This is a genomic window from Arthrobacter sp. 01N444 (assembly GCF_056399305.1).
The window spans coordinates 1-56,460 of record NZ_JBFTRB010000020.1 but is presented as its reverse complement, the minus strand read 5'-3'; the positions used below and the strand labels follow the sequence as shown (position 1 = coordinate 56,460).

At 67.7% G+C, this 56,460-nt stretch carries 55 protein-coding genes (1 of these 55 only partly in view); 32 read left to right on the top strand and 23 right to left on the bottom strand.

What is annotated here, in order from left to right:
• From AC1DKN_RS18510 to tkt, 5 genes are all read right to left on the bottom strand, one after another.
• Positions 1–677: the 5' portion of a glucose-6-phosphate dehydrogenase assembly protein OpcA gene (locus AC1DKN_RS18510; RefSeq protein ID WP_028275501.1), read on the bottom strand. It extends 265 nt beyond the left edge of the window; the window shows 677 of its 942 coding nt (coding positions 1–677); it begins with the start codon at positions 675–677; its stop codon lies beyond the left edge, outside the window.
• The gene (zwf, locus tag AC1DKN_RS18505; RefSeq protein WP_476849618.1) at positions 674–2,236 is read right to left on the bottom strand and encodes a glucose-6-phosphate dehydrogenase; all 1,563 of its coding nucleotides are present in this window, start codon (positions 2,234–2,236) and stop codon (positions 674–676) included. The genes AC1DKN_RS18510 and zwf overlap by 4 nt, the downstream gene beginning before the upstream one ends.
• A gap of 15 nt (positions 2,237–2,251) precedes the next feature.
• Positions 2,252–3,886 carry a glucose-6-phosphate isomerase gene (locus tag AC1DKN_RS18500; RefSeq protein WP_476849619.1) on the bottom strand — a complete coding sequence of 545 codons (1,635 nt, stop codon included), beginning with the start codon at positions 3,884–3,886 and terminating at the stop codon, positions 2,252–2,254.
• 6 nt (positions 3,887–3,892) lie between these two features.
• Positions 3,893–5,008, bottom strand: coding sequence for a transaldolase (gene tal, locus AC1DKN_RS18495; protein ID WP_476872135.1), 1,116 nt, complete (start codon positions 5,006–5,008; stop codon positions 3,893–3,895).
• 63 nt (positions 5,009–5,071) lie between these two features.
• On the bottom strand, positions 5,072–7,189 hold the full coding sequence (gene tkt, locus AC1DKN_RS18490; RefSeq protein ID WP_223917422.1) for a transketolase: 2,118 nt from the start codon (positions 7,187–7,189) through the stop codon (positions 5,072–5,074).
• A 497-nt stretch (positions 7,190–7,686) separates the two neighbouring features.
• On the opposite strand from tkt, the gene AC1DKN_RS18485 reads away from it, so the two are divergent.
• Positions 7,687–8,649, top strand: a complete 963-nt coding sequence (locus tag AC1DKN_RS18485; RefSeq protein ID WP_026266346.1) for a heme o synthase — start codon at positions 7,687–7,689, stop codon at positions 8,647–8,649.
• Positions 8,650–8,779: 130 nt separating this feature from the next.
• Positions 8,780–9,727: a threonine/serine dehydratase gene (locus AC1DKN_RS18480; RefSeq protein ID WP_476872134.1), complete on the top strand. Its 948-nt coding sequence runs from the start codon at positions 8,780–8,782 to the stop codon at positions 9,725–9,727.
• A gap of 38 nt (positions 9,728–9,765) precedes the next feature.
• On the opposite strand, the gene AC1DKN_RS18475 is transcribed toward AC1DKN_RS18480, so the two are convergent.
• From AC1DKN_RS18475 to AC1DKN_RS18455, 5 genes are all read right to left on the bottom strand, one after another.
• Positions 9,766–10,926: an acyltransferase family protein gene (locus AC1DKN_RS18475; RefSeq protein ID WP_476872133.1), complete on the bottom strand. Its 1,161-nt coding sequence runs from the start codon at positions 10,924–10,926 to the stop codon at positions 9,766–9,768.
• Between the two features lie 290 nt (positions 10,927–11,216).
• A complete protein-coding gene (locus tag AC1DKN_RS18470; RefSeq protein ID WP_476849623.1) occupies positions 11,217–11,741 on the bottom strand; it encodes a hypothetical protein in 525 nt (174 codons plus the stop codon).
• A gap of 298 nt (positions 11,742–12,039) precedes the next feature.
• Positions 12,040–12,984, bottom strand: coding sequence for a COX15/CtaA family protein (locus AC1DKN_RS18465; protein WP_476872132.1), 945 nt, complete (start codon positions 12,982–12,984; stop codon positions 12,040–12,042).
• A gap of 7 nt (positions 12,985–12,991) precedes the next feature.
• The gene (locus AC1DKN_RS18460; protein ID WP_230008147.1) at positions 12,992–13,804 is read right to left on the bottom strand and encodes an ABC transporter permease; all 813 of its coding nucleotides are present in this window, start codon (positions 13,802–13,804) and stop codon (positions 12,992–12,994) included.
• Complete coding sequence (locus AC1DKN_RS18455) at positions 13,801–14,769, bottom strand: ABC transporter ATP-binding protein (RefSeq protein ID WP_028275511.1); 969 nt, start codon at positions 14,767–14,769, stop codon at positions 13,801–13,803. Before AC1DKN_RS18455 ends, AC1DKN_RS18460 begins: the two co-directional genes overlap by 4 nt.
• 105 nt (positions 14,770–14,874) lie before the next feature.
• On the opposite strand from AC1DKN_RS18455, the gene AC1DKN_RS18450 reads away from it, so the two are divergent.
• The 7 genes from AC1DKN_RS18450 to AC1DKN_RS18420 all read left to right on the top strand — a co-directional run bounded on the left by AC1DKN_RS18450 (position 14,875) and on the right by AC1DKN_RS18420 (position 20,954).
• Positions 14,875–15,804 carry a helix-turn-helix transcriptional regulator gene (locus AC1DKN_RS18450; RefSeq protein ID WP_476872131.1) on the top strand — a complete coding sequence of 310 codons (930 nt, stop codon included), beginning with the start codon at positions 14,875–14,877 and terminating at the stop codon, positions 15,802–15,804.
• Positions 15,804–17,267: a Fe-S cluster assembly protein SufB gene (sufB, locus tag AC1DKN_RS18445; RefSeq protein ID WP_223917411.1), complete on the top strand. Its 1,464-nt coding sequence runs from the start codon at positions 15,804–15,806 to the stop codon at positions 17,265–17,267. The genes AC1DKN_RS18450 and sufB overlap by 1 nt, the downstream gene beginning before the upstream one ends.
• Positions 17,267–18,553: a Fe-S cluster assembly protein SufD gene (gene sufD / locus AC1DKN_RS18440; protein ID WP_476855926.1), complete on the top strand. Its 1,287-nt coding sequence runs from the start codon at positions 17,267–17,269 to the stop codon at positions 18,551–18,553. Before sufB ends, sufD begins: the two co-directional genes overlap by 1 nt.
• Positions 18,554–18,584: 31 nt before the next feature.
• Positions 18,585–18,944: a non-heme iron oxygenase ferredoxin subunit gene (locus AC1DKN_RS18435; RefSeq protein WP_223917407.1), complete on the top strand. Its 360-nt coding sequence runs from the start codon at positions 18,585–18,587 to the stop codon at positions 18,942–18,944.
• An 88-nt stretch (positions 18,945–19,032) separates the two neighbouring features.
• Positions 19,033–19,830, top strand: coding sequence for a Fe-S cluster assembly ATPase SufC (gene sufC, locus AC1DKN_RS18430; protein WP_026537381.1), 798 nt, complete (start codon positions 19,033–19,035; stop codon positions 19,828–19,830).
• A gap of 13 nt (positions 19,831–19,843) precedes the next feature.
• A complete protein-coding gene (locus AC1DKN_RS18425; RefSeq protein ID WP_018772973.1) occupies positions 19,844–20,176 on the top strand; it encodes a metal-sulfur cluster assembly factor in 333 nt (110 codons plus the stop codon).
• Between the two features lie 181 nt (positions 20,177–20,357).
• Entirely contained in the window at positions 20,358–20,954 is a 597-nt protein-coding gene (locus AC1DKN_RS18420; protein WP_476872130.1) for a hypothetical protein, read from the top strand.
• A gap of 69 nt (positions 20,955–21,023) precedes the next feature.
• On the opposite strand, the gene ypfJ is transcribed toward AC1DKN_RS18420, so the two are convergent.
• Positions 21,024–21,911, bottom strand: a complete 888-nt coding sequence (gene ypfJ / locus AC1DKN_RS18415) for a KPN_02809 family neutral zinc metallopeptidase (protein ID WP_476872129.1) — start codon at positions 21,909–21,911, stop codon at positions 21,024–21,026.
• Between the two features lie 58 nt (positions 21,912–21,969).
• Between ypfJ and AC1DKN_RS18410 the strand changes: the two genes are divergently transcribed.
• Together AC1DKN_RS18410 and AC1DKN_RS18405 are read left to right on the top strand one after the other, a co-directional pair.
• Entirely contained in the window at positions 21,970–23,382 is a 1,413-nt protein-coding gene (locus tag AC1DKN_RS18410) for a class I adenylate-forming enzyme family protein (RefSeq protein ID WP_476872128.1), read from the top strand.
• Positions 23,383–23,500: 118 nt separating this feature from the next.
• The gene (locus tag AC1DKN_RS18405; protein ID WP_476872145.1) at positions 23,501–24,655 is read left to right on the top strand and encodes a thiolase family protein; all 1,155 of its coding nucleotides are present in this window, start codon (positions 23,501–23,503) and stop codon (positions 24,653–24,655) included.
• Between the two features lie 196 nt (positions 24,656–24,851).
• Here AC1DKN_RS18405 and AC1DKN_RS18400 read toward each other — a convergent pair whose 3' ends face one another.
• Positions 24,852–25,655: an IclR family transcriptional regulator gene (locus AC1DKN_RS18400; protein WP_476855923.1), complete on the bottom strand. Its 804-nt coding sequence runs from the start codon at positions 25,653–25,655 to the stop codon at positions 24,852–24,854.
• Positions 25,656–25,777: 122 nt separating this feature from the next.
• On the opposite strand from AC1DKN_RS18400, the gene AC1DKN_RS18395 reads away from it, so the two are divergent.
• The 8 genes from AC1DKN_RS18395 (at position 25,778) to AC1DKN_RS18360 (ending at position 33,009) form a co-directional block, all read left to right on the top strand.
• On the top strand, positions 25,778–26,281 hold the full coding sequence (locus tag AC1DKN_RS18395) for a tripartite tricarboxylate transporter TctB family protein (protein ID WP_476855922.1): 504 nt from the start codon (positions 25,778–25,780) through the stop codon (positions 26,279–26,281).
• Positions 26,282–26,283: 2 nt separating this feature from the next.
• Entirely contained in the window at positions 26,284–27,786 is a 1,503-nt protein-coding gene (locus AC1DKN_RS18390; protein WP_476872127.1) for a tripartite tricarboxylate transporter permease, read from the top strand.
• A gap of 71 nt (positions 27,787–27,857) precedes the next feature.
• Complete coding sequence (locus AC1DKN_RS18385) at positions 27,858–28,859, top strand: tripartite tricarboxylate transporter substrate binding protein (RefSeq protein WP_476872126.1); 1,002 nt, start codon at positions 27,858–27,860, stop codon at positions 28,857–28,859.
• 36 nt (positions 28,860–28,895) lie between these two features.
• On the top strand, positions 28,896–29,525 hold the full coding sequence (locus tag AC1DKN_RS18380) for an RraA family protein (protein WP_476872125.1): 630 nt from the start codon (positions 28,896–28,898) through the stop codon (positions 29,523–29,525).
• A 20-nt stretch (positions 29,526–29,545) separates the two neighbouring features.
• A complete protein-coding gene (locus AC1DKN_RS18375) occupies positions 29,546–30,334 on the top strand; it encodes an NAD(P)-dependent oxidoreductase (protein WP_476872124.1) in 789 nt (262 codons plus the stop codon).
• Between the two features lie 81 nt (positions 30,335–30,415).
• Positions 30,416–31,753: a TRAP transporter large permease subunit gene (locus AC1DKN_RS18370; RefSeq protein ID WP_476872123.1), complete on the top strand. Its 1,338-nt coding sequence runs from the start codon at positions 30,416–30,418 to the stop codon at positions 31,751–31,753.
• A gap of 12 nt (positions 31,754–31,765) precedes the next feature.
• A complete protein-coding gene (locus tag AC1DKN_RS18365) occupies positions 31,766–32,023 on the top strand; it encodes a hypothetical protein (RefSeq protein WP_476872122.1) in 258 nt (85 codons plus the stop codon).
• Positions 32,020–33,009, top strand: a complete 990-nt coding sequence (locus AC1DKN_RS18360) for a cyclase family protein (protein WP_476855917.1) — start codon at positions 32,020–32,022, stop codon at positions 33,007–33,009. The genes AC1DKN_RS18365 and AC1DKN_RS18360 overlap by 4 nt, the downstream gene beginning before the upstream one ends.
• A 78-nt stretch (positions 33,010–33,087) precedes the next feature.
• Here the strand turns inward: AC1DKN_RS18360 and AC1DKN_RS18355 are convergent, their stop codons facing one another.
• From AC1DKN_RS18355 to AC1DKN_RS18345, 3 genes are read right to left on the bottom strand one after another with little or no spacing between them, the layout of a single operon-like run.
• Positions 33,088–33,720: an energy-coupling factor transporter transmembrane component T family protein gene (locus AC1DKN_RS18355; protein WP_476849632.1), complete on the bottom strand. Its 633-nt coding sequence runs from the start codon at positions 33,718–33,720 to the stop codon at positions 33,088–33,090.
• On the bottom strand, positions 33,717–34,523 hold the full coding sequence (locus tag AC1DKN_RS18350) for an energy-coupling factor ABC transporter ATP-binding protein (RefSeq protein WP_476872121.1): 807 nt from the start codon (positions 34,521–34,523) through the stop codon (positions 33,717–33,719). The genes AC1DKN_RS18355 and AC1DKN_RS18350 overlap by 4 nt, the downstream gene beginning before the upstream one ends.
• Positions 34,520–35,167, bottom strand: a complete 648-nt coding sequence (locus tag AC1DKN_RS18345) for a biotin transporter BioY (RefSeq protein WP_476849634.1) — start codon at positions 35,165–35,167, stop codon at positions 34,520–34,522. Before AC1DKN_RS18345 ends, AC1DKN_RS18350 begins: the two co-directional genes overlap by 4 nt.
• A 327-nt stretch (positions 35,168–35,494) precedes the next feature.
• Between AC1DKN_RS18345 and AC1DKN_RS18340 the strand changes: the two genes are divergently transcribed.
• Positions 35,495–37,093: an ABC-F family ATP-binding cassette domain-containing protein gene (locus AC1DKN_RS18340; RefSeq protein ID WP_476855914.1), complete on the top strand. Its 1,599-nt coding sequence runs from the start codon at positions 35,495–35,497 to the stop codon at positions 37,091–37,093.
• A 95-nt stretch (positions 37,094–37,188) separates the two neighbouring features.
• Here the strand turns inward: AC1DKN_RS18340 and AC1DKN_RS18335 are convergent, their stop codons facing one another.
• From AC1DKN_RS18335 to AC1DKN_RS18320, 4 genes are read right to left on the bottom strand one after another with little or no spacing between them, the layout of a single operon-like run.
• A complete protein-coding gene (locus tag AC1DKN_RS18335; protein ID WP_476855913.1) occupies positions 37,189–37,668 on the bottom strand; it encodes a YbaK/EbsC family protein in 480 nt (159 codons plus the stop codon).
• 3 nt (positions 37,669–37,671) lie between these two features.
• Positions 37,672–38,550: an SURF1 family cytochrome oxidase biogenesis protein gene (locus tag AC1DKN_RS18330; RefSeq protein ID WP_476849637.1), complete on the bottom strand. Its 879-nt coding sequence runs from the start codon at positions 38,548–38,550 to the stop codon at positions 37,672–37,674.
• Positions 38,551–38,844: a hypothetical protein gene (locus tag AC1DKN_RS18325; protein WP_476872120.1), complete on the bottom strand. Its 294-nt coding sequence runs from the start codon at positions 38,842–38,844 to the stop codon at positions 38,551–38,553.
• Positions 38,841–39,305: a DUF3099 domain-containing protein gene (locus tag AC1DKN_RS18320; protein WP_028275536.1), complete on the bottom strand. Its 465-nt coding sequence runs from the start codon at positions 39,303–39,305 to the stop codon at positions 38,841–38,843. The genes AC1DKN_RS18325 and AC1DKN_RS18320 overlap by 4 nt, the downstream gene beginning before the upstream one ends.
• 150 nt (positions 39,306–39,455) lie before the next feature.
• On the opposite strand from AC1DKN_RS18320, the gene AC1DKN_RS18315 reads away from it, so the two are divergent.
• The 3 genes from AC1DKN_RS18315 to AC1DKN_RS18305 all read left to right on the top strand — a co-directional run bounded on the left by AC1DKN_RS18315 (position 39,456) and on the right by AC1DKN_RS18305 (position 41,803).
• On the top strand, positions 39,456–40,181 hold the full coding sequence (locus tag AC1DKN_RS18315) for a beta-ketoacyl-ACP reductase (RefSeq protein WP_476872119.1): 726 nt from the start codon (positions 39,456–39,458) through the stop codon (positions 40,179–40,181).
• Positions 40,182–40,458: 277 nt separating this feature from the next.
• The gene (locus tag AC1DKN_RS18310; protein ID WP_028275538.1) at positions 40,459–40,878 is read left to right on the top strand and encodes an Hsp20/alpha crystallin family protein; all 420 of its coding nucleotides are present in this window, start codon (positions 40,459–40,461) and stop codon (positions 40,876–40,878) included.
• Positions 40,879–41,026: 148 nt separating this feature from the next.
• Positions 41,027–41,803 (top strand): SDR family oxidoreductase, encoded by a 777-nt coding sequence (locus tag AC1DKN_RS18305; protein WP_476849639.1) that lies wholly within the window; start codon positions 41,027–41,029, stop codon positions 41,801–41,803.
• Positions 41,804–41,899: 96 nt separating this feature from the next.
• On the opposite strand, the gene serB is transcribed toward AC1DKN_RS18305, so the two are convergent.
• Positions 41,900–42,832: a phosphoserine phosphatase SerB gene (gene serB / locus AC1DKN_RS18300; RefSeq protein ID WP_476855908.1), complete on the bottom strand. Its 933-nt coding sequence runs from the start codon at positions 42,830–42,832 to the stop codon at positions 41,900–41,902.
• Positions 42,833–42,964: 132 nt separating this feature from the next.
• Here serB and AC1DKN_RS18295 point away from each other — a divergent pair, with 132 nt between their 5' ends.
• The 5 genes from AC1DKN_RS18295 (at position 42,965) to AC1DKN_RS18275 (ending at position 47,063) form a co-directional block, all read left to right on the top strand.
• A complete protein-coding gene (locus tag AC1DKN_RS18295; protein ID WP_476872118.1) occupies positions 42,965–43,750 on the top strand; it encodes an ABC transporter ATP-binding protein in 786 nt (261 codons plus the stop codon).
• An 18-nt stretch (positions 43,751–43,768) separates the two neighbouring features.
• Positions 43,769–44,554: a sulfite exporter TauE/SafE family protein gene (locus AC1DKN_RS18290; protein WP_476872117.1), complete on the top strand. Its 786-nt coding sequence runs from the start codon at positions 43,769–43,771 to the stop codon at positions 44,552–44,554.
• A gap of 33 nt (positions 44,555–44,587) precedes the next feature.
• Positions 44,588–45,397, top strand: a complete 810-nt coding sequence (locus tag AC1DKN_RS18285; RefSeq protein ID WP_476855906.1) for a TrmH family RNA methyltransferase — start codon at positions 44,588–44,590, stop codon at positions 45,395–45,397.
• A gap of 169 nt (positions 45,398–45,566) precedes the next feature.
• The gene (locus AC1DKN_RS18280) at positions 45,567–45,824 is read left to right on the top strand and encodes a type B 50S ribosomal protein L31 (protein ID WP_018772953.1); all 258 of its coding nucleotides are present in this window, start codon (positions 45,567–45,569) and stop codon (positions 45,822–45,824) included.
• 132 nt (positions 45,825–45,956) lie between these two features.
• Entirely contained in the window at positions 45,957–47,063 is a 1,107-nt protein-coding gene (locus AC1DKN_RS18275) for a lipoate--protein ligase family protein (RefSeq protein ID WP_476872116.1), read from the top strand.
• Positions 47,064–47,205: 142 nt separating this feature from the next.
• Here the strand turns inward: AC1DKN_RS18275 and pepN are convergent, their stop codons facing one another.
• Both pepN and AC1DKN_RS18265 read right to left on the bottom strand, forming a co-directional pair.
• On the bottom strand, positions 47,206–49,857 hold the full coding sequence (gene pepN / locus AC1DKN_RS18270) for an aminopeptidase N (RefSeq protein ID WP_476872115.1): 2,652 nt from the start codon (positions 49,855–49,857) through the stop codon (positions 47,206–47,208).
• Between the two features lie 34 nt (positions 49,858–49,891).
• Entirely contained in the window at positions 49,892–50,917 is a 1,026-nt protein-coding gene (locus tag AC1DKN_RS18265; RefSeq protein WP_476872114.1) for a YeiH family protein, read from the bottom strand.
• Positions 50,918–51,059: 142 nt separating this feature from the next.
• On the opposite strand from AC1DKN_RS18265, the gene AC1DKN_RS18260 reads away from it, so the two are divergent.
• Genes AC1DKN_RS18260 through AC1DKN_RS18250 form a run of 3 tightly spaced genes read left to right on the top strand, consistent with a single transcriptional unit; the run spans position 51,060 to position 54,428 of the window.
• Positions 51,060–52,661, top strand: coding sequence for a circularly permuted type 2 ATP-grasp protein (locus AC1DKN_RS18260; protein WP_476849648.1), 1,602 nt, complete (start codon positions 51,060–51,062; stop codon positions 52,659–52,661).
• Complete coding sequence (locus tag AC1DKN_RS18255; protein WP_026266338.1) at positions 52,654–53,580, top strand: alpha-E domain-containing protein; 927 nt, start codon at positions 52,654–52,656, stop codon at positions 53,578–53,580. Before AC1DKN_RS18260 ends, AC1DKN_RS18255 begins: the two co-directional genes overlap by 8 nt.
• Positions 53,577–54,428: a transglutaminase family protein gene (locus AC1DKN_RS18250; RefSeq protein ID WP_476855902.1), complete on the top strand. Its 852-nt coding sequence runs from the start codon at positions 53,577–53,579 to the stop codon at positions 54,426–54,428. The genes AC1DKN_RS18255 and AC1DKN_RS18250 overlap by 4 nt, the downstream gene beginning before the upstream one ends.
• A 103-nt stretch (positions 54,429–54,531) precedes the next feature.
• On the opposite strand, the gene AC1DKN_RS18245 is transcribed toward AC1DKN_RS18250, so the two are convergent.
• Positions 54,532–55,029 (bottom strand): pyridoxamine 5'-phosphate oxidase family protein, encoded by a 498-nt coding sequence (locus AC1DKN_RS18245; RefSeq protein ID WP_476850950.1) that lies wholly within the window; start codon positions 55,027–55,029, stop codon positions 54,532–54,534.
• Positions 55,030–55,186: 157 nt separating this feature from the next.
• Here AC1DKN_RS18245 and AC1DKN_RS18240 point away from each other — a divergent pair.
• A partial coding sequence (locus AC1DKN_RS18240; RefSeq protein WP_476872113.1) for a GAF domain-containing protein occupies positions 55,187–56,460 on the top strand: 1,274 nt, incomplete at its 3' end.

Here is a 56,460-nt window from a genome sequence, read left to right as displayed (position 1 = left end):
ACGATCGTCACGGGAACGTCCAGGGCCAGGGTGAGCCAGGCTGCGAGAAGCACGGTGCTGGGTGAGTCCGAGGCGCCCTCGACGGCCACGGCCGTCACCGGCGAGTCGTCCACCTGGTCCAGGACCGCGGCCAGCTGGATGCGCCAGTTGGTCAGCCGGGTCCAGGCCAGGTCCGTGTCGCCGGCCTTGTACGTGCGGCGGATGTTCTCCAGCGCCGCGACCGGGTCCGCTTCATTGGCCGAGTCGGTGATCCGGCGGTGCGCGATGCCCCCGACCGAGGTCTGGCAGGCGTTCCTGGGCGCGCCGTGCGGCCACCAGGCCACGATCGGGGCGTCCGGGAGCAGCAGGGCCGCGACGAGGGATTCGCTTTCCTCGGCGAGTTCGCCGTAGCCGCGCAACAGGATCACCTCAGAGGCGCCGGCGTCGCCGCCGACGCGGATCTGGGCGTCCAGCCGGGTCGGGGCCGAGGCCCCGGCGTCGGCGAGGACGATGATCCGGCACGGGTGTTCGCGGCTGGCCTCGTTGGCGGCCTCGATGGCCTCCTCTTCCAGCCCGGAGCGGGTGACGACCACGAGGGTCAGGACCCGGCCCAGGGCGATCACGCCGCCCTGCTCGCGCAGGGCCATGATCTTCTTGGAAATTTTGGAGGTGGTGGTGTCGGGAAGATCTACGATCATGGCCTTCTCCAGGTTCGTCCGTCGCGGGCTAGGAGCTCATCGGCCGAGGCGGGGCCCCAGCTGCCGGGAGCGTAGGGCTGGGGCTGTTCGTCCAGGCCGGCCCAGTATTCCTCGAAGGGATCCAGGATCTTCCAGGACAGCTCAACTTCCTGGTGCCGGGGGAACAGCGGCGGCTCGCCGAGCAGCACATCCAGGATGAGGCGTTCGTAGGCTTCGGGACTGGACTCGGTGAAAGAGTGGCCGTAGCCGAAGTCCATGGTGACGTCGCGGACCTCCATCTGGGTGCCCGGGACCTTGGAGCCGAACCGGATCGTGGCGCCCTCGTCAGGCTGGACCCGGATCACCACGGCGTTCTGGCCGAAGTCGTCCTCTCCGTGGTCCGTGAAGAGCAGGTTTGGTGCGCGCTTGAACACGACGGCGATCTCCGTCACCCGGCGCCCCAGCCGCTTGCCGGCGCGCAGGTAGAACGGCGCGCCGGACCAGCGGCGGGTGTTGATGTCCACCCGGATCGCGGCGAACGTCTCGGTCTTGGAATCGGCCGGGATGCCCTCCTCCTCCAGGTACCCGAGGACTTCCTCGCCGCCCTGCCAGCCGCCGGTGAACTGCCCGCGGGCAGAGTGGGAGGAGAGGTCCTCGGGGAGCCGGACGGCGGCGAGGACCTTTTCCTTCTCGGCACGCAGGTCGTCCGCGTTGAAGGAAATCGGTTCTTCCATCGCCGTCAGGGCCAGCAGCTGCAGCAGGTGGTTCTGGATGACGTCGCGGGCCGCGCCCACGCCGTCGTAGTAGCCTGCCCGGCCGCCGGTCCCGATGTCCTCGGCCATAGTGATCTGGACGTGGTCCACATAGTTGGCGTTCCAGAGCGGCTCGAAGAGCTGGTTGGCGAAGCGCAGTGCCAGGATGTTCTGCACCGTCTCCTTGCCCAGGTAATGGTCGATCCGGAACACCGCGTCCGGCGGGAATACCGACTCGACGATGTCGTTGAGCTGCCGGGCCGACTCGAGGTCGTGTCCGAACGGCTTTTCGATCACCACGCGGCGCCAGTTGTCGCCCGCGGCCTGGGCCAGACCGTGCTTGGAGAGCTGACGGCAGACCTGTTCGAAGGCCTTCGGCGGGATCGAGAGGTAGAACGCGTGGTTTCCCCGCGTCCCGCGCTGTTCGTCGAGCTCATCGATCGTGTCGGAGAGCCGCTTGAACGCCTCGTCGTCGTCGAACTCGCCCTGCACGAAGCGGATGCCCTCGGAGAGCTGCTTCCAGACCGTTTCATCGAACGGGGTGCGGGCGTACGCCTTGACGGACTCCTTGACCTCCGCGGCGAAGTCCTCGTTCTCCCACTCGCGGCGGGCAAAGCCCACCAGCGCGAAGCTCGGCGGCAGCAGCCCGCGGTTGGCGAGGTCATACACGGCGGGCATGAGCTTCTTGCGGGCGAGGTCCCCGGTCACCCCGAACAGGACCAGCGACGCCGGTCCGGCAATACGGTTCAGACGGCGGTCACGGGGGTCCCGGAGCGGATTGCGCCCCCGGCCGGCCGTGTTCCTGCCGCCGTTGTAGGTTTCTGGCATGGTTGCGTGGGTGCCTTAGCTTTCAGTGGAGGATGCTGCCTGGCCGGCAAGGGAGGTGACGAGCTCCTGGAGCTGCTTCACACCCGCGGCGCGGTCGGCCAGGTGCAGCCGGAGGACCGGACGGCCGTGCTCGGACAGGACCTGGGCATCGCCCGCGGCCTGCGCCGAGATCAGCTCGCCGAACGTGAACGGCCGGTCCGGGATGGCCAGGTCAGCCGCGGATGCGGCCGTGACCTGCAGGAAGACGCCGATCGCGGGTCCGCCCTTGTGGAACTGGCCGGTGGAGTGCAGGAACCGCGGGCCCCAGCCAAAGGTGACCGGGCGTCCGCTGGCCGCGGCCAGTTCGTCCCGGACGCCCTCAAGGCTGGCATAGGCCAGCCGGTCGAAATAGGCCTGGACGCTGAGGTAGTTGTCCGGGCCGAGTTCGCCCAGCAGGGCGCTGACGGCCTCGGCCGCTGTGCCGGCGTTGCCGAGCCATTCCCCGCCGCGGACCTCGATGGCGCCGTCGGTGAAATTCGCCGGCGTCGGTGCGGGCTGTGCGTCCAGCAGGCCGCGGGCGGCGATCTTCGCTGCCTCGACGTCCGGCTGGTCGAACGGGTTGATGCCGAGCAGGCGGCCGGCCACGGCGGTGGCGAATTCCCACACCATCATCTGCGTGGCCAAGCCGCCGGCGATGGCGACCTCGTTCTCGCCGAGCTGCACGTCGGCATCCGCCGCGACGAGCCGGATGACCAGGACGTCGGGGGCGCCCAGGGTGGCTTCCGGGGAGGCAGGACCGGCTACGACCGGCAGCACGCCGGTGCCGAGCTTGCCCGTGGATTCGGCGATGAGCTGCTCGGCCCAGTCGGCGAAGCCCACGATCCCGGATCCGTCCTCCGCGATGACGATCTTGTTGCGCAGCGGGGTGGTGCCGCCCAGGGCGGTGCCGAGGGCGAGGCCGATGTTGTCCTCCGAGTCCTCATTGAGGATCTCGGCGGCTTCTTCGGCCTCATCCAGGAAAGCCTGGATATCGACGCCGGCCAGCCCGCACGGGACCAGCCCGAAGGCGGTCAGAGCCGAGAAACGGCCGCCGACGTTCGGATCTGCATTGAAGACGGCGCGGTAGCCGGCCTCCCGGGAGGCCTTGTCCAGCGGCGACCCCGGGTCGGTGACGATGATGATGCGGCTCTTCGCATCGATCCCGGCATCGGTGAACGCCTGCTCGAAGATCCGGCGCTGGGAATCGGTTTCCACAGTGGAGCCGGACTTCGACGAAACCACGATCGCGGTTTCGTCCAGCCGGTCCGCCACCGCGGCACTGACCTGTTCGGGGTCGGTGCTGTCCAGAACAGTCAGCTCGACGCCAGCGGTGCCCGCGATGACTTCAGGCGCCAGCGAAGAGCCGCCCATGCCGCAAAGGACGATCCGCGTTACGCCCTCGGCCTTCAGCGCGTCGCGGAGTTCGAGAATGTCGCCGACCAGCGGCTGGGAGACGGAAGCCGCCTCGACCCAGCCCAGCCGGACAGCGGATTCCTGCTCTGCGTCCGGACCCCACAGGGTGTGGTCCTTCGCGAAGATCCGGGTGGCGATGCGGTCTTCCAGCAGTGCCGGGAGGTGCTGCTCATGTGCCTGGCGGGCTGCGCCGGTGGCGTCGTAGCTGAGTGTGCTCATGGTGGGTTAGGAAGCCTTCCGTGCAGAGGCCAGGGCGCCTTCGACGTCACCCAGCAGTTCCTTCCAGCTGGCCACGAACTTGTCCAGGCCTTCGGATTCGAGCAGGGCGACGACGTCGTTGTAGGAAATCCCCAGCGCGTCGAGGGAGTTCAGCGTGGCGTTGGCGTCGTCGTAGCCGCGGGAGACGGTGTCGCCCGTCACGGTGCCGTGGTCGAACGTCGCGTCGAGCGTCTTCTCCGGCATCGTGTTGACGACGCCGGGGGCGACGAGTTCGGTGACGTAGAGGGTGTCCGGGTAGGCCGGGTCCTTCACGCCGGTGGAGGCCCACAGCGGGCGCTGCGGCAGGGCGCCGGCCTCGGCCAGCAGGGCCCAGCGTTCGGTGGAGAAGAGCTCCTCATAGACCTGGTAGGCCAGGCGCGCGTTGGCCAGGCCGGCCTTGCCCTTGAGTGCCTTGGCTTCCTCGGTGCCGATGGCGTTGAGGCGCTTGTCGATTTCGGCATCGACGCGGGAGACGAAGAAGGACGCGACCGAGTGGATCGTGGACAGGTCGTGGCCGTTGTCCTTGGCCTGCTCGAGCCCGGACTGGAAGGCGTTGATCACGGCGCGGTAGCGTTCCAGCGAGAAGATCAGGGTCACGTTGACGCTGATGCCCTCGGCCAGGGTGGCGGTGATGGCCTCGAGGCCTTCGAGAGTGGCCGGGATCTTGATCAGGACGTTGTCCTTGTTGACCTTCTTGTACAGGTGCTTCGCTTCGGCGATGGTGCCTGCGGTGTCCCAGGCCAGGCGGGGGTCGACCTCGATGGAGACACGGCCGTCGACGCCCTTGGTGGCCGCTGCGACGGGGGCGAACAGGTCGCAGGCGTCGGCGACGTCGGTGGTGGTGATTTCGAAGACGGTCTCTTCGACGGTGGCGCCGGCGGCGGCCTGGGCGGCGATCACGGCGTCGTAGTCGTGGCCGGCGGTGATGGCGGCGTGGAAGATCGACGGGTTGGTGGTGACGCCAACGACGTTCTTCTCTTCGATCAGCTTGCGCAGGGTGCCGGTCTGGAGGCGGCCGCGGGAGAGGTCGTCGAGCCAGATCGAGACACCGGCGTCGGAGAGCTGCTGGGTGGGGGTAGTCATTTCATAACTCCTGGAAATCATGGGTTCCGGGGGCACAGCGTCCCCCGGAACCGTGGTGGTGGATCAGTTGGTGAGGCCTGCGAGGGATTCCTTCGCGGCGGCGGCGACTGCTTCTGCCGTGATGCCGAATTCCTGGAAGAGGCGCTTGTAGTCCGCGGACGCTCCGAAGTGCTCCAGGGAGATGGAACGGCCGGCATCGCCGACGAATTCCTTCCAGCCCAGGGCCAGTCCGGCTTCGACCGAGACGCGTGCCTTCACGGCCGGGGGCAGCACGGCGTCGCGGTAGGCGGCGTCCTGCTTGTTGAACCATTCCACGCAGGGCATGGACACCACACGGGTGGGGATGCCCTCGGCCTGCAGCGCTTCGCGGGCGTTGACGGCGAGCTGGACCTCGGAGCCGGTGCCAATCAGGATGACCTGGGCTTCGACGGTGGAGCCGTCCTTCGACGCCTCGGCAAGGACGTAGCCGCCCTTCTCGACGCCGGCGGTGGAGCCGAAGGTGTCGCCGTCGGCCACGCCGGTGCCGCGGGCGTAGGTGGGGATGTTCTGCCGGGTCAGGACGATGCCGGCGGGGTTTTCGTGGTTTTCCAGCATGGCCTTCCAGGCCGCGGCCACCTCGTTCGCATCTCCCGGGCGGACGACGTCCAGGCCCGGGATGGCGCGGAGGGAGGCGAGCTGCTCAACGGGCTGGTGCGTGGGGCCGTCCTCGCCCAGGCCGATCGAGTCGTGCGTCCAGACATACAGCGACGGGACGCCCATGAGGGCGCCGAGCCGGATCGCGGGGCGCTGGTAGTCGGAGAAGATCAGGAACGTTCCGGAGAACGCCCGGGTGCGCCCGTGCAGGGAGATGCCGTTCACGATCGACGCCGCGGCGTGCTCGCGGATGCCGAAGTGCAGGACCCGGCCGTAGGGGTTGCCCTTCCACGCCGCGGTGGACCGGGACGTGGGGATGAATGAGGGCGAGCCCTCGATCGTGGTGTTGTTCGACTCCGCGAGGTCGGCGGAGCCGCCCCAGAGTTCGGGCATGACCGGGCCGATCGCGTTCAGGACCTTCCCGGAGGCGGCCCGGGTGGAGACGTCCTTGCCGGCTTCGAAGACCGGCAGGGCGGCCTCGAAGTCGCCCGGGAGCTTCTTCGCCTCGACGCGTTCCAGCAGTGCAGCGGACTCGGGGTTGCCGGCCTGCCACGCCTCGAACGAGGCCTGCCAGTCGGCGCGGGCGGCCGCGCCGCGGTCCTGGACGGCACGGGCGTGGGCCAGCACGTCCTCGTCGACCTGGAAGGCACGTTCCGGGTCAAAGCCCAGGACCTTCTTCAGGGCTGCGACTTCCTCAGCGCCGAGGGCGGAGCCGTGGATCTTGCCGGTGTTCTGCTTCTTCGGCGCCGGGTACCCGATGATGGTCCGCAGGGAGATGATGGAGGGCTTGCCGGTTTCGGCCTTCGCGGCGAGCAGTGCGGCGTGCAGTTCCTGGACGTCTTCGACGTATTCGCCGGTCCGGGTCCAGTCGACCCGCTGGGTGTGCCAGCCGTAGGCCTCGTAGCGGGCCAGGACGTCCTCGGTGAACGCCACATCGGTGTCGTCCTCGATCGAGATGTGGTTCTCGTCGTAGATCACCACGAGGTTGCCCAGTTCCTGGTGACCGGCGAGTGAGGACGCCTCGGAGGTGACGCCTTCCTGCAGGTCGCCGTCGGAGGCGATCACCCAGACGGTGTGGTCGAACGGGCTCGTGCCGGCGGGAGCGTCGGCGTCGAACAGGCCGCGCATCCGGCGCTGGGAATAGGCGAAGCCGACCGCGGACGCCAGGCCCTGGCCCAGCGGGCCGGTGGTGATCTCCACACCCTTGGTGTGCTTGTACTCCGGGTGGCCCGGGGTCAGCGAGCCCCAGGTCCGCAGCGCCTCCAGGTCCTTCAGTTCCAGGCCGTAGCCGGAGAGGAACAGCTGGATGTACAGGGTCAGGGACGTGTGCCCGGGGGACAGGACGAACCGGTCGCGGCCCAGCCAGTCCGGATTCGCCGGGTCGTGGCGCATCAGCTTCTGGAACAACAAATACGCGGCCGGAGCCAGGCTCATCGCCGTCCCCGGGTGGCCGTTTCCGACCTTCTCCACCGCATCCGCGGCCAGCACCCGGACGGTGTCCACTGCGCGCTGGTCCAAGTCAGTCCATGACAGTTCTTGCTCTTCCAAATGTGGCACGAAAACCGGGCCCCTCTCTGTGCTGACGGCCGGCGGTACGCTCTTTTCCCGCCCGGGCACAGTTCGGTGCCCGCTGCGGTTCGTACCAGCCGTTCACCATCGAAACGTTGATCTATCATTCAGACGCAGATGCAGAGCCGCGTGTTCCGGCAAGTGCCTAAATGCGTGCCCGTGTGCGCTGATCTAATGACAGCCTAGTCCCATTCCACTTTGTGGTCAGCGTATATCTCACCAATTGGACCTGATTTCGCTTATATGAATCACCGTCCGCCGCGGGGCCGGTGAGCCGGCGTTAACGCGCCGGAATCATGGCGCGGCATTCGGCGGCCCTCCGGCCCGGAGCTCCACGGTATGATGGGTGGTGGCCTTCGACTGGGGCAAGGACACGGGTGTGCGCCGAGCGCGGAGCCCGGTCTGCAGCACAGTGCGTTGCGAAATCCACCCGGGGCTGCCCAGCCAGACAGAACTGCACAGCCAGACAGAACAGAGTGACTGCCACCGTGAGCACAACTAATACGCCGCTGAACGCCTCCCCGGCCTCGGGAAGAATGGGCTTCGGCCGCAAAGCCAAGGCCTACCTGGCGCTCACGAAACCCCGCGTGATCGAGCTCCTGCTCGTCAGCACGCTGCCCACCATGATCTATGCCGAACGCGGCTTCCCGTCGATCGGCCTGATCCTGGCAACGCTGGTGGGCGGCGCGTTCGCGGCAGGTTCCGCAGGCGCCTTCAACTGTTACATCGACCGCGACATCGACAAGCTCATGCACCGCACGGAGAACCGGCCCCTGGTCACCGGTGAGGTCACACCCCGCGAAGCCCTCATCTTCTCTTGGCTGCTGGGCGCGGCGGCGATCGCCATCCTCTGGTTCGGGGCCAACCCGCTCGCCGCGTGGCTCGGACTCGGCGCCATCGTCTTCTACGTGGTCATCTACACCATGATCCTGAAGCGGCGCACGGCCCAGAACATTGTCTGGGGCGGCGCCGCCGGGTGCTTCCCGGTCCTGATCGCCTGGGCCGCCGTCACCAACACCGTCGAGTGGCCCGCCGTCGTGCTGTTCATGGTGATTTTCCTCTGGACCCCGCCGCACTACTGGCCGCTGTCGATGCGCTACGGCGAGGACTACCGCAACGCCAACGTGCCGATGCTGGGCGCCATCGCCGGCGCGAAGGTGGTTTCGGTGCAGGTGGTCCTCTACGCCTGGGCCATGGTGGCGTGTTCGCTGCTGATGATCCCGGCCGGTGGTGCCGGCTGGGTCTACACGGTGACCGCCGTCGGCGCCGGTGCCTGGTTCCTGTACGAGTCGCACGCCCTGTACAACCGCGCCCAGGCCGGCGACGTTTCCAACAAGGGAGCCATGAAGGTCTTCCACGGCTCCATCAGCTACCTGACCCTGCTCTTCATTGCCCTGGCGGTCGATCCGTTCGTCGGCTCGGCCATCATGGGCGGCTGATCCCCCGTTCATCTGCCTGACGCTCCCTCACCAGTGGTGGGGGAGCGTCAGCTGTATCAGGGGGACGGTCCTTTTCGGTCCCGGGGTATCCTTACGAACCGGCCAGGCGACACAACCCCAGGGGGAGCCCGTGATCAACCGCAGCGATGTACTTCAGGCACAGAACCGCATCAGTGGCCACGTGCGGCGCACGCCGTTGCTCCGCGGGGGTACCGCTGCCGCCCCGCTCTGGTTCAAATGTGAGTTCCTGCAGCACACGGGCGTCTTCAAGGCACGCGGCGCCTTCAACCGCCAGCTCGCCGCCCGGGAGCGCGGGGAGCTTGACCCGGCCGTCGGTGTGGTGGCGGCGTCGGGGGGCAACGCGGGTTTGGCGAACGCGTACGCCGCCGCGGTCCTCGGTGTGCCGGCGACGGTGTTCGTCCCGGAGAACGCCCCGCGGGTAAAGGTCGAGCGTCTCCTCGCGTACAACGCCACGGTCCGGCAGGCCGGCGCCGAGTACGCGGAGGCTGTCGCGGCCGCAATGCACTACGTGGAAGATACCGGCGCCCTGTTCTGCCATGCGTACGACCAGCTGGAAATTGCGGCAGGCGCGGGCACCCTGGCCGAGGAAATCCTCGAGGACGAGCCCGGCATCGACACGATCGTCGTCGCCGTCGGCGGCGGCGGACTCTATGCGGGCGTGGCGGCAGCTGCCGAGGGCCGGGCCCGCGTCGTCGCGGTCGAGCCCTTCACCATCCCCACGCTGCACGCGGCCCTCGACGCCGGCCGCCCGGTCGATGTGGCCGTTTCGGGCGTCGCCGCGGATTCCCTCGGGGCCAGGCGCGTGGGTGGGATCGCCTTCAGCATCGCCTCACGCGTCCCGCCGACCTCTGTGCTGGTGGACGACGCCGCCATCGTCGCCGCCCGGTCACAGTTGTGGAGCGATTACCGGATCCCCGCCGAATACGGGGCTGCGGCTGCGTTCGCGGCGCTCACGTCAGGGGCGTACACACCCGCCGAAGGGGAACGCGTCGCGGTGATCGTCTGCGGGGCGAACACCGATGCCTGCACGCTGGAGAACGACCCGGGCAGCGACTGAATAGCGCGGACTGAACTCTGCCGACTGAGGGGTGCCGACTAACCGTGCCGGGAAGCGGCGCTGCCGGCCTGCTGCCGCTCCGGATGGTAGCGGGCCGAATAGTGCTGGTCGAAGCGGGCCCGCGCGATCCGCCCGAGCCGTTCGACAGTGTGCCAGCTGATGACCGCAATGAGCAGGGTCACCACAATGGCGGACACCGCGATGAGCGGCGGCAGATCGGCCGTGGAGCCGCCGTTGAGCCAGAGAATGACGGGGTAGTTCCAGAGGTACGCTGCGTAGGAGACAGTGCCCAGCAGCTGCGCCGGGCGCGTCCACTTCGGCATCGCCGCGGTTCGGGAGGCGGCCAGTGCGACCAGGACGGCCGCGGCGGCCATGGCCAGCGGGCCGCCAATGAACATGAAGGCCGGCGTTTCGTTGGCCTTCGGGAAGTAGATCAGCGCGGCCAGGACGGCGACGGAACCGAGCAGGGCCGCGCGCCTGAGCCAGCGGCCGCTGAACCAGTTGAACACATGGACCCTGTACAACCGCAAGGCCGAACCGATGATCAGGCCCAGGCCCCACGTGGTCGGCAGCGCGTAGACCAAGGAGTGAAGTTGCGGGGCCAGGGTCACCATTGTCAGCACACTGGCCGACATGAGGAACAGCGCGACGGCGGCGGACCAGCCAATCAGCTTTCCCTGGCGGTTGCGCCGCAGGGCGAGCACCAGCAGCGCGGGCCAGATCAGGTAGAACTGTTCTTCCACCGCCAGCGTCCAGAGCGGTCCGATCGCCATGCTGACGTCGAACGGCAGGGGGAGGTCTTTGAGGTAGCCAAGACCGGCGAGGACGGTGTAGCCCACGATTCCCTTGGACCGGTCACCGAGGACGTCGGTGGCCAATTCGACGATCGCGTAGACGCCCAGGAGAGAAACCAGTGCCGGCACCAGCCGGAACGCCCTGTGCGCATAGAAGCGCCCGTAACGAATCTTACGGTGCCGTTCGATATCGCCGACCAGCACGTTGGTGATCAGGTAACCGCTCAACACGAAGAAGGCAATGACACCCACGATGCCGGCGCCCTGGAATATGCCGGGCCAGGAATGACCGAGCAGGACGGCGCCCACGGCGGCACCGCGAAGAACGTCCAGGCCGTCCAGCCGCGGGCGCTTTGCAGTATGTTGGACCGTCTGTGCGGGCCTTTCGCCGACTAGTAACGCCACATAACCTCCGGTGCCTCTGTCTGGCCGGTTCCGATTCCAGCTGCATCAAGGCAAAACCGCGCCGTCCGTCTATCCATGGATGCGATTGCGGCGCCAGTCCTGCGCCCTATCCAAGTATTCCCGCCTTGGCTGGACGAAACCTGACGCCGGTTCTGCGGCTGCCCGGCTCTGCGGTTGGTTGTAGGGCGGGCCCGAAAAGGGGCCACAGCATCCAGTATTCCGAAATCTTTCCCGTTTGGACAAGTGACCGGCCGGTAACCGGGCGTCGAGGGCGACGACTCTAGGCTTCTTTAGAGATTGTGGGCCACCAGCTCCAGCCCGATTACCAGCAGGCTCAACACGACTTCGGCGAACATGATGGCGGCCTTGTGACGCAGCGGGATCTCGAGGCGGCGGATCGCGAGGAACCCGACGATGCCGAGCGAAACAACCAGAACAGCGACTGCCCACCCGAGGGCAACGGCCGTCGACCACAGACCGAGGCCGGCTGCGGTGAGGAGGAGCAGCGGGGTGACCAGGACGCCGAGGCCGCCCGCGCTGACCGCGATCATGTGGTGCAGCTCCTCACCGGTGGGAAGCTTCGAATGAACAGTCAGGTGGCTCAGGAGGTCGGCGACGAAAATTCCCAGCAGGGAGCCGATCACCACGATGCTGAGCGTCGCCGCCGCTGCCAGCGGCGTGGTCTCGTCCGCGTGACTCCGAAGCGCCAACACCACGGCCAGGCTCGTGAAGATGATGTATACACGTTCTTTGAGGCTCGCCGCGCGTTGGCGGGCTGAGGGTGAAGGAGGCACGGTCGGTTCTGTCGCTTGCATCAGAGAAGGCCTTCCGGTCAGCGTCACGGGAACGAACGAGGAAAGCCCACGGCCGCGACGATCCATATCCATGCCATCCCATAGTCCACCCGGAAATCCCGTCAAGGCCAGCCCCCGGGAGGTGAATGCGCTACTGGTCATTGTTGCCGCAGCGCCCGTACGAGGGCTCAGACAGCAACAGACAGCAAACGCGGGGCCACTTACGGCCCGTCCGGACGTGCCGGAAGGGCGGTAAGTGACCCCGCGATGCTTTGTTCAGGGGTGCTGCGGCTGATTAGTCCACCGGTTAGTCCACCGGTTAGTCCACCGGGCTGTAGCGGGCGAGGTCCGCGGCGTTGGTCGCCGCGCTCATCAGCAGTGCCGCCGCCAGCATGTGAGCGCCGACGAGCAGCGCCGGGATGCCGTTGTAGTACTGCGTGAAGCCGATTGCGGCCTGCAGCACCGTGACGCCCAGGAGCATGAACACCGCGGAGCGGAACGGCCCCCGAATCCGCCCGCGGACCACAAGGACCAACGCGAACAGCGCGCCAGCGGTCACCAGGTAGGCGGGCACGGCGTGGATGTGCGCGAACAGGTCCCAGTCGAGGTCGTTGCGCGGGGCGTTCGCGTCCCCGGCATGCGGACCGGCGCCGGTCACCACCACACCGAGGCAGACCGCGACGGCGGAGAGGACCGCGACGGCGGTCATCACCGGGCGGGCAACGCCCGGCAGGGCGGGAAGCTGCACGGTCCGGGCCTTGCCCGTGCGGCCGTACGCCCGGTTCACCAGAAGGGTCGCCAGGACCACGAGGGCCATGGACACGAGGAAGTGCAGGCCTACGACCCATGGGTTCAGCTGGGTCAGCACCGTGATGCCGCCGATGACGGCCTGGGCCGGGATGCTGGCGAGCAGGCCGAGGGCCAGCAGGAAGAGGTCGCGGCGCTCCTTGCGGAGGTTCCACAGATAGACCAGCATCATCACGGCGACGGCCGCCAGCGCAAACGTCAGGAGCCGGTTGCCGAATTCGATGATTCCGTGCATCCCCATTTCCGGGGTGGTCGTCAGGGATCCCTCCGTGCAGCGCGGCCACGTGGGGCAGCCAAGGCCCGAGGCCGTCAGGCGGACGGCACCGCCGGTCACCACCAGGACGATCTGGCCAATGAGGGACAGCACGGCCAGCCGCCTGACCGTCTTATCGACGCGGACTGGCAGCCGGGAGGTGATTCCGGAGACAATCCGGGGAGTTCGTGACGCCGTGCTCACAGTTTTCTCAATTCCACTTAAACCAACGGGTTGCTGCGCCGCCGGCGATCGCCGTCCAGAGCAGCAGGACAAGAACGGCGGCACCATTGACGCTGCCGTACAGGAAAGCATCCCTCAGCGCCTGGCCCAGCGCGCCGGAGGGGAGGAAATGCACCACAGCCTGGGCCAGCGCCGGGAGCCGTTCGGCCGGAATCACGATTCCGCCCAGCGCGCCGAGCAGGATCCAGAGCAGGTTGGTGATGGCCAGGGTCGCCTCCGGCCGGACCGTCCCGGCGACCAGCAGCCCGAGTGCCGTGAAGGCGGCGGCGCCGAGGATCAGGATGGCCAGCCCGGGCAGCCAGCCCGCGGGATTGGGCTGCCAGCCCAGCAGCACGGCCACCGCGGTCACGATGAGCACCTGCAGGAACAGCACCGCCAGGACGGCCAGGACCTTCCCCGCAATCAGGCCGGTGCGGCCCAGGGGTGTCGTGGAAAGAAAGCGCAGGACGCCGTAGCGGCGGTCGAAGCCGGTGGAGATGCCCTGCCCGGTGAAGGCCGTGGACATGGCGCACAGGGCCAGGATGCCGGGGACGGCGACATTGATGCGGCTCGAACCGAGCCCGTCCAGCAGCGGCGTCACGGTCAGCCCGACCATGGCCAGCAGCGGCAGCACGATCGCGAGGATCAGCTGCTCGCCGTTCCTGAGCATGGTGACTGTTTCGTACTGCCCCTGCAGCAGGATGCGGCGCAGCAGGGAAGCGGGCGCGCTGCCATGCGCGGCGGGGGGCGCGCCGGCACGGCGTGCGCTCTCCAGCGGGGCACCACCTGTTACGCGGTTCATCGGATCTCCCTTCCGGAGATGTCCAGGAAGACGTCCTCGAGGCTGCGCGCTTCAAGGCTCAGGGAGCTGGGCATGATTCCGCGCTGGGCCCACCACGCGGTGATCGCGGCGAGGTCGGCGGGGGTCAGGGCTCCGGTCACGGCGTAACTGCCGGCCCGCGCCTCGGTGACGTCGACGCCGTCGGGCAGCACGCCGGCGAAGTCCAGGCCTGGTTCGGTTTCGAACAACAAGGTGCGTATGTGCTGCGACGCGTCGCCCGCCGGGAGCTGGTGGCGCAGGAGCTGGGCGACGGTGCCCTCGGCGACGTTGCGGCCGGCGTCGATGATGTAGACGTAGTCCGCCAGCCGTTGGGCGTCGTCCATCAGGTGCGTCGTCAGGATGATGCCCATGCCGCTGTTCCGCAGTTCGGAGATGAGATCGAAGACCATTTGGCGGGACTGCGGGTCGAGGCCCGCGCTGGGCTCGTCGAGGAACAGGACCTCCGGATTGCCGACCAGCGCCGCGGCCAGGGCGAGGCGCTGTTTCTGCCCGCCGGACAGGCGCCGCACGTTGGTGCGGCTGAAGGAGTCGATGCCCAGGCGGCCGATGAGTTCATCCACCGGCCACGGGTCCTGGTACATGCCGGCGATGTGCCGCAGCAGGGGGATGGGCCGGGCCGACGGCGGCAGGCCGCCGTCCTGCAGCATCACGCCCACCCGGGCGCGGAGGCCCGCGCCGGCCGAATCCGGATCGTGGCCGAGTAGGCTGATGGCGCCGGCGGTGCGCTTTTGCAGCCCCTGGGCGCATTCGATGGTGGTGGTCTTGCCCGCGCCATTGGCGCCGAGCAGGGCCGTGACTTGGCCGCGTTCGGCGATGAGGGAAAGGCCGCTGACCACGCGCAGCATCTTGCCGTCGAGGGTGGGCAGTGGACCAACATCCTTGACAAGCCCGCTGATGGTCAGAACGGGGGATTCGGGAGATCGCACCACAGCATTCTACGCGATGTAGTACGTCGGCTCCCCGGAGGGGGCGTCCCGCAGGCAAGCCATGCCTTACTGGAATGCCGGACTAAATTACGACATGATTGTGTTGTGTATTCCATGAGCCCCCTTGTGTCCGGAGCCGCTGTGTCTGGAGCAGCTGTGTCCGGAGGCCCTGTGCCCGGAGCCGCTGCGTCCGCAGTCCCGTCCGGGCGCGGCGCCGCGCGCGTCCGGCCTGCCCGGGTACACGTGGCGGCCGTTCCGGACGCCGTTCCCGCGGCTGCCGGCACCCACACGCACGACGCCGAAGAGCGCACGCGTGACCGCGTCCTGAACGCGGTGCTGGAGCACGGACCCATCAGCGCGGCCGAACTCGGCGACCTCCTGGGCTTCACTCCGGCCGCCGTGCGCCGCCACCTGGACCACCTCGCGCGCACCGGAGTGATTGAGGTCAAGCGGGTTGCCCGCGCCGGTGCCGGCGCCGGACGGCCCGCCCGCCGCTACGTCCTGAGCTCCCAGGGCCAGTCGAACCTGGGCAACGACTACCTCGACATCGCCTCCGTGGCGCTGCGCCGGCTCGGCGAGGCGGCCGGCCCCGGGGCCGTGCGGCAGTTCGCCGTCGAGCGGTTCGCCGACATGGAGCGCCGCTACGCACCGGAGATCGAGCAGGCCGGACCGGACATCACGGCCCGCGCCCAGGCTCTCTCCGCGGCGCTGAGCCGCGACGGGTTCGTCGCCTCGGCGCAGTCGATCGAAGCCAAGGCCCCGCTCCCGGCGGCGCTCTCCAGCGTCCAGCTCTGCCAGGGGCACTGCCCCATCCAGCACCTGGCTGCCCAGTTCCCCGTGTTCTGCGACGTGGAGACCGAAGTGTTCTCCCGGCTGGTCGGCGTCGATGTGCGCCGGCTGTCCACCCTGGCGCGCGGCGGGCACGTCTGCACCACCCACATACCTACGGGCCGTCCGGCCGCCGTCGGGACTCCCAGTCCCGCTGCACCGGTCAACCCGGACGAAGTATCCAACCATCTCCAAGAAAGGCCGTGATGACGGACCAACTATCAGAGAAGAAGGTTGCTGACTCTACTGTGATTTCGGAGATTCTGGAAAAGAATCCCGAGCTCCACGGAATTGGCACCTATGAGTACGGCTGGGCCGACAAGAACGACGTCGGGGCCAACGCCCGCCGCGGTATCAATGAGGACGTTGTTCGCGATATTTCGGCCAAGAAGAACGAGCCGGAATGGATGCTCGACCTCCGGCTCAAGGGCCTGAAGTACTTCGACCGCAAGCCCATGCCCACCTGGGGCGCGGACCTGTCCGGCATCGACTTCGACAACATCAAGTACTTCGTGCGCTCCACCGAGAAGCAGGCCGCCACCTGGGAGGACCTGCCCGAGGACATCCGGAACACCTACGAGAAGCTGGGCATCCCGGAAGCCGAGCGCAGCCGCCTCGTCTCCGGCGTCGCCGCCCAGTACGAGTCTGAAGTGGTCTACCACCAGATCCGCGAGGACCTGGAAGCCCAGGGCGTCATCTTCCTGGACACCGACACCGCGCTGCGCGAACACCCGGAGATCTTCCAGGAGTACTTCGGCACCATCATCCCGGTGGGCGATAACAAGTTCGCGTCGCTGAACACGGCCGTCTGGTCCGGCGGTTCCTTCGTGTACGTGCCCAAGGGCGTCCACGTGGACATCCCGCTGCAGGCCTACTTCCGCATCAACACGGAAAACATGGGCCAGTTCGAGCGCACGCTGATCATTGCCGACGAGGACTCCTACGTCCACTACATCGAAGGCTGCACCGCGCCGATCTACACCTCGGACTCGCTGCACTCCGCCGTCGTGGAAATCATCGTGAAGAAGGGCGCCCGCGTCCGCTACACGACCATCCAGAACTGGTCCACCAACGTGTACAACCTGGTCACCAAGCGCGCCATCTGCGAAGAGGGCGCCACCATGGAGTGGATCGATGGCAACATCGGCTCCAAGGTCACCATGAAGTACCCGGCCGTCTACCTCGTGGGCGAAGGCGCCAAGGGCGAGACCCTGTCCATCGCGTTCGCCGGCGAAGGCCAGCACCAGGACACCGGCTCCAAGATGGTCCACATCGCGCCCAACACCAAGAGCTCGATCATCTCCAAGTCCGTGGCCCGCGGCGGCGGCCGTGCTGCCTACCGCGGCCTGGTCCAGGTCCGCGAAGGCGCCAAGCACTCGGCCAACACGGTCCGCTGCGACGCCCTCCTGGTGGACACCATCAGCCGGTCGGATACCTACCCGTACATCGACATCCGCGAGGACGACGTCACGATGGGCCACGAGGCCACGGTCTCGCGGGTCAGCGAAGAGCAGCTGTTCTACCTGATGTCCCGCGGCATGCGCGAAGACGAGGCCATGGCGATGATCGTCCGCGGCTTCATCGAGCCGATTGCCCGCGAACTGCCGATGGAATACGCCCTCGAGCTGAACCGACTGATTGAACTGCAGATGGAAGGATCGGTCGGTTAATGACTGACATCACTACTGAAAAGGCCCGCATCGGCGCGCCCTCAGCCCAGCCGTTCATCAACGGCTTCACCGAGGAAGGCGAAAGCCTCTCACCGCTGAACGCCGCGGAGTCCAAGGCGCCGCTGGCCGGCGAAGCCGTCAAGCGCCACTCGCACGGCGGCGGCGTCGGCGTACCGGACAGCTCACGCGCCGGCCGCCTGACCTCCTACAAGCTGGCGGACTTCAAACCGCTGACCGGCATGGAGGAGGACTGGCGCTTCACCCCGCTCAAGCGCCTCCGCGGCCTGCACACCGAGGTCCTCACCGGTGCGGCGCCGGCCGTGAGCGTCACCGCTCCGGACAGCGTCAGGGTCGAGACCGTCGGCCGTGACGACCGCCGGATCGGCTCCGCCGCCATCCCCGAGGACCGCGTCTCCGCGAACGCCTGGGAGAACTTCGCCGAGGCCACCGTCATCACGGTCCCGTCCGAGGTCGAGGTGGAGGGCGAGGTCAGCGTGCTGCTGACCGGCCAGGGCACCGAAGCTTCCGCGCAGCACGTCGTGATCGTCGCGGAAAAGTTCTCCAAGTCCGTCGTCGTCCTGGACCACCAGGGCACCGCCGTCGTCTCGGAAAACATCGAAATCCTCGTTGAGGACGGCGCGCAGCTGACCGTCATCTCGCTCCAGGAATGGAACGACGACGCCGTCCACGCCTCCTCCCAGCAGGCGAAGCTCGGCCGCGACGCGAAGTTCAAGCACATTGTGGTCAGCCTCGGCGGCGACCTTGTGCGGGTCACGCCTTCGGCACGCTTCACCGCCCCGGGCGCCGAAGTGGAACTGTTCGGCCTGTACTTCGCCGACGCCGGCCAGCACCTCGAGCAGCGCCTGTTCGTAGACCACGCCGTGGCCAACTGCAAGTCCAACGTCCTGTACAAGGGCGCCCTGCAGGGCCGCAACGCGCACACCGTGTGGGTCGGTGACGTTCTGATCCGCAAGGAAGCAGAAGGCACCGACACCTACGAGGCCAACCGCAACCTGGTCCTGACCGACGGTGCCCGCGCCGATTCCGTGCCGAACCTTGAGATTGAGACCGGCCTGATCGCCGGCGCCGGCCACGCCAGCGCCACCGGACGATTCGATGATCAGCACCTGTTCTACCTGATGGCCCGTGGCATCCCGGAAGAGGTGGCCCGCCGCCTGGTGGTCCGCGGGTTCCTGAACGAGATCATCCAGAAGATCAACGTTCCGGCCATCGAAGAGCGCCTCACGGAAGCCGTCGAGCGCGAACTCGCGGCGACCAACCACTAGTGCGCAGCACCAGAGAACACGGACGACATCAATGACTGAACAGCCAAAGGGCGAGCTAGTCTGCAACGCCAGCGAGATCCAACTCAAGCAGGCGCTGCGGATCCTGATCGACGACTACCCGGTAGCGATCGTGAAGGACTCGATGGGGGAGATCCACGCCATCGGCGACACCTGCTCGCACGCGGACATTTCGCTCTCCGAAGGAGAAGTCGAAGGCTGCAAGATCGAGTGCTGGGGCCACGGCTCCCAGTTCGACCTGCGCAGCGGCGAGCCGCTCCAGCTGCCGGCCTATGATCCCGTTCCCGTGTTTGCCGTGACCGTCCTGGATGACGAGGTCTACGTGGACTTCACCAACGTCCTGAACGGCGCCGAGGCTCCCAACTTCAGCTAGCTGCCTGCAGCCGGCAACCCGCACAAGAAAACTTATCGCCAAGAAAACGCACAGTGCCGAGGGCACGGTGCAGAGGAGAACAAGACACATGTCGACTCTTGAGATCAAGGACCTGCACGTCAGCATTGACACCGAGCAGGGCACCAAGGAAATCCTGAAGGGCGTCAGCCTGACCATCAGGACCGGCGAGACGCACGCCATCATGGGCCCCAACGGCTCCGGCAAGTCCACGCTGGCGTCCACCATCGCCGGGCACCCGCGCTACAACGTCACCTCCGGCACGATCACCCTCGACGGTGAAGACGTCCTCGCCATGAGCGTCGACGAGCGCGCCCGCGCCGGCCTGTTCCTCGCCATGCAGTACCCCGTCGAGGTCCCGGGCGTGAGCATGACCAACTTCCTGCGCACCGCCAAGACCGCGATCGACGGCGAAGCCCCCAAGCTGCGCACGTGGACCAAGGACGTCAAGGCCGCCATGGCGCAGCTGCGCATCGACGCCGACTTCACCCAGCGCAACGTCAACGAAGGCTTCTCCGGCGGCGAGAAGAAGCGCGTCGAGATCCTCCAGCTCGAGCTCTTCAAGCCGAAGTTCGCCATCCTCGACGAGACCGACTCCGGCCTGGACGTCGACGCGCTCAAGGTTGTCTCCGAGGGCGTCAACCGCGCCCACGGCGAAGGCAACATGGGCACCCTGCTCATCACGCACTACACCCGGATCCTGCGCTACATCAAGCCGGACTTCGTGCACGTGTTCGTCGATGGCCAGGTTGTGGAAGAGGGCGGCCCGGAGCTCGCCGACCGCCTCGAAGACGAAGGCTACGACCGCTACGCCACCGGCGCAGGGGCGGCCACCATCGCTGCCGCCTCGGCTGCAGCCCAGGCGTAGTTAGGACTCCGCAATGACCGAACTCAATGTGGCCCGCACGGGCCTCGAGGATGTCGAAGAGGCGCTCAAGGATGTGATCGACCCGGAACTCGGGGTGAACATCGTTGATCTGGGCCTGCTGTACGGTCTGAAGTACTCGGACGACGACGGCGCCCTGCTGATCGACATGACCCTCACCACCGCCGCCTGCCCGCTCACCGACGTGATCGAGGAGCAGGTCGGCAAGGCCCTGGACGGGATCGTCGACGACTGGCGGCTCAACTGGGTGTGGATGCCGCCATGGGGTCCGGAACGGATCACCGAGGACGGCCGCGACCAGATGCGAGCCCTGGGCTTCAACATCTAGGTCCCCACCGCCTCCCTAATTACGCCGACGGCGGCCCCACCTCATTGAGGCGGGGCCGCCGTCGTCTTTTCGTTCCGGCGTTCCCGCCGCCGTTCCCATATCGTCCCGGCGGTGGTCTGATAAAGACAACGGGTCCACACGCTTCGGGCCGGGCACGCCGTCGAACAGGAGGCACACGGGAATGGATGCCACGCCACCGCCGCGGCCCTCCGATGCGGGCAAGGACTTCGTGGTTGTCGAGGACAGCGGCGAGTTCTCCTACTACCGGTCCCGGGAAGCCCTGCTGGCCGACTTCGAATATGTCGGCGAAGCTCCGTGCATCATGGACCGCAGCGCCACTACCTACCGGCTGGAGCTGGACGAGAACCGCCACCTGCGCATGGGACCGCCCCTGGGATCGGTGGAGTTCCACTGGCTGCGCCAGGCCCTCGCCGAGGCGCGTGACGTGCATCCCGAGTCCCTTCGGCTGCAACGGGTTGACCCCGTCGGGCTCGCCGGGCTCGTGGCCGGACTGTTCGAGACGCTGCAGCTGGAACGCGGAACCGATGCTGAGCTGGGGCTTTGGAGCCTGGACATCGACGGTCTGGCGACGCGGCGCAATGCGCTGGCCGACGTCGACCGCCTCCTGGCCGGAAACGACCGGCTGGAATCGGTACTGGTGACCGACCCCTTCGGGCACCAATACCGGCCCGTGTGGCACGCAAAGCACCGGCACCTGGGCCACGCCGGATTCCTCAGCTACGTCGAGGTCCCGATCCGGCGCCGGCCGCGCGGGTGAGGCCTCGGGTTTAGGCCCGAGAGTTGGGCCGAAGGGTTGGGGCCAGGGGGCTGGGACTAGGGGGTGGGGCTAAGGCGTTGCCACCGCGAACGTGTCGCACTTGTTGATGTCCCCGGTGGTGTACCCCTGGTAGAACCACTTCTGCCGCTGGGCACCTGAGCCATGGGTCCATGCCTCCGGTGAGACGCGGCCCGTGGCGGCCTTCTGGATGCGGTCATCACCGACGGCGGAGGCCGCCGACAGAGCGTCCTTCACGTCCTGGTCAGTGAAGGGGTCGAGATAGGGCTGGCCGGTCTTGGGATCCGCCTGCGTCGTTGCATAGTGGGCCCACAGCCCTGCGTAGCAGTCTGCCTGGAGTTCAACCCGGACACCCCCGGAGCCGGGGCCCTGCGGATCCTGTTGCGCCCGGTCGAGGTCGCCAAGCAGGTTCTGGACGTGGTGGCCGAATTCGTGGGCCACCACATATTCCTGCGCCAGGGGGCCGCCTGAGGAGCCAAACCGGTCCACAAGCTCCTGGAAGAAGCCGGGATCGAAGTACGCCGTGGTGTCAACGGGGCAGTAGAACGGCCCCACGTCCGAGGTGGCGGCGCCGCAGCCGGTGTTGGTTCCGCCGGTGAAGATCACGGCCTTCGGCCGCGGGTACTTGGTGTTGTACTGCGACAGATAGGCCGGCCAGAAGGCGTTCAGGCTGTTGACCGTGCCGGTGATCCTGCAGTCGAGGCGGGCGTCGGCGTCGGCGCCGGTCTGGCAGGCGGGGGCAGAGCCCTGGCTCTGCGACTGGGGCTCCTGGACGGTGCCGGCCAGACCCTCGAGAAGCTGGGGGTTGATGCCAAAGAGGGCTGCCAGCAGCAGGATGATGCCGCCGCCGATCCCGCCGCCGATCATCGGGCCGCGGCCCATCCCGCGACGGTCCTGGACTTGTGACGGGTCCAGCGGGGCGTTGTCGTTAAAGCTCATGGAGTCACAATATCCCGCACACGCAGCCGCGGCGCCCGGCAACGCTAAAGTTGGTTCGATGCCTTTTCTCGACAGACTCCAGCGCTGGGCCGATGACCGTCCCGACGAGACAGCCGTCGTCGTGTCCGGAGAGCACCTCAGCTGGTCTGCCCTGCGGGACAACGCGGCGGCCCTGGTGCCCTCGGCGCCGGCCATCACTGTGCTGTCCGAACAAAATTCAACCCACTTCGCCATAGCGTTCGCCGCGGCCGTGGCTGGTGAGCGGCAGTGCGCCGTGTTGGACCCGGCCTGGCCCCAGCAACTCCAGGACGGCATCACCGCCCGCATCGCCGGGTCGGAAACGGGTCCGGCGCGTGCAGTTCCCGGGCCGGACCCGTTCTTGGTCGACGGGCCGCCGGAGACCTCGTTCCTGGTCGGCCTGACGTCCGGCACCACCTCGGTGCCCAAGGCGTTCACCCGCTCGCGGCGGTCCTGGCAGGAATCCTTCGAGGCCTCCATCGAATTCTTCGCACTGACGCAGGACGACAAGTCCCTGGCTCCCGGGCCGCTCGCGGCAAGCCTGAACCTCTACGCCCTCGCCGAATGCCTGTATGCCGGCGCCGAGTTCCACAGCCTGGACCACTTCGACGTCGGTGCCGCCCACGCGGCCGTCAGCCACGACGGCATCACCCGCCTGGTCCTGGTGCCCACCATGCTCCGGCTGCTCAGCGAGCGGGGCCTTACCGGCGGTGTCGATGCCTCCGGCATCCGCAGCATCATCTGCGCCGGTTCCAAGCTGGACGCCCGGACGCTGGAGGCGGCCCGGCGCTGGGCCCCCAACGCGACCATTTTCGAGTACTACGGCGCCTCCGAGCTCAGCTTCGTCTCGGGCGCCGGGTTGCGCCCGGGCGAGCCCGTCGAGCCGGGCGGGACCGGCATCGGGAAGCCCTTTCCCGGCGTCGAAATCCGCATCCTCGGCGACGACGGCGCCGAACTCCCGGACGGCAGCGACGGCAACATCTGCGTCCGCAGCGGCATGGTCAGCAACGGCTACCTGTGGGGTGACGACGGCCAGGCGCTGCGCTGTTTCGACGGCTGGTACACCGTGGGGGACCAGGGCTACCTCTCCGACGGGACCCTGCACATGCTGGGCCGCCGCTCCGACATGATCATCACCGCCGGCACCAACGTCTACCCGCATGAGGTCGAGATGGCGCTGGCCTCCGTCCCGGGCGTCGCGGCGGCCGTGGCGGCCGGCATGCTTGACGATCTTCGCGGCCAGCGCGTCGTGGCCGGCGTCGTGCCCTCGCACGGGGCGGTCACCGCCACCCAGCTGCGGTCCGGGATCGACGATGTGCTGGCCCGGAACAAGCGCCCCCTGGAGTACTTCGTGCTGACTGAGCTGCCCCTGACGGACCGCGGCAAAATCAGCCGGCAGCTGCTGCTGGACTGGGTGGCCCGGAACGATCCCAGGATCCGGCGTCTTGACTGAGCCGCGCGCGGGCAGCGGGCCGGCAGCACCCGGGCGGCCGACCCGCGGGACGTCGTTCCCCGGGCGGTCTGTTCCCGGGCTGTCTTTCCCGGGGCTGCTGCCTGAGGACAGGCAGCCGGTGATCATCGCCGCGCGCCGGACGCCGCTGTGCCGGGCCAACGGGGCCCTGAAGAAGCTGCGCGCTCACGAACTCCTGGCTCCGGTGCTCCGCAGCCTGCTCGCCGATGCCGGCGCCGGCCCCGGCCGGCAATCCGTGACCGACGTCGTGATCGGCAACGCCGTGGGCGGCGGCGGGAACGTGGCCCGGCTCGCCGCGCTGGAGGCGGGCCTGCCGGTCACCGTCCCCGGCGTCACCGTGGACCGGCAATGCGGCTCGGGTCTGGACGCGATCGTCCTGGCCTCCCGGCTGGTCGCGGCGGGCGGCGGCGGCCTGTACCTCGCGGGCGGCGTCGAGAGCATCAGCACGGCTCCGCTCCGCGCCCACCGCAACGACGACGGCAGCCCGGACTTCTACAGCCGGGCCCAGTTCGCGCCGCTGAGCTTCGGCGACCCCGACATGGGGGTGGCGGCCGAAAACGTCGCCGCCCGCTTCGGCATCAGCCGGGAACGCCAGGACGCCTTCGCGCTCCGCAGCCACCAACGCGCCCTGGCCGCCGCGGCCGCCGGGACGTTCGACGCCGAAATCGTGCCCCTCGCCGCCGGCTCCGGGGGGTCCGCGGCAGCCGACGACGGACCGCGGCCGAGTCTTGGCCCGGCCCTGATGGCCCGTTTCCCGCCTGTATTTGCCAGCGGCGGCACGGTCACGGCCGGTAACTCCTGTTTCGACGCCGACGGTGCCGCCGCCGTCCTCGTCACGTCCATGGAGCGGGCCCGGCAGCTGGGCGCCGCCGACGGACTGCTGGTCCTGGGAACCGACACCGCCGGGGTGGCGCCGCAGATCCTCGGCATCGGCGCGGCCGCGGCGGCCGAACGGCTCCTCGCGGCACACGGACTGACGGCCGCGGACGTGGGCCTGGTGGAATTCAACGAGGCCTTCGCGGCCCAGACGCTCGCGTGCTTTGACCAGCTGGGAATCGACCCGGACCAGGCCAACCTCGACGGCGGCGCCCTGGCCCTCGGTCACGCCTATGGAGCCTCTGGCGCGGTACTGGTCACCCGGCTGCTGGCACAGGCCCGCAGGTCCCCGGCGCCGGGGCAGCTTTCCCTGGCGATGATCAGCATCGCAGGCGGCATGGGCACGGCCGCGCTGCTGGGTTACGCGCGCCTCAATTAGGCCCCGGGAGGGGGACATGCCCATTCTTCGCGGCGCAGGATGGACATATAGGCCAGATGTCCACTGGCTGCGGGCAGGGGAGGGCATGTCCCTGTACCCGGTGCGGGCATGCCCCGGCGTGGCCTCGGGGAAGGACATGCCCATTCTTGGGCACGGGGAGCGGGCACGTGGTGGCGTGGCGGCGGTGAGGCCGTGCCTAGTAGACGGACCCTTCCAAGAGTTCTGAGAGTCGGCCGGCGGCGCGCCGGAGTTCAGGAACGCCGGCCTCGAGGCCGGCTTCGGTGGCTGACTCAACGGGGCTGGTTAGTGCCATGGACTCACTGGGGCGTCGGGTTCCGTTCGGCACAGCGACGGCGACCGACAGCACGCCGGTGGCACGCTCATCGGCCGAATACGCGTAATCGACGCCGGGCTCAGGCAGGCGTGCGCGGAGCTCGTCGGCAGTAAATGTACTCTCCTCATGGCCGGATGCGACGGCCGCGGCTACCACTTGCCCGAGTTCCGCATCGGAAACGGTGGCCAGCAGGATCTTCCCGGCCGCTCCGACGGTGAGGGGGAGCCGCTTACCCAGCGGCAGGTCATAGCGGAGGGGCGAGTCGCCGTCGACACGTGCGACGAGGATCCTTTCAAAGCCCAGCCTGGTGTACAGCGATGCCGTGAGTCCCGTCTGGGAGGCCACCTGTTGGAGGATCGGCCGCGCGGCAACCACGAGGGGGTCGTTCTCCAGGTAGCTCCGGGCCGCGGGCAGGACCGCGGGGCCGATCCGGTAGGACTTGTCCGTCTGGCTGACCATGCCGAAATCCTGAAGGACCCGCAGGATCCGCAGCGTCGTCGGCAGGCTCATGCCGCAGGTCCTGGCCAGGTCACTGAGGCGCTGGGGCCGCTCCGCACGTTGGAGTTCGGCGAAAACTTCCATAGACCTGGACAGGGAGCGCATGTTCCCGGCCTTGGGGCCGCCCTCTTCAGCGGAGCCGGCCGAATGTGTCGAAGTCACTGTCATTGTTTCATTCTATGTAACTGCACTGCGCTTGACAGCGTTTGTGTCTCGTGTCACTATTTCTTCAGACGAAATGTTCTTTCATTCTATGAAATAGAATATCGCGAAACGTAAGAAGGAAAACGATGACAACGGAGTCACTACTGACTAAACCCGAGCGCGCCATCCGCGTCGCTCCGTCGGTGCTTGCGGGCATCGGCACGTTCACCGCCGTCGGCGTCTATGTTCTGGTCAGTTCGGTCGGCCTCGGCCTCTGGACGTCGTTGGGGCCAGGCCCCGGCCTGTTCCCGTTCGCCATGGGAGGGGTGCTGGTCGCGATGTCAGCGCTCTGGCTGGTCCAGGAGCTGCGCCGGCCGAGCGAGAGGGCCGAGGGGATCGACAGGGGTCTGGTGATCGCGGTCGTGGTCAGCCTTGTGCTTGTGGCGTCCGTCATGGATTTGCTGGGCTTTCAGCTGAGCATGTTCCTGTTCCTGCTCTATCACCTGAAACTGCGGGGCCGCCGGACCTGGGTGTCCTCCCTGATCATCGCCCTTGCCGGAAGCGTCGGTGCGTTCTATGCCTTCAACTACGGGCTGAACGTCGCACTCCCCGTCTCGGCATTCGCTCCGCTGAACCTGATCGGACTATAGACGTGGACACACTTAACGAACTGCTCGGCGGCTTCGCAGCCGCCATGACCTGGCAAAATCTGATCTTCGCCTTCCTGGGCTGCCTGCTGGGCACCATCATTGGGGTCCTTCCCGGAGTTGGCCCGGTGGCCGGTGTAGCCCTGCTCATCCCGCTCACTTTGAACCTGGACCCCACCGGTTCGATCATCATGCTGTGCGCCATTTTCTACGGCACCCAGTACGGCGGAACCATCACCAGTGTCCTTTTGAACACTCCGGGTGAGGCGTCGTCGGCGATCACCACCATCGACGGTTACGCGATGACCAAGCTCGGCAGGGCCGGTGCGGCGCTGACCCTGGCCGCAGTAGGTTCCTTCGTCGGCGGAACCATCGCCACCATCGGACTGGTCGCTGCTGCTAAGCCCCTGGGCGAACTGGGCCTGCTCGTCGGTCCGCCGGAGTTCTTCGCCCTCATGGTCGTCGGCATCTCCCTGCTGGTCGCCCTGGCTGGCAAATCCATGGTCAAGGCCATCATCTCCGGAGCCCTAGGCCTGCTGATCTCCATGGTCGGCATCGACCCCGTTGCGGGTGCCCCGCGCTTCACCTTCGGGATGGACCGGCTCCTGGACGGCGTTAGTTTCGTGGCCGTCATTGTCGGCGTCTTCGGGCTCTCCGAAATCCTGTCCCACCGCAAGAACGCGGAGACTCCGTTGGTTCATGCCCCCGGACTCCGCTCGCTGCTCCCCACCCGGACGGAATGGCGCCGCAGCGCCCCCGCCATGGCCCGGGGCACCGGCGTCGGCTTCGGACTCGGCCTTATTCCCGGCATGACCGGATCAGTCTCGTCCCTGCTGTCCTATGCCGCGGAAAAGAAGTTCTCCCGCTTCCGCCACCAACTCGGCAAGGGCGCAGTCGAAGGCGTCGCCGGTCCCGAAACGGCCAACAACGCCCACGCCAATGCCGCCCTGATCCCGCTCTTCACCCTCGGCATCCCCGCATCCCCGACCATCGCCGTGCTGATGGGCGCGTTCCTGCAACAGGGCCTGACCCCTGGGCCCGCGCTGTTCACCGACCACTCCGAGATCGCCTGGGCCATCATCGCCAGCCTTTTCATCGGCAACGTGCTGCTGCTGCTCCTCAACGTCCCCCTGGTCGGCCTCTGGACCTCCATCCTGCGCGTCCCCACGCCCATCCTGACCGCACTGATCCTGCTCTTCATGGTCATCGGCGCCTACACCATCAACTTCAGCGTCTTCGACGTGTTCGTGATGATCGGCTTCGGCCTACTCGGCCTGGCCCTGAGGAACCTGGACATCCCGCTGGCACCGATGGTCCTCACCCTGGTGCTCGGCCCCCTGATGGAACGCTCACTACGCGAATCCCTGGAAATCTCCCAAGGCGACTTCAGCGTCTTCACCAGCCGCCCCATCTCCGCCGTCCTGATCGGCGCCGGCGTGCTGATCATCTGCAGCCCGCTGCTCAAGTTCCGCAAACCCAAGGCCCTCACCGAGGATCCCGAAGCCTGACCCTCCTAATACACCGTCCAAACACCCACCAGCCACCAGCCACCAACGCATTTCTTCAAAGGAGAAGACCCTTGTCACGCAATAAAATCACCGCAGCCTTCGCAGCAGCAGCACTTATCGCCCTCACCGGCTGCGGCGCCAACGCCAGCGCCTCCAACACCTCAGGGGAGGACTTCCCCAAGAAGGGCAAGTCCATCGACCTGATTGTTGCCTTCTCCTCCGGCGGAGCCGTGGACACCGCAGCCCGCCTCGTTCAGCCGATCCTGGAGAAGGAACTCGGCACCAACGTCGAGGTCATCAACAAGCCAGGCGCCGGCGGACAGATCGGCTACACGGCACTGACCAGCGCCAAGCCCGACGGGTACACCATCGGCGCGACCGGCTCACCGTCAGTGGTCGTTTCACCGCTGGACCCGGCCCGCGGCGCCAAATACACCCGCGCCAGCTTCCAGCCCCTCGGCCGTCAGGTCATCGACCCCGCCGTCATTGCCGTCCAGCCGGACAGCCCGTACAAGTCGCTGAAGGAACTCCTCGACGCCGCCAAGGCAAACCCGAAATCCATGACCGCCAGCACCACCGGACTGCAGACCGGCGAACACTTCGCCCTGGCCCAGATCCAGGAAACCACCGGCTCCGAATTCGCCCCCGTGCACTTCTCCGAAGGCGCCTCCCAGGCCACCACCGCGTTCCTCGGCCGGCACGTGGACGTCCTCGTTGCCAACGTCAGTGACGTGACCGACCTGACCAAGCAGGGCAAGGCCCGGGTCCTGGGCATCATGACCGCCGAACGCTCACCCTCGCTGCCTGACGTTCCCACCTTCCAGGAATCCGGCTACGAGGTGGAAGCCGGTACGGTCCGCGGTTACTCCGCACCGGCCGGGCTGCCGGACGCCGTTGCCAAGAAGCTGGAAGCCGCCCTCCAAAAGGCCATCGAGGATCCTGCCGTCAAGGAAAAGATGAGCGCCCTGGGCCTGCAGACCAGCTACCTCTCCGGCACCGACTACGAGAAGTTCTGGGCCGGACAGGAAGAGGACTTCAAGAAGGTCCTCCCGCTGGTCCAGAAAAAAGACTAGTCCAACCACCAGCCGCCACCCACGGAAGAATCCACCATGACAACTCCTGTCCTTGAGGACATCGACGCAAACTTCGTCCGCCCCGACCCGGACCTGATAGGCCGCCTTGCCAAACTTCCCGCCGCCAACATCGGCGACGCCATGGACCGCCTCGGAATCGCGGACTCAGCCATTCAGGCAATCTGGCCCGGCGCCCGCCTCGCCGGACCAGCCTTCACCGTCTGGACACGCCCCGGGGACAACCAGGGCATCCACCGCGCACTGCAGCTCGCCCGCGCCGGGGACGTGATCGTCGTCGCCGGCGGCGGAGACGAATCCCGGGCACTTTTGGGCGAGCTCATCGGCGAACGGGCCATCAATCTTGGCCTCGCCGGCTTCGCCCTGGACGGGGCAGCCCGCGACGCCGAAGCCCTCCGCGAGATCGGCATGCCCGTCTTTGCCCGCGCCATCACCCCGGCCGGACCATACAAGAACGGACCCTCCCGTCTCGGCACGCCCATCTCCTTCGGCGGGATCCCCGTCCTGCCCGGGGACATCATCATCGGCGACTCCGACGGCGTCGTCGTCATCCCCAGGGAACAGGCAATTGCTGTAGCCGAAGCCGCCGAAGCAGTCTTCGACGACGAAACCACCCGCCGGGCCGCCATCATCGCCGACCGACACTAAAGCAAGAAAGACAGAAAACTATGACCGCGTGCACCATCATCGGCCTCGGCGAAGCCGGAGCCACCTACGCGACTGCACTCATTGCGGCAGGCCACAGCGTCACAGGATTTGATCCCGTCGCACCATCCACCCCGGCCGGCGTCACCAGGGCAGCAACCGCGGCCGAGGCGTGCCTTGGCGCAGACGTTGTCCTGGTCCTCACCGGAGCGGCCGCAGCCAGCAGTGTGGCCCAGGAATGCCTGCCCGTTTTGCCGGAGGGCAGCTGCTATGCCGACTTCACCTCGTCCTCACCGCACGTCATGCGGGAACTTGGGCAGTTGCCCAGTCCGGCACTCTTCGTTGACGTCGCCATCCTCGGGCCCGTAGCCGCGCTGGGCGAGAAGACCCCGCTGATGGTCAGTGGCCCGGGGTCCCGGGCCGTTGCCGATCTCCTGGCGCCGCTTGGTGCCGAGGTCGAAATCGCCGACGGCGAGCCCGGGGCCGCGATGGCCCACAAACTGCTCCGCAGCGTCTTGATGAAAGGCCTGGCCTCCGTGGTGGTCGAAGCCGTCACGGCGGGACGGGCCGCGGGACTGGAAGATTGGATCCGGAGTCAGATCGCCAGGCAGCTGGCGGGGGACGGCCAGGCAGTCATCGACAGGTTCCTCACCGGCACAGCCAAGCACGCCCTGCGCCGTTCCAAGGAGATGCAGGACACTGCCGGCTACCTCACCGACCTCGGAGTCCCCGCCGAAATGACCACAGCCTCCGCTGCGGCACTTACGCGCATCGCCGAGAAATCAGCACAGGCGGCGCCGGCCTTGCGCTGACCCCGACCTCAGGCAGAATCGTTTACAGGAATCAATGATGAACCATCCGCAAACCAGCACTACCCCGTCAGGAGCAGCAGCATGATCGGCATCTGGGCCCTGGCAGCCTATCTGGCCGTCATCCTGCTGTGGACGACCCTTCTCAAGCGCAGCGTTGGAGAGGCCATGATCCTCGGATTCCTGGTCGTCCTGCCTTTCACGGGGGTCACAGCGGCGCAGATCGGCTGGTCCTCGCTTTATACGGCGGTGACTGATGAAATCGTCTACGCCACCATGGCGTTCGTCTTCATGGGGTACCTGCTGGACAAGACCGGAGTGCTGGACCGGCTCATCGACCTGTTGAACTCACTGATCGGCGGTACCAAGGGAGGCCCCGCCTGGGTGTCCACCGTGGCGTCGGCAGGCCTCGGCGGGGTGGTCCACAACCAGGCGGCGATCGCCGCGACCGTGGGTTCCGTGACCATCCCGTGGATGGAAAAGTCCCGGCTCGACAAGCCCGCGGCCGCGACCCTCGTGGCGGGAAACGCCGGAATGGGCATTACTTTCCCGTTCAGCGCCTCGATGTTCGTCCTGGTCGGCTCCGCCACAGTCGGGCCCCTGCTCAACGTCAATGAACTCGTGCTTCCGCTGTTCATCGGCGGGCTGTGGTGCTTCCTGCACCGGCTGATCGTCACCTGGCTGCTGATCCGCAAGAGCGGGATGACACCCTTGGATGCCGCGCACCGGTTGCCGGTCCGGGCGGCGTTCGGCCGCGGCTGGGCCACCCTGCTTTTGTTCGTCGTGGTGGCCATCCCACTGATCATCACCTCCGCCTTCATCGCCACCGCACTGTCGGACTGGACCGGCGGAGACATCACCAAGTCCCTGAGCGTCATCGTCTGGATCCCGGTGGTCCTGATCATCACCGGCGCCGTCCTCGGCCGAAAAAACCTCCCACGCAGCGGCCGGGGCTGGTGGACCCTGCTGCAGGAGTCCGCTCCGAGGTTCGGGATCGTCGGCATCACTGTCGTCTTTGCCTTCGCCGGCGCCAACGCCCTCGCCGCCACCGGCCTGCCCCAGCAAATGACGGCACTGCTCAACCGGATGAACCTGCCCCTGTGGCTCCTAGCCATCCTCATCGGGCTGATCGTCATCGCCGTCGCCGCGCCCCTCTCCGCCACGGCCACCATGGCCGCCGTCGGAACCGTCGGTGTCGCCACACTCGTTAGCGCCGGTGTTCCGGCGACCACCGCCGCCGTCGCCGTGCTCGTCTTCTCATCCTGCGAAGCCGCCGTTCCCCCCGGAGGCGCGCCCCTGTATGTCGCCTGCGGCATCGCGGACGTGGACCCGATCAAAACCTTCGCCCGACTGCTCACCCACTACGCCCTGCCCCTGCTGGGCATCGGCGTGCTCATCATCCTCGGCATCCTGCCGATCTAAAGGAACCGCGACATGCACAAGATCAGACGAGCCATCGAAGTCATCTTCGTCGTGAGCCTCGCCGCCCTCCTCGCCGGCGGAGTCCTGTTCGTGACGGGCCAGGCCGTCGCCCTTGCCGCCGGCCAGAGCGAATGGCTCGTATTCTTCAACGAATCCGTCAAGCCCCCGATGTGCCTTGCGGCATCGATCTGTGCGATCGCCGGGTTCTTCCTCAACTACAAGCGCTACGAAAACAAAGAACAGACTCCCCAGAAGGCAGCGACGCGATGACCGACACCAGGGAATCCGGAACCTACCCGTCCTTCGCCGAACTTCTCGAACGGGAGGGTGCGCTATCCGGGACGTCGTGGGGGCTGTTTCCCCAACCTGACCGCGGAACGCCGTCCTTCATCACGCAGGACACCACCCTGGAGGCCAGGAACTGCATCAGGACCGGCGTGGTCTTCGGCCTGGACTACCCGGCCGATGCCTTCGATCCCGGAATGTCACTCAAGCGCAGCGCCCCTCGTCACACCATCTACTCCTCCCACCCGGCCCACCGGGACGACTACCTGGACGGGTATTACCTCCAGGGATCCACGCAGGTCGACGGGCTCCGGCACCGCCGGGCAGACGACATCGGCTTCTACAACGGCACCCGCGATGACCGGATTACGGAAGGCACCCCGGACCTCGGCATCCAGGAATGGGCTGACAAACCCATCGTCGGCAGGGGAGTGCTCGTCGACCTCGACGGCTACCGCACCGGCGAAGGCACTCCCATTGACCACACAGCAGGTGAGCCCCTCGGGCTTGACCTGATCCAGGCAGCCATCCAGGCCCAATCCCTCACCATCCAGCCGGGCGACATCCTCATGCTCCACACCGGATGGTGTGAATGGTTCCTGGCCCTGACCATGGCGGACAAGCAACAGACCCGGGAGAGCCGCCGCGCCACCGGCATCGCCCAATCACAGGAATTCGTCGCCTGGGCCTGGGACCACCGCCTCGCGCTGATTGCCGCCGACAACTTCGCCCTCGAATGCCTGCCCGTCATTCCCGAAAGCCCCTTTCTGTTATCGGCGCCCAACGACCACGGCATGATGCACCAACAGCTCTTGGCCAAACTCGGCATGCCGCTCGGCGAACTCTGGAAGCTGGGACCCCTCAGCCGACACATGAAGAAGACCGGAACCTGGGACGCCTTCGTCAGCATCAAACCGCTGAACATCACCGGCGGCACCGGGTCACCTGCGAACGCCACCGCAGCGACGTGAGGGCAGGTCCACTGGCTGCGGCCAGGGGAGGGCATGTCCACTGGGTTGGCAGCGGAACCGCGGCCCGGCCATCCGGGCCTAGTCTTCCGGGTCCTCCGGCTCACCCAGCCCACGGGCGGCGAGGGCCTCGCCGGTCTGCCGGGCGAAGGCCACCGTGCTGATGAAGACGGGCAACACAAGGGCCCGCGGGTTGCGTTCGAGTCCGCGCGCCCGGGCCGAGTCGCGCACGTCCGTGTAGGCCCCGGCAACGAACGGGATGCTGCGGAGCATGATGGCGATGGTCAGGGCGAAGCGTTCCGGGTCCGCACCGAAGCGCCGGAACGGCCGGGCAAGCGACGCCACGCCGTCGAGGAGGGCCTGCACGGGAGTGGTGGCGGTCAGGATTGACGCCGCGACGACGCAGACCAGGACGTTCAGGACGATCCGGGCGGCGGTCGGTGCGCCCAGCTGCCACCACTGGAAAAGCCCGATCGCCACGAGTACCGGAAGAACCGGACGCACCGCCCGGAACAGCCGGGCCGGGCCGGCCCCGCTGAGCAGGAACAGTCCGCAGAGCAGCACCAGCATGACGGCCGACACGGCCCAGTCCGCGATCAGGAACGACGTCATTCCGCACCCAACGACCAGCAGGAACTTCAGCCACAGCGGCGCACGGTGGACCAGGGACGAGCCCGGCACATACGCCGCCAGCAGGAAGCCGTGGCCGCTCACGCCTGCTCCCGCCGGGCCTGGTCGGGCACGGCCCGCTCCAGCCGGCCGCCGGCTACGCCGCCGAGCCCACCGCCTGCTGGGACGCCGTCAGCCGCTGGCAGGCCCGCCGCGCACAGGGCGCGGTAACGGGCGACGGCGGCCGCCGGTTCGCCGTCGAACACCACCTTCCCGGCATCCACCACTAGGACGCGGTCCATGTCCAGTGCCAGCTCGAGGTCGTGGGTGGACAGAATCACCTGCTGGCGGAGCCCGGCGAGGGTGCGCCGCAGGAGTTCGCGGTTCCGCAGATCCAGCAGTGTGGACGGCTCGTCCAGGACCAGCACCTCCGGATCGACGGCCAGGACCGCGGCCAGCGCCAGGAGCTGGCGTTCGCCGCCGGAGAGCTCATAGATGCTTTGGTCCGCCAGCGGCAGGAGACCGAACCGTTCCAGCACCGACTCCGCGTGGGCCCGGCGCTCAGGGGCGTTACGGATGGAGCGGCGCAGGGACAGTTCCACATCCTCGCGTCCGGTGGGCATCACGAGCTGGGAGAGCGGATCGGTGAAGACAAAGCCCACGCGGCGGCGGACCTCACGGACGGCCCGGACCGTATCGGCGCCGTCGACTCTCACGGTGCCGTCGCTGGGTGCCACGAGCCCGTTCAGGAGCCTCAGGAGGGTGGACTTGCCCGAGCCGTTGGCCCCGATAACCCCGATCCGCCGTTCCGTCAGGTCGAGCGAAAACTCCTGGAGCAGCGTCTTGGGTGCGGGGCGGCCGTCAACCGGCACCCGCACCGAAACCCGGTCCAGGACGATGATGCTCACGGGCGGGTGTCAACCGTCCGGACACGGCGCAGCAGCAGGTCCGGGAAGGCCTTGTGCAGGGCCAAGGCGATGCTGACGGCCAGGACGTTCTTGATGATGTCGCCGGGGTAGAACACGAGATCGGCCAGGAAGGCTTTGGAGAAGTCCAGCTTGGCGTTGACCATCATGCCCAGGATGCCCAGGCCGTGGATGAAGACGATGCTGCTCACCATGGCGGCGGCGAACAAGAGGATGGCACGCAGTCTGCCTTTGCGGTTGGCGGTGCGCTTGAGCACGACGACGGTCAGCCAGCCGACGGCCGTGGCGGCCAGCAGGAACCCGATGATGTAGCCGGCGGAGGGTCCGGCGAGGACGCCCAGCCCGCTGCGGCCGCCACTGAAGATCGGCAAGCCGGCGAAGCCCAGGAGCAGGTACAGGCCGACGGCGGCGAAGGCCCGGCCAGGGCCCAGGGCCAGGCCCGTGAGCATGACGGCTAGGGTCTGCAGCGTGATGGGCACGCCGAGGCCGCCTACGGGAATGGCGGCGATCAGTGCCGAAGCGGCCACCAGGGCGGCGAAGACGGCGATGAGGCCAAGGTCGGTGGCATTCCAGCGGACCCGGCGGCGCGGGGTCCTGGCTGCGGCGGGACGGTCGGTTTGCGTCATGATGTTCCTGTCGGGGTGCTGCTCAGGGAGCTGCTGCGGAAATATGGATTGTGATATCGACTGTACGGTCGCGGCGCGGACGGTTTTTTGTAGGCGCCCCACTAACGCGCGGCCCGGTTGCTGGAGGGCACCGCCAATGAACACGGCCAGCCGGCCAGGCCAGCATCGCGACGGCGGCTGCCTAGTGCCATACGTTCCAATGTCATGGAGCCGGGGTGGTGCCGGTAGACTTGCAGAGGCTGTGCTCTCGCATCGCCCTGCCCCGGCCCCGCCCAGACTCCACCCGTCGTGCCGCGGCATTCCCTGTTGTGAAAGGCCTTAGCTGCATTGATTACCGTCCAGGATCTCGAACTGCGCGCCGGCGCCCGCCTCCTCATGGACCAGGTGAGCTTCCGGATCGACAAGGGAGACAAGATCGGTCTGGTCGGCCGTAACGGTGCAGGCAAGACAACGCTGACCCGGGTGCTCGCGGGCGAGGGCCTGCCCGCCGCCGGTAAGGTAACCCGCACCGGCGAAATCGGCTACCTGCCGCAGGATCCGCGCACCCCGGACATGGAGCAGCTCGCGCGGGACCGGATCCTGTCCGTCCGCGGCCTGGACATTGCCGTGGGCAAGCTCCGCCTGGCGCACGAAGAGATGGCCAGCGAGGACGCTACGGTCCAGCGCAAGGCGATGAACCGCTATGACCGGCTTGAATCCGAATTCCTGGCCGCCGGCGGCTATGCCGCCGAAGCCGAGGCGGCAGCGATCTGTTCGAACCTCGCCCTGCCGGACCGGCTGCTGAACCAGCCGCTCAAGACCCTGTCCGGTGGACAACGGCGCCGCGTCGAGCTTGCGCGCATCCTGTACTCGGACGCCGAAACCATGCTCCTCGATGAGCCCACCAACCACCTCGACGCCGATTCCATCTCCTGGCTCCGTGAGTTCCTCAAGAACCACCAGGGCGGGCTGATTGTCATCAGCCACGACACCGAACTGCTTGAAGCGACCGTCAACAAGGTCTTCCTCCTCGACCCCAACCGCGCGCAGATCGACTTCTACAACATGGACTGGAAGCGCTACCTCAACCAGCGCGAAACGGACGAGCGCGCCCGCAAGCGTGAGCGGGCCAATGCGGAAAAGAAGGCCCAGGTCCTCATCGACCAGGCCAACAAAATGCGCGCCAAGGCCACCAAGGCCGTCGCCGCCCAGAACATGGCCAAGCGTGCCGAGCGCCTGCTCGGCGGCCTCGAAGCCGTCCGCGCGACCGACCGCGTGGCAGCACTGCGCTTCCCGGACCCGTCACCCTGCGGCAAGACCCCACTCACCGCGGACGGCCTCAGCAAGTCCTACGGCTCGCTGGAGATCTTCACCGACGTCGACCTTGCCATTGACCGCGGGTCCAAGGTGGTCATCCTGGGCCTCAACGGCGCCGGCAAGACCACGCTGCTGCGGATGCTGGCCGGCGTCGACAAGCCGGACACCGGCGAAGTCGTTGCGGGCCACGGCCTGAAGGTGGGCTACTACGCGCAGGAGCACGAGACGCTCGACGTGGACCGCACTGTCCTGCAGAACATGCGCTCCTCCGCCCCGGACATGAACGACGCGGAAGTCCGCAACATCCTGGGCTCATTCCTGTTCTCCGGCGACGACGTCGACAAGCCCGCCGGTGTGCTCTCCGGCGGCGAGAAGACCCGGCTGGCGCTGGCCACCATCGTGGCCTCGAGCGCGAACGTGCTGCTCCTCGACGAACCCACCAACAACCTGGACCCCGCCAGCCGCGCCGAAATCCTCGGGGCCCTGAGCAACTACACCGGCGCCGTCGTCCTGGTCAGCCACGATGAGGGCGCCGTCGAGGCGCTCAACCCGGAGCGTGTCGTCCTGCTTCCCGACGGCATCGAGGACCACTGGAACGAAGACTACCTGGACCTCATCACGCTGGCGTAAGTCACCCAACCGACCCGCAGCCGGGGCCGTTCCCGGCACTGAAAACGGCCCCAGCAGCGAGGCAGCCGGGTGGCCCCAGCAGCGAGGCAGCAGGGTCAGCGGACCGGCATCTCTTCCGCGGCCGTGATCCGGTGCAGGTCCGCGTAGCTGATCGAGAACATCGAGTTGTGATCCCCTGCGCCCGCCCAGAGCACACGGTGGGCCGACAACGACTCATCCAGCAGAGTCCGGATCTTCTCCGGGTGGCCTACCGGGGCGACGCCGCCGACCTCCTGGCCGGTGTGGGCCAGGACGAACTCGGGGGAGGCACGACGGATCTTGCCCGTGCCCAGCCGGTCCGCGACCTTGCGGACGTCCACCTTGGCCGCGCCGCTGGCCAGGATGAGCAGCGGGGTGCCCTCGAGCTCAAACACCAGGCTGTTGGTGATCGCCGCGACATCGCAGCCCAGCGCCGCGGCGGCCGCTGCCGCCGTCGGCACCTTCGCGTCGAACACCGTCACGGTGTCCTGGGCGCCCAGGGCGGTGAGGGCCCGCTTGACGTTGGCCACCGGGCCGGGAAAGGCGTCAGGGCTCATCGCTCAGAACCCCTGGGCGTCGAGGATGGCGTCTTCCTCTTCTTCCGCCGTCGCGTTCTTGCGCTTCCGCGGAGCAGGACGACGGCGGGCCACCGGGCCGCTGGAGTGCAGGAACACGCCCTCGGCGGCCTCGGCTTCGGCGTCCTCCGCGTCGATCGCGGCGTTGCGGGCCTGCTGCCTGGCCGCGTAGCCGAACCCGACGAACATCAGCACGCCGAACGCGAACCACTGCAGGGAGTAGGACAGGTGGGTGCCCTCATCAGTCGTCGGTTTAGGGAACGGGAACGGCATGTCCTGCACCGACGGCGACTCGGAGGCCAGCTGTCCGTAGGCGCCCGTCAGCAGCGGATAGCCCAGCTGCCCGGAATAGGCGGAAAGGTCGATCGAGGCCAGCTGTCCGTCAGGGGCGCCGCGCTGCAGCTCGGGCTCGGCCGGCTTGAGGCGGGCAACCACCGTCACCGGCCCCTGCGGCGGGGCAGGCACTGAGTCGGGCCGTCCCGGGGTGTTGTTGCCGATGGGCAGCCAGCCACGGTCGATCACCACGGTTTCGCCGGACTGGAGCTTGAAGGGGACCACCACCTCGTAGCCGGGCTGGCCGTTGAGCGGGCGGTTGCGGACAATGCGCTGGCCGGCGGCGTCGTAGCTGCCCTTCAGTTCCACCTGGGTCCACTCCCGCTCCGGATTCAGCCGGCTGAACTGGTCGCGGACATCGGCGAACGGCACGGGGGTGGCCGAGTAGTTGGAGACCACCCGGTTGATTTCGGCCAGGGTCTCGGCGCGGCGGTCCATCTGCCACCGGCCCAGCCCAACGCAGCCGGCAGCGAAAATCGCGGCCAGCAACAAGTACCCCAGCCATTTACTGGAGAAGAGAAAGCGGTACATTCAGCCGATCCTGCCTGACGGGTCGAGAGGGGCGGTCACTGGCGGGAGGGGGACGTTCTCTGCGCCGAGGACCACAGTCTCTTTCCACAGTCCGCGCGTCTGGAGGTAGTCCTCAAGCCACGCGCGGTGCTCCCCGCACGCCAGCCAGATCTTGCGCCGCTCCGGGGTGTGGATCTTGGGATTGTTCCACAGCAGCTGCCATTCCGCCGTCGCGCGGCAGGCTTTCCGCGAGCAGACGGTGCCCGGGGCCGCGGCCTTGTCCCCACCGGTCCCGGCCAGGTCAAAGAGATTCATGAAGCTGCCCGTCCGTGGTCGTCGTCGTTCTCATCTTCGATCAGCTCACCCTGCAGCAGCGTCCCTGAACCATCTGCGCCGTCGCTCAGATCCTGCCCGTTTGGATCCTGCCCGGCGGGGCCCGCGGTGTCCGGTGCGTCCAGCTCTGCGAGCGGAGCATAGTCCAGGAGCGAGTCACTGTGGATTTCCGCCTTGTCGCTGCCGTTGGCGATCACCACCGCCACCCAGGGCAGGAAGACAGCGCCGGCAATCGGCAGGAGCTTGAACCAGCCATCCACGACAAAAATCAGGATCAGGCAGACCATGCGGATGCCCATGGCGATGGCATACTTCACCATCCGCTGGTGCATCTCGTCCGAGTGCGCAGCAGCGGCGTCGGTGATGCTGTGCACCTCGGTACCGCCGGACTCGGAGTCCGGCCTCCCGGGCACATGAGCACCGGGTCGGTTTTTGAGTGTCACGGCTGTCAGATCACGCTCCCAAGGCTTACTTCGATTCTCTCACCATCGGCGGAGCCGCCCAAACGGAAGCGCACCGGGCGCTAAGATCGGAGGCAGGAAAATTCCAGCCCCCAGCGCGGCCCTCCCTGCCGCAGAATCCCGGAGCCCCATATGACTGACACATCCACCACTGGCCGCAGCGTTCTGATCACCGGCGGAAACCGCGGGATCGGCCTGGCCATCGCCGAGTCCTTCCTGGCCAACGGCGACAAGGTAGCCGTGACCTTCCGCAGCGAATCGCCGCTGCCCGAGGGCATCCTCGGCGTCAAAGCGGACGTCACAGACGAAGCGTCGGTGGACGCCGCGTTCGCGGAAGTCGAAGCCGCCCACGGCCCGGTGGAAGTCCTTGTGGCCAATGCCGGCATCACCAAGGACACGCTCCTGATGCGGATGAGCGAAGACGACTTCACCTCGGTGATCGACACGAACCTCACGGGCGCCTTCCGGGTGATCAAGCGCGCATCCAAGGGCATGATCCGGGCGCGCAAGGGCCGCGTGGTGCTGATTTCCTCCGTCTCCGGCCTCTACGGCGCGCCGGGCCAGATCAACTACTCCGCCTCCAAGGCAGGCCTGGTGGGCATCGCCCGGTCGCTCACCCGCGAGCTCGGCGCACGCGGGATCACCGCGAATGTCGTCGCGCCCGGCTTCATCAACACCGACATGACGGCCGAGCTGCCCGAGGCCACGCAGAAGGACTACCTGACCAAGGTCCCCGCCGGCCGCTTCGCCGAGGCCTCCGAGGTCGCCAACGTCGTGCGCTGGATCGCCAGCGATGAGGCGTCCTACATTTCCGGTGCGGTCATTCCGGTCGACGGCGGCCTCGGAATGGGCCACTAGCCCCTGACACAGCAGGACGACACAGGACTCCTGCGGAGCACAGCGGACGACGGCGGATTCCGCCGTCGTCCGCTGTGCTGTGTCCGCTTGTTCTGTGTCCGCTTGTTCTGAGTCCGCTGTCTATTGCAACCCGGACCGGGCCACTGGAGACGCACAGTTTTCCGGGCCGGGTTCCGGGCCGGGCCTTTTTGCCCTTGGCTCCGGGGCTCCTGGAGCGTGTAATGGGCTCACAGCCCCTGACCATGCCGCGGCAGGGGCGTGGACGCAGGAGGAAATCATGAGTGATCTCAGCAAATGGACGCCCTCGGACATGCTGGAACCGGTCCGCCGCTTCCTTGACGGTGATCTGTCCATAGCGCCAGGGATCAAGATCGAACAGTTCCAGGAGGGCACCACCCTGGTGGTGCGGGCGGAAGCGCCGGGGATCGACCCGGACCGGGACGTCGACGTCTCGGTCGGCGAGGGCGTGCTAAATATTGCGGTGGAGCGGCGGGAGTCGTCCGAGCACAAGAGCAAGGACGGTTACCGCTCGGAGTTCCGCTACGGCCGGGCCGCCCGGAGCATCGCGCTGCCCGCAGGGGTGAGGGAAGAAGACATCACCGCCACGTACAAGGACGGCGTCCTGGAAGTCCGCGCACCGGCGCCCAAGGTTGTGACCGGTGAAGCGACGACGAAGATCCGGATCGACCGCGGCTGACCCACCCCCGGCATGTTCAAGCCACGTGACGACGGAACTACGCCGCCGGGGCTTCTTTGTGGATGCTGAACAACTGTAATGGCGCGGTCCGCTGGCATGATGGATTGCAGACCCACAGTATTTGGACGTTTGGAACAAAGGAGCTCGTATGGGACTGCTGGAGAACAAGACTGCGATCGTGACCGGTTCGTCGCGCGGAATCGGCGCCGAAGTGGCCAAAATCCTCGCCGCCGAGGGTGCGGCCGTCGTCGTCAACTACCGCCAGAAGGCGCCGCGCGCCAACAAGGTCGTCGCCGAGATCGAAGCCGACGGCGGCCGTGCCGCGGCCGTCGGGGCGGACCTCACCACCCAGGAAGGCGTCCAGGCCCTCGCCAGCGCCGCGATGGAGAACTTCGGCTCGCTCGACCTCCTGGTCCTCAACGCCTCCGGCGGCATGGAGACCGGCATGGAAGAGGGCTACGCGCTGAAGCTGAACCGCGACGCCCAGGTGAACATGCTCAACGCCGCCGTCGCGCTCATGCCCCACGGCTCGCGCGTGGTCTTCGTGACCAGCCACCAGGCCCACTTCATCGACACGGTGCCCACCATGCCCGAGTACGAGCCCGTGGCCCGCAGCAAGCGCGCCGGCGAGGATGCACTCCGGGCACTGGTCCCGAACCTGGCCGAGAAGGGGATCACGCTCGTGGTCGTCTCCGGCGACATGATCGAGGGCACCGTCACGGCCACCCTGCTTGACCGGTCCAACCCCGGCGCCATCGAGGCCCGCCGCGCAGAAGCCGGCAAGCTGTACTCGGTCAAGGAGTTTGCAGCGGAGGTCGCCAAGATGGCCTCGGCCGACGTCGAAACCGGCCACACGGAATACGTTGGCGGTGCGGATTATTTCGGTAAGACCGCGGACCAGGCAGCGGATAAGAGCTCCAGCTAGGCGCAGGCCGCCACGCGCTGGAATGGCGCGTAGGGAAGGCACGTCCCGGCAATGTTTGACTAAACATTGCCGGGACGTGCCTTCCCGGTTAATGCATCAGACTCCGGCGATATACCGGACGGCGTCAAGATAGGGAAGGTTGACGGCGGCGTCCGCGGCAGCGCGGACGGCCGGCTTCGCGTTGAAGGCGATGCCGATCCCGGCGGCGCCCAGCATGTCGAGGTCGTTCGCGCCGTCGCCCACGGCGATCGTGTGTTCCATCGGGATGCCCTCGGCCGCAGCCCATTCGCGCAGGTACTTCTCCTTGGCCGCCCGGTCGATCACGTCGCCGAGCACCTTGCCGGTCAGGGCGCCGTCGACGATTTCGAGTTCGTTCGCGATCCAGTAGTGCAGCCCCAGGTCTTCGGCGATCGGCCGGAGGATCTGGTTGAAGCCGCCGGACACGACGGCCACGGCATGGCCGGCAGCCTGGAACGCCGCCACCAGCTCGGCGGCGCCCTCGGTCAGCCTGACCTCGGCGCGGACCGACTCGACGACGTCCGCGGGCAGCCCCGCGAGGACCGCCACCCGGGCGTGCAGGCTCTGGGCGAAGTCCAGCTCGCCGCGCATGGCCGCCTCGGTCACCGCCGTCACTTCCTCGCGCTTGCCGGCGTAGGCGGCCAGCAGCTCGATTACTTCCTGCTGGATGAGGGTGGAGTCCACGTCCATGATGAGGAACTTCCGGGGCGCGCTGCGCAGTGCTGCCGGAACCAGGGCCGTGTCGACGCCCTCGATGCCGGCGGCCGCCAGCGCACGGCGCGCACCGTCCAGGCGGGCTTCCGCAACCGCGGCGGCTGTGGCGGCGTCGGGCGAGCCTGCCCCCGAGGCGTCCAGTGCGCAGTCGACGGCGTATACCTCGAAGCGGGCGTCGCCGGTCCGGGTTTCCGCCCCGACGCCCAGCCCGGCGGCCGTCAGGAGCGAACGCAGCCGCTGGATGTCGGGAAGGGACAGTTTCAGGCCGTAGCTCACTGCGGTCACGTTCGAACTCATGGCCTCAATCCTAGCGAGCGGGCGGCGGGCGGCCCGAATTCGTTGCGCCCGGGCGGGCGCCGCGTGACGCTCCACGGCAGGGCGCGGCGCCGGTTATCAGTCGCCCGCTTTTTTGTCCTAGTGTCTACTCCTATGAGTGATGTTCTTGAAATGGCCGGGGTCAGTGTTGTACGTGGGGCGAAGACGCTCCTGGACAAGGTCGACTGGCAGGTCAAAGAGGGCGAACGCTGGGTGATCCTGGGCCCCAACGGCGCCGGCAAGACCACGCTCCTCCAGCTGGCCGCGGCCCGCATCCACCCGACCTCCGGAATGGCGGGCATCCTCGAGGAAGTCCTCGGCGCCGTCGACGTCTTCGAGCTCCGCCCCCGGATCGGGCTGTCCTCCGCTGCGCTGGCCAGCCAGATCCCCGAGCACGAGAAGGTCCTCAACGTGGTGGTCACCGCCGCGTACGGCGTGACCGGCCGCTGGCGCGAGGGCTACGAGAAGGAGGACGAGCGGCGCGCCTTCGGGCTGCTGAACGAGTGGGGGATGGGCCCGCTGCTCAACCGCCCCTTCGCCTCGCTTTCCGAGGGGGAGCGCAAGCGCGTCCAGATTGCCCGCGCCCTCATGACCGATCCCGAGCTCCTGCTCCTGGACGAGCCGGCCGCGGGGCTCGACCTCGGCGGCCGCGAGGACCTGGTCCAGCGCCTGAGCGAACTCGCCCGCGACGACGCCGCCCCGGCGATCGTCCTGGTCACCCACCACCTCGAAGAAGTGCCGCCGGGCTTCACGCACGCGATGCTCATGCGCGACGGCGGCGTCGTGGCTTCCGGCCCGCTGCCGGAGGTCCTCACGGCGGAAAACCTGAGCGAAACGTTCGGCCTGCCGCTGGACGTCAGCGTCAACGCGGGCCGGTACACCGCGACCGCCAGCCGCTGACGGGGCCGCTGACCGCGCGTGGAGCTCCTCAATAGCGCCCTCATATTCTTCGCCGGGCTGTGGGCGGGCACCATCAACAGCGTCGTCGGATCCGGCACCCTGGTCACGTTCCCGGTGCTGATCGCCCTGGGCTACGCCCCCGTCACGGCCTCCATCAGCAACGCCATGGGGCTCGTGGCCGGCAACGCCACCGGCGCCTGGGGCTACCGGAAAGAACTCGAGGGCCGCGGCAAGCAGCTGCTCCGGCTCCTGCCGGCCTCCCTGCTGGGTGCCGTCACCGGCGCTTATCTGCTGTTGCACCTGCCCGAGAAAGTCTTCTACTACGCCGCCCCCGTCCTGATCGTGCTGGCCCTGCTGATGGTGGTCTTCCAGCCGCGGCTGCAGCGGTGGGTGAGGAACCGCGAGGAGAACCCCGAGCACGCGATCCGGGACCGCCGCCACGGTGTCCTGCTCGTGGTGCTGGTGTACCTCGCCGGCGTCTACGGCGGCTACTTCGTCGCGGCCCAGGGCATTCTGCTAGTCGGCATCCTGGGCGTGTTCATGACCGGGACCATCCAGAACGCCAACGCGATGAAGAACTTCCTGGTCCTGGGCGTGAACGTGGTGGCCGCAGCCTCCTACCTCCTGTTCGCCTTCGACCGGATCGACTGGGGTGTGGTCGGGCTGATCGCCGTGAGCTCCCTGATCGGCGGCGTGATTGGCTCCAGGGTGGGGCGCCGGCTCTCCCCGGCGGTCCTGCGCGGGGTCATCTTCACCCTGGGCCTGGTGGCGCTGGGGTTCATGACCGCCAACCTGCTCAAATAGCCCTTCCAACAGCCTCCCAGGAATGACCTGCCCGTGACCTTTCACTTTCTTGAATCCGCCGACGACCCGCGGGTTGCGGACTACACGCAGCTCACGGACGTGCACCTGCGCAAAATCAGGGAACCCGCCGAGGGCCTGTACATCGCCGAGTCCTCCCGCGTCCTGCGCCGGGCCCTGGCCGCAGGGCACCGGCCGCGGTCCTTTTTCCTGGCCGAGAAGTGGGCCGGGGACCTCTCCGACGTCTTTGAGCAGTACCCGGACGTCCCGGCCTACATCGGCCCCGCGGCGCTGCTGGAGCAAATCACCGGTTTCCACCTGCACCGCGGCGCCATGGCAGCCATGCACCGGCCCGCCCCGGTGCCGCTGGCGGACCTGCTCGCCGGGGCCCGCCGGGTTGCGGTGCTGGAGGACATCGTGGACCACACGAACGTCGGGGCCATTTTCCGCTCGGCCGCGGCCTTGGGCGTGGATGCCGTCCTGGTCTCGCCGCGCTGCGGGGATCCGCTCTACCGCCGCAGCGTGCGGGTCAGCATGGGCACCGTGTTCCAGGTTCCGTGGGCCCGGCTGGAGGACTGGGCGGAAGGCCTGGCCGCGCTGCAGGAGCAAGGCTTCACCGTGGCGGCCATGGAACTCACGGATGACGCGGTGGACCTCGACGTGCTCGCGGCGCGCCGCCCGGAGCGGCTGGCCCTGGTGCTGGGCACGGAAGGCGCGGGCATGAGCGAAGGAACCCTGGCCGCCGTCGACCTCGCAGTGAAAATCCCGATGCGCCCGGGCGTCGATTCGCTCAACGTCGCCGCGGCGTCGGCGGTGGCGTTCTGGGAGCTCCGCCCGAAGGACTGAGGCCCCTGCATCGTGCGGCGGCCGCGCCGCGCTGACGTGCGCCAATGGTGTTCGTCAGCGGTCCGGGGATCGGCTATCATTGATAGCTGGCCGTCCGGTGCTTTCCGCCGGCCATCCCATTCATACCTGGCAACTGGCAAAATCCAGTTGTGCGAACAAAGGTCCAATTATGAAGTCTAATACTCACCCGAAGTACGAAGCTGTTGTTTTCAACGACCTGGCTTCCGGCGTCAAGTTCCTGACCAAGTCCACCGTGTCTTCTTCGAAGACCATCGAGTGGGAAGACGGCAACACCTACCCGGTCATCGACGTCGAAATCTCCTCCGAGTCCCACCCGTTCTACACGGGCAAGCAGCGCATCATGGACTCCGCAGGCCGCGTCGAGCGCTTCAACGCTCGCTTCAAGGGCTTCGGCGGCAAGAAGTAACTTTCTTCCCCAAGGTCTTATGGAAAGCCCGCACCGGCAACGGTGCGGGCTTTCTGCGTCTCTGCTGCTGTTCCGGCTAAACGGGTGACCCGGGTTCCCGGGTTCCCGGACGCATGCGGCAGGATGGAGGTCATGACATCCCATCCCGCGGCCACCGCCCCCAGCCCCGACGACGACGGCGGCGGCCGTCACCACGGCGAGTACAAGGTCCCGGGCGGCAAGCTCGTGGTCGCCGACTTCGACGTTGTCGACGGCGTCCTGGCCCACGTCTCGCTGAGCGGGGACTTCTTCCTCGAACCCGACGAGGCGCTGCCGGAGATTAACCGGGCGCTCACCGGGCTGCCCGTCGAGACCAGTGCCGCGGACATCGCGGACGCCGTGACGGCGGCGCTGCCCGAAGGCACCGTGCTGTTCGGTTTTTCCGCCGACGCCGTCGCCGTCACCGTCCGCCGCGCCCTGGCGAAGGCCACCGGCTGGGCGGACCACCACTGGAACATCATCGCCCCGTCAGTCCTCCCCACCCACGTCAACGTCGCCCTGGATGAGGTCCTCACCGAGGAAGTCGGCGCCGGGCGGCGCAATCCCACCCTGCGGTTCTGGGACTGGGAGGAGCCCTCCGTGGTGATCGGCAGCTTCCAGTCCGTCCGCAACGAACTCCATCCCGAGGGCGTGGCCCGGCACGGCATCAGCGTGGTCCGGCGGATCAGCGGCGGGGGAGCGATGTTCATGGAGGCCGGGAACTGCATCACCTACTCGCTGTACCTGCCGCAGACCCTCGTGGACGGCATCAGCTTCGCGGACTCGTACCGTTTCCTCGACGCCTGGGTGATGGCGGCCCTGGAAAAGGTCGGCATCAGCGCCTTCTACGTGCCGCTCAACGACATCGCTACGGAGCACGGCAAGATCGGCGGGGCGGCGCAGAAGCGGCTCGCCAACGGAGGGATGCTGCACCACGTCACCATGAGCTACGACATCGACGCCGGGAAGATGGTGGAGGTCCTGCGGATCGGCAAGGAGAAACTGTCCGACAAGGGCACCAGGAGCGCCAAGAAGCGCGTGGATCCGCTCCGCCGCCAGACCGGCCTGGCCCGCGCCGAAATCGTTGCAGCGATGATGGACGTCTTCGCCGAACGCTACGGCGCGACACCGTCCGTCCTCACCGACGCCGAGCTGGAGGCCGCCCGCCGCCGCGTGGAGACCAAGTTCGGCACCACGGAGTGGCTGCACCGGGTCCCGTAGAAGCCTGTTCTTTAAAAAACCCGCTCCCTAACAGCCCTCATCCCCATCGGCTGCTCCCCACCGGCACCCTCTCCTCGCAAGCTCGGCCAGGGAACCCTGCCGGCGTGGGCCCAGCTGCCGTTTTCAGCCGCCAAAAGGGCCGTTACGGAGCAGTCGATGGTGCCTGGGCCGGTGCCGTCAGTTCCTGCGCCCTGAGGGAACGGTGCAGCTGGCTGCGCTGTTCGATGATGATCCGGCGCAGGGCACGCGGCGCATCAGGGTGGGCGGCCAGCCACTGGTCGGTGCGGACAATCACGGCGTGGGTTTCGGGCGTTCCGCCGTCCAGGTCCTGTGCCGCGGGGTAGAAGCCGCGGATAATCCGGCTGGCGATCTCGATGCTCCGGTCCGCCCAGACGTCCTCGAGGGATTCGAAGTACGGGTCGATGAACCCGGCCAGCAGGGAGGCCGCGCCGGTGTTGAATCCGGCAATCGTGGCGCCGAGGAGCTGGTTGGACAGGCCGGTGCCGTGGACGGCGGCCTCCCAGGCGGCCGCCTTGACGGATGCCTCGGGGCGCGCGGCGAGGGCCGTGGCGTGCCCGGACTTGCCTGCCGCCGTGTTGTCCCGGGCGAGCTCTTGGTCGAGCTGCTCCTGCGGGGCCCGGCCGTTGGCTGCCAGCGCATGCCAGAGATTCCAGCGCAGTTCGGCGTCCACGGCGAGGCCTTCGATCACCGTGCTGCCGTCCAGGATGCCCCTGAGCAGGTCCAGCCGGCCGGCGTCGTAGCGGCTGGTTGCGGCAAGGGTCCGGGCCCAGGCCAATTGCTGGTCGGAACCCGGCGCTGCCGCGTGCAGCTGTTCGGCGGCCGTGGTGAGGAAGCCGTGGCGCACGGCATCGCGCTGGCCCCGGGGCACGTAGCGTTCCACCGCCGTCGAGGCATTGCCCAGCACATTGAGGAGGACGCCGATGCCCGGCTCGGCGGGCCCGAAGCGCTCGACGGCGTCGACGTAGAGTGCGGCCGGTGTGACGGCATCCCGGGCCGAGTCCCACAGCGCCGTCCAGCACAGCGCCCGCGCCATGGGGTCGTCCAGCTTGTCCAGGGAGCCGCGGACAGTCGCCTCGGAATGCGGGTCCAGCCGGACCTTGGCGTAGCTGAGGTCCTCGTCATTGACCAGCAGCAGCGCAGGGCGCGGTTTGCCGGCCAGCGCGGTCACATCGGTCCGGGCGCCGCGGACATCGGTCTCGACGCTGTCAGTGCGGACCAAGGCGCCGGCGTCGTCGAAATCGTAGAGGCCGATCCGCAGCCGGTGCGGGCGGGGCTCCTGCCGGCCGGTGGTGGGATCCACGGCGTCCTGCAGGACGGCGACGGAGCTGAGCGCGCTGCTGTCTTCGATGGATTCGGTGGATTCGGTGATCTCGCTGGACAGGGTGGAGATGCCGGAGGTCTGGAGCCATTGGCGGGCCCATTCGCTGAGGTCGCGGCCGGACGCGGCGCTGAGGGCGGCCAACAGTTCGGCGAGGGTGGTGTTGCCGTAGGCGTGGTCCCGGAAGTACTGGCGGGAGCCGGCGATGAAGGCTTCGAAGCCGACGTAGGCCACCAGCTGCTTGAGCACCGAGGCGCCCTTGGCGTAGGTGATGCCGTCGAAGTTCTGCTTCGCGGCTTCCAGGTCCGGGATGTCGGCGACGATCGGGTGGGTGGTGGGCAGCTGGTCCTGGACGTAGGCCCACGCCTTGCGGTTGTTGGCGAAGTTCACCCAGGCCGTGTCCCAGTCCGTGGTCCGGTCCACGCCGAGGGTGCCCATGTAATCAGCGAAGGATTCCTTGAGCCACAAATCATCCCACCACTTCATGGTGACGAGGTCCCCGAACCACATGTGCGCCATCTCGTGCAGGAGCGTGTTGGCGCGGGCCTGGTACTGCGAATCGGCGGCCCGGGAGGTGAAGACGTAGCTTTCGGTGAAGGTCACCAGGCCCGGGTTTTCCATGGCGCCGAGGTTGTACTCGGGGACGAACGCCTGCTCGTATTTGCCCCACGGGTAAGGGAAATCAAAGAGTTCGTTGAAGAAGGACAGCCCGTTCCTGGTGAGGCGGAACAGGGCGTCGGTGTCGAAGGACGCGGCCATGGAGGCTCGGCAGTAGAGCGCCAGCGGTACGTCCAGAACGGTGCCGTCGGCGAGCGTGCCGCGCCAGGCGTCCTCGGCCTTGAAGTACGGTCCGGCGAGGACGGTGGTGATGTAGGTGGACATCGCCTTGGTGGGCGCGAAGTCCCAGCGGCTCGTGGCGGGATCACTCGTCAGTTGGGTGCGCAGCACCTCGGCGCCGTTGGAGGACACCTGCCAGTCGGAGGGGGCCATGACGTGGAAGGTGAACTCGGCCTTCAGGTCGGGCTGTTCGAAGTTCGCGAACACCCGGCGGGCGTCGGCGGGTTCATACTGCGTGTAGAGGTAGCACTGGCCGTCGGCGGGATCGACGAAGCGGTGCATGCCTTCACCGGAGGTGCTGTACAGGGCGGTTCCCGTGATGGTGACCTGGTTCTCCGGCTGCAGGTTTTCGAGCCGGATCCGGGAACCGTCCACGACGTCGGCGACGGCGAGTCCCTTGCCGTTGAGGAAGACGCTGTGCACGCTGCCGGCGATGAAATCCACGAAGGTCGTCGCGCCGGGTTCGCTGGCCGAGAAGGAGATGATGCTGCGGCTCGTGTAGCCGGCGACGTTCGGGTCGGCCGCCTGCCGGACGTCGAGGGAGACATCGTAGCTGTGAGTGGTGATGAGGGCGGCGCGGTCCGCGGCCTCGTCGCGGCTCAGATTCTGGTTTGACACCCCGCTATCTAATCACGGGAGCGTGTGTGCCCGGTCACGCCGGCGGGAACATCAGGAAGGCGGCCGCCAGGCCCAGCAGGGCGATCAGCAGCCAGGACGCCAGCGCGGCCAGCAGCGCGCGTGCGCCGGTGTGCAGCAGCTGGCCCACCCGGACGGCGGAGCCCAGCCCGAACAGCGCCATGCCGAGCAGCACGTCCTGGACGGCGGCGGCCGCGTCCAGGGCCGCGGGGGAGAGCCATCCGGTGGTGCGCAGGCCCGCCAGGGCCACGAATCCGATGACGAACAGCGGGACCACCGGGGGGCGCTTGGCGCCGTCGGCTGCGGTGCCCAGCCGGTGATGGAAGCCCGCGGCGGCGACCATCGGTGCCAGCAGGATCACCCGGGTGAGTTTAACGACCACGGCGACGGCCAGCGCCGCGGTGCCGGCGGTCTGGGCGGTGGCGACCACCTGCCCGACGTCGTGGACGGAGGCGCCGGTCCACGCCCCGAAGATCTCCGGACCCAGGCCCAGCAGCCGCGCGAGCAGCGGCAGCACACCGATCGCCAGCGTGCCGCACAGGGTCACGAGCGCCACCGGCAGCACGGTTTCCTCCTGCCGGATTCGGCGCACGGCGGCCATCGCCCCGATCGCGGACGCCCCGCAGATGGCGAATCCCGTGGCCACCAGCAGCGCCACGCGGGGCGGCAGCCGGAAGAGTCTGCTGATGCCGTACGTCCCGGCGAAAGCGGCCAGCACGACGGCGGTCACAAGCAGGAGCGCAGCCCAGCCCAGGCCCAGCACGTCGCCGAGGCTGACTTTCAGGCCCAGCAGCACGATCCCGGCCCGCATGAGGTGCTTGCTGGCGAAGTCCAGCCCGGGCCGCGCCGGCCCGGCGGTCCAGCCAGACACGCCCGGCAGGTTGGCCGCCAGCAGCCCGAGGAGCACGGCCATTGTCATCGCCGGCAGCGCGGGAAGGAGCAGGTGGGCGGCGACGGCGACGGCGACGGCCGCCGCGGCGCCGGCCAGGCCTGGCGCGGCCTCTCTCAGGGCTGAGGCGGGGGCGGATCTCTTAGGGGGCACGCCCCTACATTGCCGTACCCGGCCGGAAAACCCGTAACCGCGGCCGTCCCGGCAGGCGGCCCGGACTGCGCGGCCAGCACTGAGCGCCGCGCCGCGGGCCGCCGAAATGATTTCGCAACAAAAAAGTGGTTGGCTAGTGACCATGTCTGACCTATTCCAGGAATACTCCGAGGCCGCCGGCCGCACCGGCGCCTACGACGAGATGTTTGCCCCCGGCCAGCAGGCCCGGAGATCTTACGGGCAGGTGGCCCTGGCCCTGCGCGAACTCTCGTTGGCTGACGTCAGCGCCCGCGCCGATTCCATGGCCCGGACCTTCCTGGACCGCGGCGTGACCTTCGACTTCGCGGGTGAGGAACGGCCCTTCCCCCTGGACATCGTCCCCCGCGTGATCCCCGCCGATGAGTGGAGCGTCCTGGAACGCGGTGTGGCCCAGCGCGTCCGCGCCCTTGAAGCCTTCCTCAATGACGTCTACGACAAGATGACCGTGGTGTCCGACGGCGTCATCCCGCGCCAGCTCGTCACGACGAGCGCGCACTTCCACCGCCAGGTGCACGGCTTTGAGCCGGCCGGCGGCGTCCGGGTCCACATTTCCGGAATCGACGTCGTCCGCGACGCCGAGGGCACGTTCCGGGTTCTGGAGGACAATGTGCGCGTACCCTCGGGCGTCAGCTACGTCCTCGAGAACCGCCGGGCCATGGCCAAGGGCCTGCCCGAGGCTTTCGGCCAGCAGCTCATCCGCCCGGTCGAGGAGTACCCCCGCCGGCTCCTGTCCGCCCTGCGGAAGACGGCGCCCTCCGGCGTCGACGATCCCACCGTGGTGGTCCTGACCCCCGGCGTGTTCAACAGCGCCTACTTCGAGCACACCCTGCTCGCCGGACTCATGGGTGTCGAACTCGTCGAGGGCCGCGACCTCATCTGCCGCGGCAACCGGGTCTACATGCGCACCACCGCGGGCGAGCAGCGCGTGGACGTCATCTACAAACGCATCGACGACGAATTCCTGGACCCGCTGCAGTTCCGTGCCGACTCCATGCTCGGCTGCCCCGGCCTGGTCAACGCCGCCCGCGCCGGCGGCGTCACGATCGCCAACGCCGTGGGCAACGGCGTCGCCGATGACAAGCTGGTCTACAGCTACGTGCCCGACCTCATCCGGTACTACCTCAACGAGGAGCCCGTGATCGCCAACGTGGACACGTTCCGGCTCGAAGAGAAGGAGGCCCGGGAACACGTCCTGGACCGCCTGGACGAGCTCGTGGTCAAACCGGTGGACGGCTCGGGCGGCAAGGGCCTCGTGATCGGCCCGGACGCGTCCAGGGACGAACTCGACGCCCTGCGCAAGCGGATCATCGCCGACCCCCGCGGATGGATCGCCCAGCCGGTCCTGCAGCTGTCCACGGTGCCGACGCTCAGCGGCGACAAGTTCGGCCCCCGGCACGTGGACCTGCGCCCCTTCGCCGTCAACGACGGCGAGGACGTCTGGGTTCTCCCCGGCGGACTGACCCGCGTGGCGCTCAAGGAGGGATCGCTGATCGTCAATTCCAGCCAGGGCGGCGGTTCCAAGGACACGTGGGTCCTGGCCGATTCCCCGCAGGTCCCCGTCGAAGTGATCCCGCGGCCCACCATCGCAGTCCGCGAGCGGGTTTCGGTCTGGCCGGTGGAGAGCAACTGGCGCGACAGCCAGAAAGAGCAGCAACAGCAGCAGCAGCAGATTTCTGACGCGCAGGAGGTAACCGCGAATGCTTAGCCGTATTGCCGAGTCACTGTTTTGGATCGGCCGCTACGTGGAACGGGCCGACGGCACCGCCCGGATCCTCGACGTCCACCTCGAACGGCTCAACCATCTGCCCATGGAGGAACAGCGCAGCGTGGCGCAGGAACTCCTCGCCGTCATGGGTGCCCGCGCACAAAGCGACGATTTCGGCCTGCCCGAACTGCTCAACGCCCTCGCCTACGACAAGCAGAGTGCCACCTCCATTGCCGGTTCCCTCGGTGCCGCACGGGAAAACGCCCGCCGAGCCCGCGAGACCGTCTCCTCCGGGCTCTGGGAAAGCCTCAACACGACCTACTACGGGCTCAACCAGCACCGCAAGGACGTGGTGGGCACCTACCGGTTCTGCAACTGGGTCCTGGAGCGCACCGCCATGGTCAGCGGCCTCGCCGACACCACCGTCAGCCACGACGAGAGCTGGCAGTTCCTGGTCCTGGGCCGGTCGCTGGAGCGTGCGGACATGACCGCGCGCATGCTCTCCACCCGCGATGTCCTCTCGGCCGGCATGTCCTGGGTGAACATGCTCCGCTGCGCCGGGGCCTACGAATCCTTCCTGCGGACCCGCCGGGCTGCGTTCGGGGACCAGCACGCGGCCGAATTCCTGCTGCTGGACCGGCTGTTCCCGCGGTCCATCGTCTACGCGCTGCGCGACGCCGACGAGTGCCTGGCAAAGCTCGACCCCTCGGCCCAGCGCGTCGGCTTCATCAACGACGCCCGCCGGATCGTCGGGCAGGCCCGCACCTTCCTGGAGTTCCACCGCACCGATGACCTCATGTCGGAGCTGCCAGAGCACATGGAGCGTGTGCAAAAGGCCGTGTCGCAGGCCTCGGACGCCATTTCCCGTAAGTACTTCAATCAGGCAGACGAACTGGCCTGGGTGGGAGAAGTTTCATGACCCGGCTGAACATCGTCCACAAGACGGCCTACAAGTACAACAAACGCGTCACCCTGTCCTACAACGAGGCCCGGATGACCCCGCTGACGGACCCGCAGCAAGTGGTACTGGAGTCCTCCATGAAGGTTTCGCCCTCGCAGGCGGCCCTGAGCAGCTACCGCGACTACTGGGGCACCCGGGTGACCGCCTTCGACATGCAGATGCCGCACGAGCACCTCGAGGTGCTGTCCACCACCACCGTCGAGGTGCACCGGGTCGAGAAGATCGCAACCGAGGCCGACATCGTCGGCTGGGACGTCCTGGCCGCACCGGAAACCCTGAACCAGTTCAGCGACTGGATTCCCCAGTCCCAGCTGACAGGTCCCGGCTCCGAGGTGCTCGCCATCATTCCCGGCGTCGTCGAGGGGAAATCGCCGCACGAGGCCGCCATGGCGGTCTTTGCCTGGATGCGCGGTGAAATGACCTACATGAAGGGCTCCACCGGCGTCACCACCAACGCCGAACAGGCGTGGAACCAGCGGCAGGGCGTCTGCCAGGACCTGGCGCACCTCGCCATCGGGTCACTGCGCAGCTGCGGTATCCCGGCCCGCTACGTGTCCGGTTACCTTCACCCGCGTTCGACGGCGGAGCTCGGCGAGACAGTTGCCGGCCAGTCGCATGCGTGGCTCGAGTGGTGGGACGGCGAATGGCGCAGCTGGGACCCGACCAACCACAAACCCGCGGGGGACTTCCACGTCACCGTGGCCCGGGGCCGCGACTACCGCGACGTGCCGCCGCTCAAGGGCATCCTGTCCGGCGGCGGGGGATCGGCCCTCAGCGTCAGCGTGGAGATCACCCGCGTCGCCTGACCGCACGCCGCGCCCCACGTTGCGCTATCAGATCGGGTTGCCCTGAAGCCCTCAGGGCAACCCGATCTGAAAGCGCAAGATGTGTTTTTAGGGGGGTGGGGGGTTATTCGAGGCCGGAGCGCGTGGCGTCGTCCAACGGCGTCCACCACGTCTGGGGCGGCACCACCTTGAACCGCCGGCCCGTGACGGTGTCCGGCGCAATCCGGACGAAATGTTCCTTCTTTCCGGCCTGCCACGGGAACAGCAACAGGCCCACCGTGTCCATGACTTCCTGGGGGTTCTGCACCGGCGCGGCCTGGCCCTTGATGACGACGCTCCAGGCGACTCCGGTGTCAGCATTGATGCCGTCGGCCTCCAGGGCCACCGGCGTGCCGCCTGTGGCCGCCTGCAGCTTGGTGCCCTCCGCGGTGCGGAACACCAGCGTGCCGTGGTCCACTTTGTAGTTAATGGGGAAAATGTCGGGATGGTCGTCCACCCAGACCGCCAGCCTGCCGACGGAGACGCTGCGCAACAGCCGCCAGCATTCGTGGTGGTCGAGGTCTTCGACGGCGTGGGTCTGGTCCTTTGGCTCGTGACGGCCCGGGCTCGATTCAGTGCTCATGCCGGCGAGCGTACGCGGCCGGGCTGACGGCGGCTAGGGCAAATGGACCCAGCCGCCGGGTTAATCTGCGAATTCTGAGGCTTTCCTGAGTGGTTCGCGGTATTCTGGCAAAAGGCCGTCAGCGTCTACATTGGCCGGAGCGAATGGGGGCAATGACATGCATTCAGCGGGTGAGGGCTCAGGCCATACCGTGTCCGAACCAAATCCCGTCGTTGAGGAACTGCTGATGGGGTTCGGCGCCCGGACGGAAGAGCTGCTCCAATCCAAGGAACGCATCACCGGCCTGCTGGAAGCCGTCGTCGCCCTGGCCGAGGACCTGAGCCTGGATGCCGTCCTGGAACGCGTCGTCGAATCGGCCTGCCGGTTGTTGCACGCCAGGTTCGGCGCCCTTGGCGTCATCGGTGATGACCACGCGCTCAGCCACTTCATCACTGTCGGCATCGATGGCCAACTGGCGCGTCAGATCGGTCCGCTGCCGACCGGCCACGGCGTCCTCGGCCTCCTGATCACAGACCCGCGGCCGCTCCGGCTGCATGAATTGAATAAGCACCCCGAGGCCTACGGGTTCCCCGCGCACCACCCTCCCATGCAGTCCTTCCTGGGGGTACCGGTCCGCGTCCGGGACGTGGTGTTCGGCAACCTCTACCTCACGGAAAAAGAAGGCGGAGACGACTTTTCCGCCGAAGACGAGGCCCTGGCCGTCGCCTTGGCCGCAGCGGCCGGCGTCGCCATCGAAAATGCCCGGCTCTACGACGACGCCCGCCGCCGGGCACGCTGGCTGGAGGCCTGCATGGACGTCTCCGGGCTGATGTTGAGCACGGACCGCGACTACACCTCGGGCGGCCTGGACCCGATAGCCGGCCGCGCGCTCCAGGAGTCCGCGTCCTCACTCGCCCTCCTGGTGGCCCCCGCCGCCAACGCCATGGCCCACGTGGTGATCGGCGTTGCCGGTGAGCGCGGCACGGCGTTTTCGGGACGGTCACTGCATTTGGAGTCAAATCTCCTGGAAGGTGTCCTCGAAGGCGGCGAGCCAGTGCTGTTCGACGACGCATCCGAAGTGTTGGGGGAGGTCGACGGTGCAGTCACCGGCCCGCTGCTGGCAGTGGCCCTGAGTACCCAGGGCGCCCACCATGGCCTCCTGCTGCTGGCACGGGACAAGGAGTCGGTGCGCTACGCCCGGACCGACATCGAAATGGGGGCCGTCTTCGGCTCCCACGTGGCCCTCGCCTTGGAACTTGCCCGGGTGCACCGGCTGCGCGAGGAGCTTCTGGTCTTCACCGACCGCGACAGGATCGCCCGGGACCTGCATGACCTCGTCATCCAGCGGCTGTTCGCCGCCGGGCTGAGCGTACAGAGCCTGACCCGTTTCACCAAGGAGGATCTGGCGCTGGAGCGCATCCGCAACATCACCGGCGAACTCGACGAAGCGAT

Bases quoted from the DNA above. Each gene is read 5' to 3' on its own strand.
- AC1DKN_RS18410 (WP_476872128.1), top strand. From the start codon at position 21,970: ATGCCTTTTCTCGACAGACTCCAGCGCTGGGCCGATGACCGTCCCGAC.
- AC1DKN_RS18370 (WP_476872123.1), top strand. From the start codon at position 30,416: ATGATCGGCATCTGGGCCCTGGCAGCCTATCTGGCCGTCATCCTGCTG.
- AC1DKN_RS18330 (WP_476849637.1), bottom strand. From the start codon at position 38,550: ATGTACCGCTTTCTCTTCTCCAGTAAATGGCTGGGGTACTTGTTGCTG.
- zwf (WP_476849618.1), bottom strand. From the start codon at position 2,236: ATGCCAGAAACCTACAACGGCGGCAGGAACACGGCCGGCCGGGGGCGC.
- AC1DKN_RS18345 (WP_476849634.1), bottom strand. From the start codon at position 35,167: ATGACGCAAACCGACCGTCCCGCCGCAGCCAGGACCCCGCGCCGCCGG.
- AC1DKN_RS18435 (WP_223917407.1), top strand. From the start codon at position 18,585: ATGACTGAACAGCCAAAGGGCGAGCTAGTCTGCAACGCCAGCGAGATC.
- AC1DKN_RS18500 (WP_476849619.1), bottom strand. From the start codon at position 3,886: ATGAGCACACTCAGCTACGACGCCACCGGCGCAGCCCGCCAGGCACAT.
- AC1DKN_RS18335 (WP_476855913.1), bottom strand. From the start codon at position 37,668: ATGAGCCCTGACGCCTTTCCCGGCCCGGTGGCCAACGTCAAGCGGGCC.
- AC1DKN_RS18400 (WP_476855923.1), bottom strand. From the start codon at position 25,655: ATGACAGTGACTTCGACACATTCGGCCGGCTCCGCTGAAGAGGGCGGC.
- AC1DKN_RS18275 (WP_476872116.1), top strand. From the start codon at position 45,957: ATGACATCCCATCCCGCGGCCACCGCCCCCAGCCCCGACGACGACGGC.
- AC1DKN_RS18375 (WP_476872124.1), top strand. From the start codon at position 29,546: ATGACCGCGTGCACCATCATCGGCCTCGGCGAAGCCGGAGCCACCTAC.
- AC1DKN_RS18365 (WP_476872122.1), top strand. From the start codon at position 31,766: ATGCACAAGATCAGACGAGCCATCGAAGTCATCTTCGTCGTGAGCCTC.
- ypfJ (WP_476872129.1), bottom strand. From the start codon at position 21,911: ATGAGCTTTAACGACAACGCCCCGCTGGACCCGTCACAAGTCCAGGAC.
- AC1DKN_RS18255 (WP_026266338.1), top strand. From the start codon at position 52,654: ATGCTTAGCCGTATTGCCGAGTCACTGTTTTGGATCGGCCGCTACGTG.
- AC1DKN_RS18395 (WP_476855922.1), top strand. From the start codon at position 25,778: ATGACAACGGAGTCACTACTGACTAAACCCGAGCGCGCCATCCGCGTC.
- AC1DKN_RS18360 (WP_476855917.1), top strand. From the start codon at position 32,020: ATGACCGACACCAGGGAATCCGGAACCTACCCGTCCTTCGCCGAACTT.
- AC1DKN_RS18470 (WP_476849623.1), bottom strand. From the start codon at position 11,741: ATGCAAGCGACAGAACCGACCGTGCCTCCTTCACCCTCAGCCCGCCAA.
- sufB (WP_223917411.1), top strand. From the start codon at position 15,804: ATGACGGACCAACTATCAGAGAAGAAGGTTGCTGACTCTACTGTGATT.
- AC1DKN_RS18425 (WP_018772973.1), top strand. From the start codon at position 19,844: ATGACCGAACTCAATGTGGCCCGCACGGGCCTCGAGGATGTCGAAGAG.
- AC1DKN_RS18460 (WP_230008147.1), bottom strand. From the start codon at position 13,804: ATGAACCGCGTAACAGGTGGTGCCCCGCTGGAGAGCGCACGCCGTGCC.
- AC1DKN_RS18250 (WP_476855902.1), top strand. From the start codon at position 53,577: ATGACCCGGCTGAACATCGTCCACAAGACGGCCTACAAGTACAACAAA.
- AC1DKN_RS18260 (WP_476849648.1), top strand. From the start codon at position 51,060: ATGTCTGACCTATTCCAGGAATACTCCGAGGCCGCCGGCCGCACCGGC.
- sufC (WP_026537381.1), top strand. From the start codon at position 19,033: ATGTCGACTCTTGAGATCAAGGACCTGCACGTCAGCATTGACACCGAG.
- AC1DKN_RS18420 (WP_476872130.1), top strand. From the start codon at position 20,358: ATGGATGCCACGCCACCGCCGCGGCCCTCCGATGCGGGCAAGGACTTC.
- AC1DKN_RS18280 (WP_018772953.1), top strand. From the start codon at position 45,567: ATGAAGTCTAATACTCACCCGAAGTACGAAGCTGTTGTTTTCAACGAC.
- AC1DKN_RS18380 (WP_476872125.1), top strand. From the start codon at position 28,896: ATGACAACTCCTGTCCTTGAGGACATCGACGCAAACTTCGTCCGCCCC.
- tal (WP_476872135.1), bottom strand. From the start codon at position 5,008: ATGACTACCCCCACCCAGCAGCTCTCCGACGCCGGTGTCTCGATCTGG.
- AC1DKN_RS18315 (WP_476872119.1), top strand. From the start codon at position 39,456: ATGACTGACACATCCACCACTGGCCGCAGCGTTCTGATCACCGGCGGA.
- AC1DKN_RS18305 (WP_476849639.1), top strand. From the start codon at position 41,027: ATGGGACTGCTGGAGAACAAGACTGCGATCGTGACCGGTTCGTCGCGC.
- AC1DKN_RS18295 (WP_476872118.1), top strand. From the start codon at position 42,965: ATGAGTGATGTTCTTGAAATGGCCGGGGTCAGTGTTGTACGTGGGGCG.
- serB (WP_476855908.1), bottom strand. From the start codon at position 42,832: ATGAGTTCGAACGTGACCGCAGTGAGCTACGGCCTGAAACTGTCCCTT.
- AC1DKN_RS18325 (WP_476872120.1), bottom strand. From the start codon at position 38,844: ATGAATCTCTTTGACCTGGCCGGGACCGGTGGGGACAAGGCCGCGGCC.
- AC1DKN_RS18245 (WP_476850950.1), bottom strand. From the start codon at position 55,029: ATGAGCACTGAATCGAGCCCGGGCCGTCACGAGCCAAAGGACCAGACC.
- AC1DKN_RS18310 (WP_028275538.1), top strand. From the start codon at position 40,459: ATGAGTGATCTCAGCAAATGGACGCCCTCGGACATGCTGGAACCGGTC.
- sufD (WP_476855926.1), top strand. From the start codon at position 17,267: ATGACTGACATCACTACTGAAAAGGCCCGCATCGGCGCGCCCTCAGCC.